Below are 57,671 nucleotides of genomic sequence, written 5' to 3' on the forward strand. Positions count from 1 at the left end.
CGCTCTCATCGTCACCGACGAGGTCTACGAGCACTTGCTCTTCGACCTCCCCCACATTCCGATCGCGACGCTCCCGGGGGCACGGGAGCGCACCATCACCATCTCGAGTGCGGGCAAGACGTTCAGCACCACCGGGTGGAAGGTCGGCTGGCTCACCGCGCCGCGCGAACTCGTGCGGGTCATCCTCGCGATCAAGCAGTTTCTCACCTACGCGAACGGCGCTCCCTTCCAGCCGGCGATCGCCGTGGGCCTCCGCTTGCCCGACGAGTTCTTCCGCGGGCTCGCGGCCGACCTCAAGCGCAAACGGGATGTGCTCTCGGCGGGTCTCACGGCAGCCGGCTTCAGCATCACCACTCCCGAGGGTGGCTACTTCGTCGTCGCGGATGCCGCCGCCCTCGGCTTCGACGACGCGGGCGAGTTCTGCCGTGCCCTGCCCTCGCTCGCGGGGGTCGTGGGCGTGCCAGTGAGCGCCTTCGTGCGCGAAGAACACCGCGCGGACTACCGCTCGCTCGTGCGTTTCGCGTTCTGCAAGCGCTTCGATGTGCTCAACGAGGCGTCGAACCGGCTCGCGGGGCTGTCGACCCGCTGAGCCGGCCCGCTCAGGCTGCGCACCTAGTCGCGGGGAACGACCGTGAACCGCCGCAATCGGAGGGCAGGATTGGTGTCACGGACAGACGCGATGCGCGCCGACGACGCCCAGGCGACCGCGATATCCGTGTCGTCGCCGACGGTCGCCAGTTCGACTCCCATGGGGTCGACGATCATGCTGTTGCCCGCGCCGATCGGCGGGGCGTGGTCGGCCGCGGCGACGTACACGGTGTTCTCGATCGCGCGTGCCGTCACGAGGGTGCGCCAGTGGTGCTCCTTGAGGGGGCCGCGCACCCACTCCGCGGGAACGGCCACGACGTCGGCTCCTGCGTCGACGACGGTGCGGGTGACCTCCGGAAAGCGGATGTCGTAACACGTCTGCAGCCCGACCGTCAGGTCGCCGACGACGAACGTCTCCGGCTCGGCGATGGACCCCGCGAGAACGAAATCGCTCTCACGCTGGCCGAACGCGTCGTAGAGGTGCTGCTTGCGGTACGTCGCGACGACGGCACCGGCGGGGTCGACGGCGACGAGAGTGTTCGAGAACCGTCGTGGATCGTCGGTCGCTTCGAGCATTCCCGCGACGACATGAACACCCGTGCGCTCAGCGAGGGCGGCGAGCCCCCGCACGAATTCGCCGTCGAGGCCCTCGGCCGCCGCGAGGGATGCCTCGCCGATCTGCGGCTCGAAGAACGCCGAATACTCGGGGAACACCAGGAGCGACGCGCCCCGAGCGACGGCCGTGTCGGCGAGCGAGGCCATGTCGCGGAGGTTCTTCGCCGCGTCGGTGGTGGGGGCGAACTGCGCGACGGCGAGAGCGACGGAGTCCGGGGTCGGCAGCATGCTCCCAGCTTAGATCGGGCGACCCCGGCTGAGCCGTGTCGCCCGACGCATAGCGTGTCGAGGCATCCTCAGTCCAGCCCCCAATCGTGATCGCGCGGAAAGGTAGGCTCGACCCAGAAACTAGGCCGGGGGGTTTGTCTGTGGCAGTCACGCGAGCGGATGTCGCACGTCGAGCAGGCGTGTCGCCGGCGGTCGTCAGCTATGTGCTCAACCCGGGATCCCGACCCGTTTCGGCGGCCGCGCGATCCCGCATCGAAGACGCGATCCGCGAGCTCGGGTATCGACCCAATGCGATCGCGCAGGCCCTGCGACGGTCGTCGACGATGTCGCTCGGCCTTCTCGTTCCCGACCTCGCCAACCCCGTGGTCGCGAGCCTCGTTCGTGCGGTCGAAGACATCGCCTACGACCTGGGCTACGTGCTCTTCATCGGCACGATCGGTCACGATCTCACTCGCGAGAAGAAATACATCTCGACCTACGTCGATCGTCAGGTCGATGCCCTCATCCTGCTCGGTGCCCACGCCCCCGACCTGCTCGCGACGATCGCGCGACGGGGCACGCCCGTTATCGTGCTCGACCGCGTGGAACACGGACGCGGCATCTCGACGATCACGACCGAGTCGGTGGAGAGTTCTGCTGCGGGAGTCACCCACCTGATCGAACAGCACGGCCACAAGCGCATCGCGTGCATCACGGGGCCGTCGGCAGCTGCAGCGGGGATCGCCGAGGACCGCGTGAACGGCTGGCGGCTCGCCATGGAGCGCGCCGGGCTCGAGGCGGGAGACGACCTCCTCTATCGGGCTGCCGACTTCACCCGATCCTCCGGACACACGGCGGCGCTCCACCTCCTCGAATCGACCGACCTCACGGCATTCTTCGTCGTCTCCGACGTGCAAGCGGTCGGGGCGATCGGGGCCATCCGCGAGCGCGACCTCTTCGTGCCGAGCGACATCGCGGTCGTCTCCTACGACGGCACCGAAACCGCCGCGCGAGCGTTTCCGCGCCTCACGACCGTCGACGTCGACATCGACAACGTCGCCGAGTGGACCATGAAGCGCCTCATCGAGAAGCTCAAGAAATCCGACACGAGCGAGACGCACGACGTGCTGCCCGCGGAGCTCATCATCCGCCGGAGTTGCGGATGCGACGCCGCCGTCTGACGAGACTCGACGGCGCGACACGACACTCGACCAGCGCAAAGAAAAAGGTCCCGGAAGCCGAAGCTTCCGGGACCTGCTTGTTGCGGGGACAGGATTTGAACCTGCGACCTCTGGGTTATGAGCCCAGCGAGCTACCGAACTGCTCCACCCCGCGGCACAAGAGTCAACACTACCAGACGGATCGCGTGCTCGTGACGCTCCTGCTCTGCCGAACGTGCGAACGGCGCCCGGCCTGAGCCGGACGCCGTTCACACGATGGCCGCGCTAGCGGTCAACCGTGGGACATCACTCGGCCGCGAGGGCCCGTTCGATTGCGGACTGCAGCGCTTCGTCGGCTTCCGCCGCACCCACGAGGTCGTTCGAGGCGTATGCCTCTTCACGGTCCTGCAGCGCCTGCTGCGCGTCGGCGAGGGCCGCCTGCAGCTCAGGGCTGTCGCCAGCGCCGGGCGTCGTCGGCTCCGGATCCGAGGTGTCGGGCTCCGGGTCGGGCTCGGCCGGCTCTGTCGGCGTCTCGAGGTCGGCGTCGGGGTCGATGATGTCGTCGGGATCGACGATCACGTCACCGTCACCCGCATCGGCTCCCGAGTCGCCTCCGAACAGCGAGTCCAGTGCGGCGTCGAGGGTGTCCTCGAAGGCGATCTGGTTGCCGAACGACACGAGCACCTTCCGCAGGATGGGGTAGCTCGTCTCCGCCGTCGACTGCACGTAGACGGGCTGGACGTAGAGCAGACCGCCACCGACCGGGAGGGTCAACAGGTTGCCTCGCTCGATCGTCGTGTCACCACGGGTGAGCAGTGCGAGCTGGTTCGCCACCTCGGTGTCGGTGTTGAAGTCGTTCTGCACCTGACCGGGGCCGGGGACCGTCGTCTGACGCGGCAGGGTGAGCAAGGTGAACTCCCCGTAGGTGTCGGAAACCTCACCATCGGCCGACCCGGCGTTCGCGTTCACGGCCAGATAGCCCGTGAGAACGTTTCGCGTTCCCTCTCCCGAGGCCTGGGGAATGTAGGTCGAGTAGAGCGAGTAGTCGGGCTCGTCAGCACCGGGCACCTGCATCGAGAGGTAGTACGGCGGCTGGAACGCTGCCGTCGCCGCCGACTCGGTCGGGTCGTTCGGCGTGATCCAGGCGTCGTCGTTCGAGTAGAACGAGTCGCTCTCGGTCACGTGGTAGGTGCTGAGAATCGCTCGCTGCACCTTGAACAGGTCGGCCGGGTAGCGCACGTGCGACAGGAGCTCACCCGACATCTCCTCCATGGGCTGCACGGAGGTCGGGAAGATCTTCTGCCAGGTCTCGAGCACCGGGTCCTCGGCATCCCACGCGTAGAGCGTGACCGAGCCGTCGTACGCGTCCACAGTGGCCTTCACCGAGTTGCGGATGTAGTTGATGTTGTCGATCGCGTAGGCCGGCTGCGGCGTGTTCGTGTCGACGATCGCGTTGCTCAACTGCTGGCGGTCGGAGTAGGGGTAGTTGTTGCTCGTCGTGTATCCGTCGACGATCCACACGACCCGGTTGTCGACGACCGACGGGTAGGCGTCGCTATCGAGGGTCAGGTAGGGCGCGACCTTCTGCACGCGCTCGCGCGGATCACGGTCGTAGAGGATCTGCGACTCGTCGTTCACGGCGTCGGAGAGGAAGATCTGCTCCGACTGGAACTTGATCGCGTAGAGCAGCTTCTTGAAGACGTTGTCGAGCGTCGGTCCACCGTCGCCCGCGAAGGTCGTGGTGGCGTTGTCGGCCTCTTCGTCTTCACCCGACGGGTAGTCGAGCTCGACGTCGCGCGCACCCTCGGGCGCACCGACGATAGAGAAGTCGGGCGAGGACTCACCGAAGTAGATGCGCGGCTCGAAGTCGGAGCCGAGGATTCCATCGTTCGGGATTCCCGACTGCAGGAACACCGGCAGACCCTCGGGCGAGCGCTGGTTGCCGTAGGCGGCGACGAGACCGTAACCGTGGGTGTAGACGAAGGTGCGGTTGTAGAAGGTGTTCGCCGAGCCGAGGCCCTCGAGATCGAGTTCACGCGTCGCGATGACGGTGTCTTGCACTTCGCCGTCGATCTCGTAGCGGTCGACGTCGAGCTCGGGCGGGAATTGGTAGTACTGGCGGAACTGCTCGAGCTGCGCGAACGTGCGCGTGACGAGGGCGGGATCGATGATGCGGATGTTGGCAGTGGTTGCAGCGTCGTTACGGAGCGCACCCTCCTCCGTCTCGGTCTCGGGGTCGAACGGCTGCTCGACGACATCCGCGACACCGTAGGCATCGCGCGTCGCGTTGATGTTGCGCTCGATGTAGGGCGCCTCGACGGTCCGCGCGCTCGGGTCGGCCTGGAAGCGCTGCACGATGAACGGGTAGAGCGAACCGATGAGCAGGCTCGAGACGATGAGCAGCGCGGTTCCGACGATCGGGAAGCGCCAGCGGCCGATGACGGCGGTCAGCACGAAGAGGAGTGCGACGAACGCGGCGATACCCGCGAGGATCGCGCGACCCGGGATCACGGCTTCGGCGTCGGCGTACGACGCACCGACGAGGAGTCCGCCGCTGCTGAGACTCGTGAGCGTCGCGTACTGGTCGAGCCAGATGCTCACGGCCTGAAGGGCGATGTAGATCGCACCCATGGTCGCGAGCTGGATGCGTGCGGCGCGCGAGATGCGCACCTCGCGGCCGTTGAGGCGCAGGGCCCCGTAGAGGTAGCTCGTCGCGAGGGCGGCGATCGCCGAGATGAGCACGATGGCCGAGGCGAAGGCGGCGGCCGCCTGGTAGAGGGGCAGCTCGAAGAGATAGAACGATATGTCGAGGCCGAACTGCGGGTCGGTATCGCCCGTGGGGGTACGGTTCCACCACTGCAGCACGAGCGGCCACTGCGACGACGTCGCGACACCGGCGAAGACACCGAGCACCGCGGGGATGCCGATCATCGCGAGTCGACGCAACGGCTCGATGACCTGCTGGTAGCGGTCGAGCTGCGCGTTGAGCTTGGCGTACACGGGGCGCGACCGGAAGGCGATCGAGATGCTCGCGAACACCGGCACAGCCATCGCCACGAATCCGACCACGAACATTCCGGCGGCGGCGAGCCACTGCGTCGTGATGACCCCGCCGAATCCGAGCTGGTCGAACCACAGCCAGTCCGTGTAGAGACCCGAGAAGATGAAGAACAAGATGACGAGACCGGCGATGACCGCTGCCGATATCGCCAGGGTGGTCCGCGTGCGAGACGCCGGACGGGCTTCCGTAGAAGTCAAGAGAGTGCTCCTGGCTGTTGATGGCTGTGTCCGACCATCTTAACCGGGGGGTTCTGCGAATACGCCGACGAGTGTTCGCGGCGTGAGCAGAGGCGCGCTAGGCGACGAGCGTCACGAGGCGGCGCACGTGGGCAGGTCCGTGGCATCCTCTCCGTTCGCCACGGTCTCGAGCGCCTCGAGCGAGTCGTCGAGAGTCTCGACGGCGACGACCGTGAGCCCGTCGGGAACGTGGCCGACGACCTCGTCGCAATTGGCCGTCGGAGCGAGGAAGAGCGTGGCGCCGTCATCCGCCGCGCCGTACATCTTCTGTCGGATCCCCCCGATCCCACCGACGAGCCCGTCCGCCGTGATCGTGCCGGTTCCCGCGACGTTGGTTCCCCCCGTGAGCGACCCCGGGGTGAGTTTGTCGATGATCCCGAGCGCGAACATCATGCCGGCGCTCGGTCCGCCGATGCGCTCGAGCTGGATCTCGACGTCGAACGGGAAGTCGTATTCGGTCGCGACCGAGATTCCGACGACGGGCTGATCGCTGCCCTCGAGCATCACGGGCGTGACATCGAGCGGGGTCTCGCGGCCGTCGCGCAGCACCTCGATGTCCACGGGCGACCCCGTGCCGTTGTCGGCGATGATCGACCGGAGCTCGGTCACGTCGACGGGTGCGCGGCCGTTCACCGAGACGATCTCGTCTCCCTCGACGAACACTCCGTCGGCGGGCGAATCGGGCGCGGACGCCGCGACGGTCAAGGTGCTGTCGAAGTCGTATCCCAGCTCGGTGAGGGATGCCGCGACGGCGTCCTTCTGGGAGTTCTCCATGTCGACCGCGCTCTGCTCGTTCGATTGCTCGACCGTCTGCCCCTCCGGGTAGATGGCGTCGACGGGCACGACCGCGCGACTCGGGTCGGCCCACGACGTCACGACCTCGAACCACGTGGGCTGCTGCTCCCGGTTGCCGACGACGTTGACCGTGAGGAGGCTCAGGCGCCCCTCGGTCGGGAAAGTCTCCTCCCCGGGGATCGAGATGAGGGGCACCGACTCCTCGGCCACGGTGACGTCGCCGAGGGTGTCGATGACGGGCCCCGGCTGCTCGATCACGTAGGGCGAGGGCAGCAGCGAGAGAACGAGGGTGCCGACGGCGGCCGCAGCCACGAGCCCCCAGCCGACGCGTCGGGAGCGCGGGGCCCGCTCGCCCGTGCCGGCGTCGGAGCGGGTCGTGTCGTCGGCGAAGAGTGTCACCGGTGTCCTTTCACGAGAGACTCGAGGGTCGTCGTGACCGACAACGAGGGTGTTCGCCACGGGCGCACGGCCCGGCGGGTCCGCGCCGCCGGAATCCAGGTTCCGCGGGCGAGCCAGCAGCTAGCGTAGTTGGCATGGCTGATGATGCGGGGCACGAGCCCGACGACGATTTCCGCGAGATGCTCCGACAGTTCCTGTCGGGCAATTCCGACATCGATCCCGCCAAGCTCGCCGGTGCTGCGGGCTTGCCCGACGACCCCGCGATGGTCGCCCAGCTCATGAGCCAGCTGCAGGCCGCGATGCAGCACCAGGGTGACGGCGTCAATTGGGATGTCGCCCTGCAGCAGGCGACCGCGATCGCCTCGGCCGAGTCGACGGCTGTCACGCCGACCGGAGCAGCAGCACTCGACCAGGCCGTGGCCATCGCTTCACTGTGGCTCTCGGAGGCCACCGAGATCAGCGACCTCACCGCTCCCCCGCGCCAGTTGAGCCGCATCGAGTGGGTCAACGCCACGATGCCCGTGTGGACGGAACTCGCCGAGCCCGTCGCTCTGAGTATCGCCAACTCGCTCACCGAGGTGCTGCGCCAGCAGGCACCGGAGGAGATGTCGAGCATGATCGACGGCGCGAGCAAACTGATGCGGAACGTCGGTGGCACCCTCTTCGCGATGCAGCTCGGCCAGGTCGTCGGGCAGCTCTCGGCGGAGGTCGTCTCCGGTGGCGACATCGGCATCCCCCTTCTCGATGCCTCGAGCGAGTCCGGGCTGCAATCGGCGGTCGTACCCCAGAACGTCGACGCGTTCGGCGACGGACTCGACATCCCCCTCGACCAAGTGCAGCTCTACCTCGTCGTGCGCGAGCTCGCGCACGCGCGCCTCTTCCGCCACGCGAAGTGGCTGCGACTGCAGCTCATGACCTCGATCACGGAGTTCGCGCGGGGAATCCGGATCGACACGGGCCGGCTCGAAGAACTCGCCGCCGATTTCGACCCCTCCAACCCCGAGGAACTGCGTCAGGCGATGGTGAGCGGGGCCCTCATCCCGCCGAAGTCCGACGCCCAGCTCGCGGCGCTCGAACGCCTCGAGACGATGCTCGCCCTCATCGAGGGCTGGGTCGATGTCGTCACGGCCGCGGCGACGACGCGCCTGCCGAGCTCGGCCGCCGTCGCCGAGACCGTGCGTCGGCGCCGCGCCGCGGGTGGTCCCGCCGAGTCGGCCTTCTCGACCCTCGTGGGCCTCGAGCTGCGCCCGCGTCGCTTGCGCGAGGCGGCGGCCATGTGGCAGCAGGTGACGGATGCCGTCGGAGCCGAGCGGCGCGACGCACTCTGGTCGCACCCCGACGTCGTGCCCACGACGGCCGACATCGACGACCCCGCCGCCTTCATCGCGCGACTGAACGCGCCCGCTCCCGAGCCCGACGACATCGACCGGGCGATCGAGGATCTGCTCAACGACGACTCCGACGACCGTCCCCACGAGGGCGACCCCGCGGGAGACTCGCCGAGCGACCCGTCGGGTGACGATTCCCCCGGCTCGACGCCGGGAGACCCCGAACCGAAGTAGTCGAGCGCGGCGCTCGTCAGGTGGCTGCGCAGCCTGTGGATGCGCGGCGACGCGAGACGAGAGCCGGTGGCATCCTGACGGAATGGTGCTGCGACTCGACCCCCGGTTGCCTCTCGTGTGGCGTGACCCCACGAGCCTCCAGATCGGCGTCGACGTCGCCGTCGTGAGACTCGACGACGTCTCGAACGCGCACGAGCGATTGCTCGCCGCCCTCGCGGCCGGGATCAGCCCCTCCGGATTCGAGATGCTCGGGCGGAGCGTCGGGTGCGACGCCGACGACCTGGCACGGTTTCTCTCGCTCGTCGCTCCGGCACTCGATGATCGTTCTCCCGCACGCGCACGCCCCCGAGTGTCGATCACCGGTAAGGGAACGACCGTCGACAGGCTGCTCGACGCGCTCCGGCACGGCGGCGTGGATGCGCGAGCGATCGGAAACGACGTCGACTCGGCGTCGTACGCCGACGATGACGCGACTCCGCCCGACGCGGTCGTCATCGTCGCCCACTACGTCGTCGACCCGGAGCTGCGCACCCGGTGGTTGCGCCGCGACATCCCGCACCTCCCCGTCGTCTTCTCCGATCGCTCGGTGAGTGTAGGACCGTTCGTCGAACCGGGCTCGGGCCCGTGCCTCTACTGTCTCGAGCGCCACCGGACCGACGCCGACCCGGCGTGGCCCGCCATCGCCACCCAGGTGTGGCACCGCACGAGCGCGCTCGACCGCGGGGTGCTCGCGATCGAAGCTGCCGCGACCGCAGCGCGTCGCGTCGGCGACCGCCTCGACGGGAATCGGAGCGATCGCGCCTCGACCGCGCGAACGGGGATCGACGCGCTCAGCGGCGAGCGGACGGAGACGACGTGGCGTCCGCACCCGGAGTGCGGCTGCGGAGCTCTTCGAGGAACCGAGACGGTTGGCGCGCCGCCGATCGCTGCGGAGCCGTCTCGGCCCACGACAGCGAGAGGCGCTTCCGCGCTCGCGTGACACCCACGTAGAGCAGGCGGCGCTCTTCGTCGATCGCGGCGAGCGACTTCGCATAGCTGATGGGCAGAAGCCCCTCGTTGAGGCCGACGACGAAGACCGTGTCCCACTCGAGCCCCTTCGCCGAGTGCAGGGTCGCGAGAGTCACGGCCGCCATCGTCGGTTCGTGTTGACCCGCGGAGCGCTCGTAGAGTTCGTCGGCGAACTGGCGCAGTGTCGTGGCCGACGGCGCGCTCTCGGCGAGACCGATGATCGCGTTGAGCGACTCCCAGCGGTCCCGCACGGCACCGCGGGACTCGGGGGCGTCCTGGGTCCAGCCGAGAGAGCGCAGCACGTCGCTCACGGTTTTGAAGAGCGGCTCGACGGTTCCCGCGACCGCGGCGCCCTTGATCATCATGAGCGCTTGCTTGACCTCGGGGAGGTCGAAGAACCGCGTTCCCCCGCGCACCTGGTAGCTCACGCCCACATCGGTGAGTGCCGCTTCGAACGCCGCGCTCTGCGAATTGATGCGGTAGAGGATCGCGATGTCTTGCGGTGGCGTGCCCGCGGCGACCTGATCGGCGATGAGCCCGGCGATCGCTCGCGCCTCAGAGCGGTCGTCCCGATATCCCGTGACCGACGGTGCCGGTCCCACGGTCGCACCCGCACCGCGGCTGCGCGGCGCCGACGCCGCCGACCCCTCGAGCGCGGCGGCGGACCGCAGGGTGAGTGCGCCCGCGCGATCCCGCATGAGGCGGTTCGCCGTGTCGACGATCGCGGGTGTCGACCGGTAGTTGCGTTCGAGACGCACGACGGTCGATTGCGGGTAGCGCGACGGGAACGACACGAGGTTGTCGCTCGACGCCCCCGCGAACGAGTAGATGGTCTGGCTCGCGTCACCGACGACGCAGACATCCTGACGCTCTCCGAGCCACAGCTCGAGGAGGTTCTGCTGCAGCGGCGAGACGTCTTGATACTCGTCGACGACGAAGAAGCGATATTGCTCGCGCACCTGCTGCGCGACCCACGGCTCGGTCTCGAGCATGCCCGCGGCGGCGAGCAGCACGTCTTCGAAATCGAGTTGGCGGCGCTCGTCTTTGATCGCCTCGTACGCGCGATGCAGGGCGACCGTCGTGTCGGGCGTGAGACCAGCCGGAACCGCGCGGGAGGAACGGATGGCGCTCGCATACTGGTCGATCGTGAGGCTCGACACTTTGCGCCACTCGATCTCGGCGGCGACGTCGCGCAGCGTCGGGGTGTCGAGCTTGAGCCTGAGCGACTCCGCGGCCGCCGCGATGACCCTGCCCTTGGACTCGAGGATGCGGGGCATCGAGCCCCCGACCACTTGCGGCCAGAAGAACGAGAGCTGCGCGAGGGCCGACGCGTGGAACGTGCGAGCCGAGACACCGCCGGCCCCGAGCGACCGCAACCGACCGCGGAGCTCGGCGGCGGCACGCGAGGTGAAGGTGAGGGCCATGACTCGACCGGGAGGGTAGACGCCCGTCGCGACTCCGTACGCGATGCGATGGGTGATCGCCCGCGTCTTGCCCGTTCCCGCCCCGGCGAGGAGACACACGGGGCCGAGGAGGGCTTCGGCGGCGACCCGCTGCTCGTCATCGAGACCCGTGAGAAGTGACTCGGCGGTCATACGGCCGCTCGGTCGTCGATCGGTCCCCCGAACCAGTCCTCGAGGATCGCGCGAGCGATCGACGTCGACCCCGGGAGGGTCACCTCGCCGAGCGCGGCGACGAGTTCGTCGCGACTGAACCAGCGGAGATCGAGGATCTCGTCGCCGTCGGGCACGACCTGCTGGCCCGGTTCGACCGTCGCCCGGAAGCCGAGCATGAGCGAGGCCGGAAAGGGCCAGGGCTGCGAACCGAGGTAGACGGGGTCGACGACGCGGATACCCGCCTCCTCGAAGACCTCGCGCACGACGGCGTGTTCGAGCGACTCACCGGGCTCGACGAAACCGGCGAGGAGCGAATAGCGGCCGGCGGGCCAGAGCGCGTTGGCTCCGAGGAGCATGCGGTCATCGGCATCCGTGACCCCCACGATGATCGCGGCGTCGGTGCGCGGAAAGACGTCGCGAGAGCCGGCGGGGTCGTCGTCGGCCGCGCGCCTGACCCACCCCCCGAGGGCGGGCTGGGTCGGCTCGCCGGTGCGCGGCGAGAACGCGTGCGAGGTGTGCCAGTTGGCGAGGGCGAGCGCCTCGGTGAAGAGTCCGGCGTCGAGGGCGTCGAGCGAGCCCCCGACGGTGCGGAGTTCGACCCACTCGGCGTCGTCACCGAGAGTGGCCGCTGCGGATTCGGAGAGCACCGCGGCGACGAACGGCGTGGCCGCGGCGTCGCTCGACCGCCCGAGATAGAGGAGCAGGTCGGCCGTCGGCACCTCGCGCGGCTCGAGGTAGGCGAGTCGAGCGCCACGAGCGAGCGCCGATCCGTCATGGAGCGCGATGACGCGGGTCTCCGGAGCCGCCCACAGGCCCTCGAAGAGATCGGGGCGCGCTCGCGCGAGGTAGTCGCGATCGATCGCCTGGCGCGCGAGGGGCAGCTGCGCGGCGAACTCTGAAGACATGGCGGAACCTCTCGCTTCGACGGGGGGATACTGCGTGGCGAGGGGAGGGCGTCCCTGCGAGTGACCTACCCTGTCGGTATGGCCAGATCCCCCCTCACTCTAGCCGCGCTCGCCACCTCAGCAGTCGACGAACTCGACGTCACTGCGGCACACCGCCTCGGCACCGGCGAGCTCGGAAGCTACGACCAAGCCGTGCTCGACACGCGCGACGGCGCGCGCGCGATCATCCGCGTTCCCCGCACCCAGACCGCGGAGTCCCGCGCCTCGGCCGACCTCGTCGCGCTGCGCGCGCTCACGGCGGGCGTGCGGGGCCGCTTGCCGTTCGCCGTCAACACGATTCTCGGTCAGACCGCCGTCGGCTCGACCCGCGCGGTCGTCTACGACTTCCTCCCGGGTGAGCCCGTGCACCTCGCGACCCTCGAGGCGGGCAGCGCCACGAGCGCGTCGATCGGATCGGCCATCGCCGCGGTGCACGCGCTGCCCACGAGCGTCGTGACCGACGCCGGCCTCGCGGTGGCACGCCCTCTCGACACGCACGCGACGACCGTCGCCCTCATGGAGCAGGCCATCGCAACGGGGCTCGTTCCCGCGGCTCTCGTCGAGCGCTGGGAACGCGCGAGCGAAGACGCCGGGCTCTGGCAGTATGCCCCGACCGTCATCCACGGCAGTCTCTCGGGCGACGTCATCCTCGCCGATTCGTCGCGCGTGACCGGGATCGTGGATTGGCACGCCCTCAGTGTCGGCGACCCCGCTCTCGACCTGTTCTGGACCCTCGGCACGTCTGTCTCCGACGTCGCCGACTCCATCATCGACTCGTACACCCACTCCCGCGGCACGGCCGATCGTCAGATCAGAAAGCGCGCGACGCTCTACTCCGAACTCGAGATCGCGAAATGGCTGCTGCACGGCACGCGCGAACGGAGCACCGACATCGTCGACGACGCGGTGCGGATGCTGCACACGCTCGTCGATGCCGTGCAGAACGACCTCGAGCGGTCGATCGGCACCGACACGGCTCCCGTCATGACCGTCGCCGAGGTCGAGGACATGCTCGACCGCGCGAAGCGCCAGTAGCCCCGGTCCGGTCGAGCCCGACGAGGACTGGGCGGAGCGGCTAGCGCCGCGAGTCCCGCACGCGCGGGTCGCCCTCGTGTGAGCCGTGTTCCCGTTGCCCGGTCTCGCGTGGCCCGGTCTCGCGCGCCCCGCGGCCGCGGGGGCCGCGACCTCGCCTAGGCCGCGCGTCGGCGGGGCGACGACGCACGGTGCGCTTCACGATCGAGATGGGCGGTCCCGCCGACCACAGGTCGACCCGCAACTTCAGTTGTCCCGACCGCGCGAGGATGACCGCGATGACGATGCCCGCGATCGTGGGCACGATGCCCGCGACGGCGAAGCCGGTCTGCGCCCCCCAGGTCTCGGCGATCCAGCCCATGACGGGCCCGCCGATGGCCTGACCGCCGAGCAGAACCATGATGTAGAGCGACATGACCCGCCCCCGGATGCCGACGTTCGATGACAGCTGCGTCATCGACTCCGCCGACGTCGCGAAGAGCAGACGCGTGAGGCCGATGCCCACGAGGGCGACGAAGAACACGCCGACCGAGGGCGCGAACCCCGCGACGGTCGTGACGAGACCGAAGACGATGGCCCCGAGCACGATCCCGCGCAAGCGCAGTGTCGTGCGTCGTGTCGAGAGCACGGCTCCCGTGAGGGCGCCGACAGCCGCGAGCGAGTTGTAGAGCCCGTAGCCGGTCGCGCCGGTCTCGTAGACGTCGTTGGCCATGCCCGTGAGCAGCACGGGGAGCGACATCCCGAACGTCGAGACGAACGAGAGGGTCACGAGAGACCACAGGATGGGCGGTTTCGACGCCGCGTAGCGCAGTGCCTGCCGGATCTGTCCGCCGCTCCGCCTGCTGCGGGGTGCCGGTCGCAGCTCCGACGCCCGCATCGCCGCGAGGGCGCACACGACCATGACGGTGGCGACCGCGTTGATGCCGATCGACCAGCCCGAGCCGACGGCGACGATGAGCAAACCGCTCAGTGCCGGCCCGACGAGACCTCCGAGGTGGAAGATCGACGCGTTGACACTGATGGCGTTGCGCACGTGGGCGTTGCCGACCATCTCGGTGACGAACGCGGCCCGGGCCGGGCCGTCGACGGCCGACGCCATTCCGAGCACGAACGCGATGACGAAGACGTGCCAGACCGACACGACCCCCGTGATCGTCAGGGCGGCGAGGGCGGCGCAGAGAACGGCGACGATCGACTGCACCGTGATGAGTAGCCGTCGCTTCGAGTACCGGTCGGCGATGACTCCGCCCCACGCACCGAAGAACAGGATGGGGCTGAACTGGAGGGCGACGACGACCCCGACGAGGGCGACGTTGCCGGTGAGCTCGAGGACGAGCCAGTCGATCGCGATGCGCTGCATCCAGACGGTCGTGTTGGAGACGACCTGGGAGAACACGTAGAGGCGGTAGTTGCGGATGGCGAGCGAACTGAAGGTGTCGCGCCATCGCGGCCGCGTCGAGATGGTCGGGATGGGTTCGGTGGCGGGAAACTCGGAGTCGATGATCGTGGCCACTGATCAACAGTAGGCAGAGCGGCCTCGATAAGCCGAACGAATTGCAACTATAAGTGCCATTGCGAACCGCAATGATACGTTATCGGGGTGTTCGATCCCACGCTGCTCAAGACCTTCCTCGCCGTCTCGACGACGCTCAACTTCACGCGAGCGGGCGAGCAGCTCGGCCTGAGCCAACCGACCGTCTCGCAACACGTGTCCAAGCTCGAGAGGGCGGCCGGTCGACTGCTCATCTCGCGCGATACGCGAGACGTGCGCCTCACCGACAACGGCGACGCCATGGTCGGATTCGCGCGCACCATCCTCGCGGCTCACGACGAGGCGAGTGCATACTTCACGGGATCGGCGATGCGAGGGAGACTGCGCTTCGGCTCGGCCGACGACCTCGCCCTCACCCAGCTCCCCCAGATCCTCCGCGACTTCCGCCAGCTCTATCCGCAGATCAACCTCGAGCTCACGGTCAACCAGAGCGGAGTGCTGTCGCGACGGCTCGCCTCGGGACAACTCGACCTCGTGTTCGTCAAGCAGGAGCCTGGCGCATCCGACGGTCGCGTCGTGCGGCGCGAGCGACTCGTGTGGGTCGCCCACAAGTCGCTCACGCTCGCGACCGGGGCGCCCGTGCCGATGATCGCGTACCAGGCCCCGAGCATCAGTCGCACGGCGGCCATCACGGCCCTCGAGTCGGCGGGTCGAACGTGGCGCATCACGTGCAACACCCGCGAGGTCAACGGCGTCATCGCCGCGGCTCGCGCGGGCATCGGCATCGCGGTGTTCCCTCAGACGATGGTGCCGCCCGACCTCATCGACGTCACGACGCTCTTCGATCTCCCCTCGCTCGGAGAACTCGAGTTCGCCCTCCTCGCCAACCCCGCGTCGTCACGCGAGCCCGTCGACGCCCTCATCTCGGCGATCCTCGGGCGGCCGGGATCGGTCTCCGCCGCTCGCCCCGCGTGAGGGTATTCCGGCTGTCGGTGCGGCGGCCGGGGTGAGCGCAGCACGCCATCTCGCGACGAGCTCCGACTCGCTGAAGAGGCGATCGGGCCTGACGATGCGGTCGTCGGCGACGAAATAGAACACGGCGTCGATGCGCTCGGGATCGATCCCCCGCCACCGCGCGTAGGCGAGCCGGTAGAGCGCGAGCTGCATCTGCTTCTGCTCGAGATCGTCGGCGTCTCGCGGGGCCTTACCCGTCTTCCAGTCGACGACTTGAAAGCGGTCCCCCTCGGCGTAGACCGCATCGATCTTGCACACGACGATGCGCCCGTCGAAAGGAAGGTGGATCTCCCTCTCGACGTCGACGGGAGCCCGATCGGCCCAGGGGGACGATTCGAAGATCCTCTGCAGCTCGCCGAGCCTGTCGGCATCGACGGCGTCACCGTCATCGTCGAGTTCGACATCGAGAGCGTCGAGAGTCTCGACCGCTCCTCCCACTCCGTAGCGCTGTTCGACCCACGAGTGGAAGAGCGTGCCGAGCCTCGTCGCCCGGTAGGGACGCTCGGGCATCGGGCGACGCAGAGCGGTGGCGACCGTCTCGGGTTCGGTGACGAAGTCCTTGAATCGCGACGCCGGAACGCGCACGGGGATGTCGATCGCGGCGTGCGGGTCGAGTCGGCGGCGCCTCTCTTCGAGGAGCAGAGCGAGGTCGGCACCCCACACCCCCTCGGCACGAGGCTCCGCCGCACGGACTCGCGCCGCAGCACGCTCGACCGCGGGCCGACGGTGGCCGAGGGGATCGAGCGGCCACGAGAACGTCTCCGAGTCGCCCCCGAGCGGGTTCTCCGACCCCTCCTCGAACTCGGGCAGCGGGGCGATCACCCCGCGAGCGGCGAGCTCCGTGAGAAACGGACTCGCGGCGCGTGGGAGCTTCTGGCTCGCCCAGAACGACCCCGTGAGAAGCAAGTGGTGTCGAGCGCGCGTGACCGCGACGTAGGCGAGCCTTCGCTCCTCCGCGACGTGACGCTCCCGCACCGCGTCGGAGAAATCCGACCGGTTGTCGAGCAGGTGCTTGCGCGACTCCGCCGTCTCCCACTCGAACCGGGGGAGGTCGGCGGCATCCCCTCGAAAGGGCCACGGCAGTGCGCCGGGAGCGAGCCACCCGGATGTACCGTCGACCGCTTTCGACGGGAGGTCGCCGTCGACGAGCCTCGGCACGACGACGATGTCGCGTTCGAGCCCCTTCGACCCGTGGATGGTCATGAGTTGCACCGTGCCGGGTTCGGGCTCCTCGGGGCGGGGAGCGAGGCCGTCTCTCCACTCCGCTTCGCGGAGCCACGAGAGGAACCCCCCGAGCGACGCGGATTCGTCGACCGCGAGATAGCCGTCGAGCGCGTCGGTGAACGCGTCCATCGGCGCCCTTCCCGCCCCGCGGCTCTCGTTGGCGGCGACCTCGATGTCGAGCCGCAGCTCGTGTTCGACGATCGTGACGAGGTCGACGAGGTCGAGACCCCCGCGGGATCGCAAGCGCGCGAAGACCCGACCGGCATCCCGCACCCTCTCGAGCCCCTCGGGCGAGAAACCCTCGAGCACCGAGTGGTCGGGTTTCGCGGTCGCGGCGAAATCGACGGCGTCGACGATCGACCCGCCGTCGACGTCGGCGACGGAATCACGCAGAGCCTCGCGCACGTCGTCGGCGATGCGCCTCTGGGCGTAGTCGCGGGAGGCGAGCCACCGCGAGACGTCGCGCAGCGCGAGGAGATCGCGCGGCCCCACGCGCCACCGCGACCCCGCGAGGAGCCTCACGAGCTCCGAACCGGCCGTCGGGTCGTGGAGCACGCGCAGGGCGCTCACGAGGTCGGCGATCTCCGGTTCGTCGAGGAGGCCGCCGACCCCGAGAACGTGGAAGGGCACCCCGTGTCGGCGCAGCGCCTCGATGAACACCCCTCGGGTCGCGCGCGCGCGGAAGAGCATCGCGGCACTGCGAGGCTGCTCGCCCGGAAGCGGACGCAAGCGCGTCGCGAGCCAACGCGCCGCGGCATCCGCCTCCTCCAGGATGTCGCCGGCGAAGACGACGCTCACGGGCGCGTCGCTCGCGTGCGGCCCCGGCAGCAGCTCGTCGACCTCGACCTTGCCCCCGGTCGCGAGAGGTTCGACGATGGCGTTCGCGACCCTGAGGATGTCGCTCCCGTTGCGCCAGCTCGTCGAGAGCGAGAATCGGCGCGCCCCGGCCGTGCCACCGAACTGCTGCGAGAACCCGCCGAGGTTGGCCGAACTCGCCCCGCGCCACCCGTAGATCGACTGGTTCGGGTCGCCGACCGCCATCACCGGATGCTCGGCGAACAGTCGCGCGAGCAACCAGGTCTGCACGACGCTCGTGTCTTGGTATTCATCGAGTAGCACGACCCGGTATCGGTCGCGATGGTCGGAGACGACCGCGGGCACCGTGTCGACGATCTCGAGCGCGAGGGCGACCTGATCGGAGTACTCGACGAACCCCCGCCGCAGTTTCTCGTCGTCGTAGCGCACCGCGAGGTCGATGAGCACGGGAAGCGCGCCCACCCTCGACGCGAGCTTGTCGACCTCGGCGTACGCCCCCCGACCGCCGGCGGGCAGATCGACGATCGACCCGAAGCGATCGGCGAACTCGGCGAGGCTGCCGCGATCGACGACGTTCTCGGTCATCGCGCGACTGAGAGAGAGCACGTCTTTCGTGATCTGGTCGACGCTGCGCTCGAGCGCGGGCACGCGGGGATCGGTGCTCGCGACGACGACCCGTCTCGCGAGTTGCCACGACGAGGCCTCGCCGAGCACGGCACCCTCGCTGTCGCGCCCGAGGAGCATCGCGTTGTCGCGGAAGATGCGGTTCGAGAAGGCGTTGTAGGTCGAGACGGTGGGCGGATCGAACGAGTCGTAATCGCCGGACACGAGACCGTGGGATGCGAGTTCGGTGATGCGCTCGCGGATGCGCACGCCGAGTTCGCCCGCCGCCTTGCGCGTGAAGGTGAGGCCGAGCACCTGGTCGGCCGACACGAGACCGTTGGCGAGCAACCACAGCACTCTCGAGGCCATCGTCTCGGTCTTGCCGCTCCCGGCGCCGGCGACGACGAGCGCGGGGGCGAGGTCGGCCTCGATGACCGCTTGCTGCTGGGGCGTCGGGCGCGGACGCTCGAGGGCGTCGGCGATGTCGAGCGCGCTAATCACTCGACACCGCCCTCACCCGGTGGAGCTTCGACACGGAGCCGCTGCCACCCCAACCGGTGACCTCGACGGTTCCCCGGAACTCGGCCGCGGCCATGAGGGTCGCCGCGGTCTCGATGCGCGCGCGGAACCCGGCGAGCTCCTCGTCGCTCAGCGGGGCCTGCACCGCTTCGCGGTAGAGCTTGCCCCGCACCCCCTCTTTCACGAAGAGGAGCTTGGCCCCTCCCCCGCGATGCTCGCCGAGACTCGCGAGAGCATCGTCGAGCCGCCCCTCCGCGTAGGCGAGCTGATAGGCCTGTAGTTGCGCGTGGTCGGCGATCACCTCGGCTTTCGTCACGGGCCTTCCCGTCTTGAGGTCAACGATCACGACGGCGCCGTCGCTCGTGCGCTCGACGCGGTCGATCGACCCGCTGACGAGCGCGCGACCGACCTCGAGGGTGAATCTGCTCTCGGCGTCGACGAGAGCGCCGCCCGCCCTGCGGAAGTCGCTCAGATATTCGGCGACCCCCGCGGCGAGACGCCGCGCCACGACCCTCTGATGGGCCGAGACCCAGGGCGACTCGAAGACGAGCTCCCCCCACCGACTCTCGATCGCCGCGACGAGCCCGTCGACGCTCTCGTCGGTCGCCGTCTCCATCGCCCAGTGCACGATCGTGCCCATCCCCATCGTGGGCGACGTCGTCGACCCGGCCACGCGCTCGACGAACCAGTCGAGCGGAGAGGCTTCGACCGACTCGAGTTGCGAGGGCGACACGGGCACCGTCTCGTCGTCGACGTAGATCGGTGTCGTCGTCGAGACGCCGAGCAGTCCGTGCCACTCGTCGGGGGCCGCTCCCGAGACACCCTCGCGGGCGAGCAGGGCGAGGGCGGATGCCGCGTGCCCGAGCTCGCTCTCGGGGCGGCGCTCGAGCGCGAGCTCCCGTCGCAACCGCCCGGTGAGACCGCGGAGCGAGAGGGGCGCGAGGGTCGAACCGTCGGTCACGGGGAGGTCGGGCGGGAGCAGTGAGAAGAACACGCTCGGCCCTTCGTCGTCACTCGCGACGGCCGCGAGGACAACCTGGCTGCGGGCTCGCGAGACGGCGAGGGCGAACATCCGCAGCTCGTCGGAGAGCACTTGCTTGCGCGGTTCGACGATCGAGGAGTCGACACACGTCACGAGGTCGACGAGCTCGCCCGTGTGCAGAAGCGAGCCCCGCAAGCGCAGGTTGGGCCAGACGCCGTCGTGCAGGGAGGCGATGACGACGACCTCGAACTCGAGGCCGACGAGGGCGGACGGGGTGACGACGAGAACCGCGTCGCCGAGCGCTTGCGGCGAAAGCGTGTCTTCGGGCACCGCGGCGTCGAGCACGGCGTCGAGAAAACCTCCGGGCGGGCTCGACGGCTCCCGTTCGACGAATCGCTTGGCCGCGGTGAAGAGCGAGACGACACCGTCGAGGTCGCGATTGGCTTCGGCCGCCGAGATTCCAGCGCCGAGGGCGAGCCTCCGCCACTCGTCGGCGAGACCGCTACGCTCCCACACGAGCCACAGCAGCTCTTCGATCGTCGACCCCGCCGTCGCCGCGGCGGAGACGGCCGCGAGGGTCGCGCTCATCCGCGCCGCACGTCGCGCGACCCGGTGATCGATGGTCGCGAATCGGCCGGGGTTGCCGAGCGCGTCGACGAGCAACTCGCCTCCGAGTCGCGAACCGCCGCCCGCGATCTCCTCCGCCCGCAGAGCGAGTCGGAGTCGGCGGAGGCCGAGCGCGTCGAGGCCGCCGAACGGGGAGAGCAGGAGCGACTCTGCCCTGTCGACCGTGAGCGGCGTGCGGCGGAGCCCCACGTCGACGACCGCGAGGAGGCTGCGGGCGGCGCGGTCGTCGCGGAGCGCTCGCCCCCCGACACTCGTGCGCGTGGGGACTTCGGCGAGCGCGAGCGCTCGGGCGAGGGCGGGCACGTGAGACCCCGACCTCGCGACGACGACCATGTCGTTGAACGGCACCCCGCCCACGAGGTGGTGCTCGCGGAGCACGCGCGCGATGGCCGCGAGATGTCGCGACGCCGTCGGGGCCTCGATGCGCACCACCGGCGTCTGTGCAGAACTCCCGCCCGCGACGGCCGCGCGCTGGCGCCCCGCAGCCGCCGTGCCGATGCGCGAGACGATCGCGCTCGTGAACGCGCGCAATTCGGTTCCCTGCCGGTGCGCGGTCGAGAGGGTGAGGGTCTCGAGGGCGGGGAGGCCGAGAACCGTCGAGAGCAGCCCGAGAGATCTGGGCTCGCCTCCGCGGAACGAGTTGGCCGCGACATCCGGGTCGCCGAAAGCGATCACCGCCACGCCGCGGGCCGCGAGCGCCCGAAGGAGGGTGAAGACCGACTCCGTCGCCTCCTGCAGGTCGTCGACGACGACGAGGCGCACGGCGCCGAGCCTCGCGCTCAGGGCGTCGTCGTCGATGAGTTGGGCCGCCCTCCGCATGAGGTCGGCGGCATCGATCTGCCCCGGTCGGGAGAGACTCACGACGTCGTCGTATTCGGCGAAGAAGTCTGCGGAGGCGACCCACTCGGCTCTGTCGGTCGCACGCCCGAGCTCGCGCAGTCTGGCCGGACCGACACCGAACTCGGTCGACCTCATGTAGAGCTCGCGGAGTTCGGTGCGGAACCCCGTGGTCTGTCGAACGCGCGGGGAGATGTGCTCGGGCCAGGTCGGACCGAGAGCGTGGGGATCAGCGGCGGGCGACCCCGCCCGCTCGTCCACGTGGCCCGCGAGCAGCCCGACGAAGTCGCTGTCTTGCTCACCGCCCGTGACGAGACGGAGCGGCTCCGCGCCGTCTCGCTCGGCCGCGGCAGACACGATCTCGAAAGCGAGCGACGTCGCCGACCGCGCGAGAGGTCCGTCGGTCGGCACCGCCAGTCGCGCGGCGAGGCGATCGCGGAGTCGAGTCGCCGTGAGGCGACTCGTCGTGAGGGCCAGAACGCGGTCGGCACCCCACCCGCGGTCGAGAACCCTCTGAGCGACGACCTCGACGAGGGTCGTGGTCTTTCCCGAACCGGGAGCGCCGAGCACCGCGGCCGAGACGTCGTCACCGAGATCGACGACGGCGCGCTGCGACTCGTCGAGGTCGACGGGAGCGCTGCTCGCGGCGCGCTGCAGCTCGGACGGGATGCTCACGCCCCCACGCTAACGGGCGGTGCCGACATCATCGGCCCGTCGTTCCGCTCACAACGAACGCTCCTCGAGCGACCCTCGCGATGTCGTAATCTGTCGACGTGGACATCAGAATCGGAATCGCCAACTCGCCCCGTGAGATCAACTTCGAGTCGTCGCAGACCGCGGCGGAGATCGAGCAGACCGTCGGCGCGGCTCTCGAGGCGAAGTCGACCCACTTCACTCTCAAAGACGACAAGGGCAAGCTCTACGTCGTTCCGACAGCCGCCCTCGCGTACGTCGAGATCGGGTCGGACACGTCGCGTCGCGTCGGTTTCGTCGCCTGACCATGGAACTGCTGTTCGTCGCCGTCGGCGCGGCGATCATCGGAACGATCGTGCGCTACACCGTTCCGGGTCGGGACAGCCACGGCACAGCTCTCATCCCGGCGGTCGCCGTCGTGACCGCGTCGATCCTGTGGTCGGCCTTCACGTGGGCCGGATGGGCTTTCGACGGGGGCTGGATCTGGACGATCACTCTCACCGCGACGGTCGCCGTGACGCTCGCGGTGGCCTTTCTTCTGCCTCGGCGCCGGCGCGCGGCCGACGCGCGTGAGCTCGACAGGCTCAGCCGCACCGCCTAGCCGCCCGCTAGGCCGTGAGCCCGAGCGCATCCATTCGTCTGGTGTGGGCGGCGATGAGTTCCGTGAAGACGGGCTCGAGTCGGGCCTCGTCGGGGGTCGTGTCGACGGGCGCCGACAGAGCGGACCTCGCCACGAGCAGGGTGTCGCCGACGAGGCGTCTGCCCCACATCGCGAGTCGCGAGGCGAGGCGGGGGTTGGCGGCGATCGCGACGCGCAACTGCTCGACGATGAGATCGGTTCCCCCATCGGGGGCGAGGAGAATGGCGATGCGTCGCTGCTGGTCGTCTGACAAACCCCCCGCGAGTCTCACGAGGAAGTCGTCGAGCAGACCCGCGGTCACGTAGCTCGTCACGAGGGTCTCGTACCAGTCCGACCCGAGGGTCACACGGTGGAATTCGTCGATGCTGCGGCGGAACGGCTCCATGGCCTCGGCCGGCTCGCGGTGCGCGCGACCGAGCTCGGCGACGAGGCCGTGATAGCGCGCGAGAGTCAAGCGCGAGACTTCGGCGAGGGCGTGCTTGCCCGCGGTCGTGGGGGCGGCCATCGCGGCTTTCGACGCGGTTTCGAAGAGAGCGAGCTGAACGTATGCGGCACGGCCGAGGTAGGAGACCGGATCGGGTGTGAGTTCGGCGAGGTCGACACGATTGACGACGACGGGCTTCTTGCGCTGAGAGCGCGGCCTCGGGGTGTCGGGGTTTTTCGCACGCCGACGGAGGAAGGAAGCCACGACCGACAGCTTAGACCGACGCCCGCGGCGCACCTCGACGAGGCCGCGCGACGCGCGGATCCCGTCTCTCAGGGGGCGGCGCGCTAAACTGTCGGCAAGTCCTCTTCTGACGGGGACATCTGCGCCCCATGCACAAGCGGGCGTACTCGCTTCCATGACGGGCTATTCTCAGTGACTTTCTCAGATCTCAATATCGACCAGGACATGGTCGACGCTCTCGCCTCCAAGGGCATCGTCGAGCCGTTCCCCATTCAGACGCAGACCATTCCGATGGGCCTCAACCGCCAGGACATCATCGGCCAGGCGAAGACCGGAACGGGCAAGACCCTCGGTTTCGGACTCCCCCTCCTGCAGTCCCTCGGCACCGACCCTGAACCCGGCGTGAAGGCACTCGTCGTCGTCCCGACGCGCGAACTGTGCGTGCAGGTCGCCGAAGACCTCGTGCTCGCGGCATCCAACCGCTCGACGAAGATCGCGGCGATCTACGGAGGCAAGGCCTACGAGGGCCAGGTCGAGCAGCTCAAGGCGGGCGCGCAAGTGGTCGTCGGCACGCCGGGTCGTCTGCTCGACCTCGCGAGCCAGCGCATGCTGAGCCTCAAAGACGTCAAGGTCATGGTGCTCGACGAGGCAGACAAGATGCTCGACCTCGGGTTCCTCTCCGACATCGAGAAGCTCTTCGCGCAGACCTCCCCCACGCGTCACACGATGCTCTTCTCGGCGACGATGCCCGGCCCGATCGTGGCCCTCGCGCGCCGCTTCATGAACAAGCCCATCCACATCCGGGCGACCGACCCCAACGAGGGGCTCACCCAGGCGAACATCAAGCACCTCGTCTACCGCGCCCACAACATGGACAAAGACGAGGTCGTCGCCCGCATCCTGCAGGCCGAGGGTCGAGGCAAGACCGTGGTCTTCACGCGCACGAAGCGCGCTGCCGCCAAGCTCGTCGAAGAGCTCAACGACCGCGGGTTCAACGCCGCAGCCGTGCACGGGGACCTCAACCAGGAGCAGCGGGAACGCGCGATGGCCGCGTTCAAGGCCGGCAAGAAAGACATCCTCATCGCCACGGATGTCGCGGCGCGAGGCATCGACGTCAACGACGTCACCCACGTGATCAACCACACGATCCCCGACGACGAAGACACCTACCTGCACCGCGCCGGCCGCACGGGCCGCGCGGGCAAGACCGGTATCGCCGTGACCTTCGTCGACTGGGACGACCTGCACAAGTGGGCGCTCATCAACAAGGCCCTCGACTTCGGTCAGCCGGAGCCGACCGAGACCTACTCGTCGTCACCCCACCTCTACAGCGACCTCGGCATCCCCACCGAAGCGCGCGGGCGGCTCGCCCACGCGGGCCCGCCCAAGGCCCGCGAGCCGAAGTCCAACGACCGCGGTGGTGACCGTGGCGGCCGCGGTGGAGACCGTTCCGGCGGACGCTCGAGTGACCGCGCGGCAGACCGCAGCCGGCCCACCGAGGGCGGCTCGAGGTCGCGCGGCGGCCGATCGCGTTCCGGCGCGGGCTCGTCCGACTCGGGGGCATCGAATTCAGGGGCATCGAATTCGGGAGCATCGACGACCGCGTCGACAGTGTCTTCGGACGGTGCGGCAGGCACCGACGAGGGCTCGCGGGCACCCCGCACGCGCCAGCGCACCCGTCGCCGCAATCCGGGCGCGACACCTCCCGCGGGCAACTGACCCGAACGGCACGCGTCACGCTGAGAGTGGCGCCGACCCGGTTCCGCGTTCGATGATCCGTTCGAGCACGCGCGGGTCGGTGTGGTTCTCCCCGAGCCTGTTGGGCTTTCCGGCGCCGTGATAGTCGCTCGAGCCCGTCGTCGCGAGACCGAACGTCGTCGCGAGCTCGCGGAGCCGTTGCTTTCCGCTCGCCGTGTTGTCTCGGTGCTCGATCTCGAGCCCGAACAGGCCCGCCCCGACGAGAGCTTTGAGCTTGCTCTCGGGGATGACCTCCGAAGCGCCCCGCGTGCCGGGGTGTGCGAGCACGGGAACACCTCCGGCCGCGACGACGAGCTTGACGGCCGTGAGGGGGTCGGGAGCGTAGTGCGGCTCGAAGTACCCGCTTCTCGGGTGCAGGATGCTCTCGAACGCGGCACTGCGGTTCGCCACGAGCCCGCGCGCCACGAGCGCGTCGGCGATGTGCGGGCGACCGACGGTCGCGCCGCGCGACGTCTGCTCGAGAACGTCGCTCCAGCTGAGGTCGTAGTCGGCGCTGATGCGCGACACGATGTTCTCCGCTCGGCGCAAGCGCGAGTCGCGGATGCGTGCCGTCTCGGCGACGATTCCGGCATCCGACGGGTCGAAGAGGTAGGCGAGCAAGTGCACGCTCTTCCATCCGAACATCGTGCTGAACTCCATGCCGGGGATGACCGTGAGCGCAGACCCTCGCGCGGCGTCGGCGGCTTCCGTCCATCCCGCCGTCGAGTCGTGATCGGTCAGGGCCACGGCGGCGAGACCACTCTCGATCGCCGAGGCGACGAGTCGCGCGGGCGTCTCCGTGCCGTCCGACACGCTGCTGTGCGTGTGGAGGTCGATAACCCGGGACATCCCTCAAGCGTAGGCCGAGCACCTGAGCGCGGCCCTGTATGCGGCGCGCGCGCCGCCGACCACGGAGGGTCGTCGCACCCGGCCGCGCTAGGGTGAATGCGCCATGACCCGCCGACTGATCGTTTCGACCGTCGTCGTGGTCTCGGCTCTCGTGCTCCTCGTCTTCGCCTGGCCCCAACTCGTCGGGCTGCAGTTCGCTCCGCTCGTCGCGCAAGCGGTGTCGCTTCGCGCGGCGGCGGCGCTGTGCGGCCTCGGCCTCGCGCTCGTCGTGCTGCTCGTCACTCTCGCGTCGCGCCCCTTCCGGCGTGTGGGAAGCGCGCTCGTCGTTCTCCTGCTCGTCTTCGTCGCGGCCAACGGGGCCATCCTCGCGTCTCGCGGCTTCGACGAGAGCGGCGCCTCGGCGACGAAGCCCGAGGGCGCCGTGACCGTTCTCGCGTGGAACACGCTCGGCGACTCCCCGGGCGCGCAAGCCATCGCCGACCTCGTGCTCGAGACCGACGCCGACATCGTCTCCCTCCCCGAGACGACCCAGATCACCGCGACCGAAGTGGCCGTCATCCTGCGCGACGCGGGGAGACCGATGTGGGTGCACTCCGTCGCCTTCGACCTCGTGTCGAAGGCCCGCTCGACGTCTCTGCTCACGAGCGTCGACCTCGGCACGTACACGGTCGATTCGACGCGGGGCAACACCTCGGTCGTGCCCTCGGTCGTCGTGACCTCCGACGACGGCAGCGGGCCGACGATCGTCGCGGCCCACCCCGTCGCCCCCATCCCGGGGTTCCTCGATGATTGGCGCAGCGACCTCGAGTGGGTGGGCGACGCGTGCACGGGCTCCGACATCATCCTCGCGGGCGACCTCAACTCGACGGTCGACCACTACGGGTCGCTCGCGAACGGCGACGCCGCGATCGGCGATTGTTTCGACTCCGCCGTCGAGGCGGGAGCAGGGGCGATCGGCACGTGGCCGACGGGCGTGCCCGCGACACTCGGGGCCCCCATCGACCACGTCATGGCGACGGCGGAATGGGATGTCGTCTCCGCCCACGTGATCGACGACCGCGACGACTTCGGGAGCGACCACCGCCCCATCACGGCGACGCTCCTCCGCGAGACCGACTGAGCCGCCCCACCCCACCCTCACCCCCGACCCAACCCCGGAACGAATCGGTGCCGGTGGCAGAATGGAGGAATGGCAGACCGCACCGCTCCCCCGCCCCGCGCGACATCGAACCGCTCGACGACCCCCGTGTCGCACGCGTTCACCGACTACATCGGCAGCGGGTGGGCCGACAGACCCGACATCCTCCCCTCGGCCAGGCCGCAAGCATCCTTCGCTGCCGCACGCCGGCAGAGCCTGTCCGCGGCATTCCCCGGGGTCACGGTCGTGGTGCCGGCGGGAGCCGCGAAGGTGCGCTCCAACGACACCGACTACCCGTACCGCGCGCACTCGGCGTTCGCCCACCTCACGGCGTGGGGAGCGGACACCGTTCCGGGCAGCGTGCTCGTGCTCACCCCGACCGCAGACGGCCCCGATTCCGGCGGGCACACGGCCACCCTCTTTTTCCGTGAGGCGGCGGGGCGCGACTCCGACGAGTTCTATGCGAACCCCGAGATCGGCGAATTCTGGACGGGACCTCGCCCCTCACTCACCCAGGTCGGAGTCGACCTCGGTCTCGACACGGCATCGCTGACCGCGCTCCCCGCCGCGATCGAAAGCGCCGCCGCCGAGACGGTGACCATTCGGGGCATCGACGCGACGGTCGACAGCATGATCGATGCGCACCTCGACGCACGCCTCGACCTCGTCTCGACCTCGACCACTCCGCACGTCGACGGATCGTTCCCGGCGAGCGAGACGACGGGCCCGACCGATGCCGACCTCGAGCGCGAGGCGAGCGAATCCCGACTCGTGAAAGACGACTTCGAGATCGAGCAGATGCGGCTCGCCGTCGACGCGACCGCCCGCGGATTCGACGATGTCATCGGCGACCTCGACGCGATCGTCGCCCACCCCCGCGGGGAACGCCTCATCGAGGGCACCTTCAACCGCCGCGCGCGGGCCGACGGCAACACCGTGGGCTACGACACGATCGCGGCGTCGGGTCCGCACGCGTGCATCCTGCACTGGACACGCAACGACGGTCCGGTTCTTCCGGGAGACCTCATTCTGCTCGACGCGGGGATCGAACTCGAGAGCTACTACACCGCCGACATCACGCGCACGCTCCCCGTCGACGGCACCTTCACCGCGGTGCAGAGGCGCGTGTACGACGCCGTGCTCGAGGCTGCCGACGCGGCATTCGCGATCGTGCGACCGGGCATCCGATTCCGCGAGATCCACCAGGCCGCGATGACCGTGATCGCCGAGCGCACCGCCGAGTGGGGGCTCCTCCCCGTCGACGCCGCGGAATCACTCGAGCCCGACAAGCAATACCACCGCCGCTACATGGTGCACGGCACGAGCCACCACCTCGGGCTCGACGTGCACGACTGCGCCAAGGCCCGCCGCGAGCTCTACCTCGACGGCGTGCTCGAAGAGGGCATGGTCTTCACGATCGAACCCGGCCTCTACTTCCAGCCCGACGACCTCACGGTGCCCGAAGAATATCGGGGCATCGGCGTGCGCATCGAAGACGACATCCTCGTGACGGCGTCGGGCGCCGAGAACCTCTCGAGCGGGATCCCCCGCACCGCCGACGAGGTCGAGGCGTGGATGCGGCGCTGACGGCGCCGCGCCCGTCCGGGCCCTCGGAGGGGCGTCAGCGACACGCCTCGAACACGTGATCGGGCGAATCGGGAGTGGTGAGATCGCGGTCGCGCCGGATCGTCGACGACACCCGATCGGGGTCGGCGCACGCATCCGCGAAGGCCGAGGCGTCGGAGTATTCGACGTCGACGACCGCGTCGCCGTAGGTCGCGGCGACGACGGCGCACTCGTCGAACTCGTGGCACTGCTCGACGACGGCGAAGTCGAACCCCGCCTCGGCGCGTGCCCGTTCGGCGAACTCGACGGCGTTCTTCTGCGCCGCCGCGAGACCGGACTCGTGCGCGAGGTCGACGATGAGTCTCGCGAAATCCATGGCCGCGTCGACCGAGAGCGCCCCGCCCGACCGCGAGAACGAGTCGAGATTGTCGAATTCGACGGCGGAGAAGCCCGCAGACGCGCACGAGCGTATGTCGCGATCGACGAACTCGGCGAGGCGCGCCCGATTGGTCGCCGTCGAGGTGTCGAGGAGGAGTTCGTCCGGCCATCCGGGATCGACCACGGGTTCGCCGCCCTCGCCCGTGAGCACGAGCTCGGGCCTCTCGTCGAGCCACTCCTCCCGGTCTCCCGGTTGAGACTGGAACGCGTTGACGTAGCAGATCGAATACAGCCCGGGCTCGGGCACATCGGTCGAATCACGCACGACCCCCTCGACGCCCGGTGCGGGCGCATACCCGCCCCCGAGCTGATAGTCGACGAGGATGCCCTCGGGGAGCGACTCGATCGCGCGGACCGCACCGGTCGGAGCCGCGCCGCCCGGAGACGTGCTCGCGGGGCCCTCCGCGAGCGGGGCACAGCCCGCGAGCGCGGCGACGACCGCGAGCCCCGCGAGAGCGCGATGCCGGATGGCCGGCCTCACGACGGCGTGAGCCTCGCGAGGAGTTCTTGCGCCTTGATGGTCAGCTCCGGGTCGACGATGACCTCGTAGCGGCTCGCGAGAACCTGGTTGATCGAGGTGAAGTCGCGGCGGCGTCGCGTGAGCGTGTAGTTCACGAGCCCGAAGATCATGCCGAAGCCCGCGCCGATGAGGGTCGCTGCGCCGACGTAGACGAGGGAGCTCGACGTCGGGGTGAAGACGAACAGCACGAGCCCGAAGAACAGCCCGAGCCACGCGCCGCTCGCGGCGCCCATCGCGGCCGCGCGAGCATTGGTGAGCTTGCCGGTGACGCGCTCCACCGACTTGAGGTCGCTCCCGACGATCGCCACTTGCGCGACCGGGAACTCGGCTTTCGAGAGCCTGTCGACCACGGCTTGCGCCTCGGCGTAGGTGTCGTAGGTGCCGAGCACGTCGCCCCGCGGAAGGGTCGGGAGTGGCGGGCGTCGGCGGCTGAACGGGGTCGGGGTGCTCACCCCGGTATTGTCCCACCCAGCGGGTAGGGTTCTACCGTGAGTGCCGCGAGAGTCTTCGTCGCCCGGCTGGGCGGGTGCCTCGTTTTCGACCCCGCGGGCGACCGCGTAGGACGGGTTCGCGACGTCATCGTCGTCTACCGCGCCTCCCGTGCGCCGCGCGTCGTCGGTCTCGTCGTCGAGGTTCCGGGCAAGCGTCGCGTCTTCCTTTCGATCGGGCGCGTCACGAGCATCGGGTCTGGCCAGATCATCACGACGGGCCTCATCAACCTGCGCCGCTTCGAGCAGCGCGGCGGCGAAGTGCGCGTGATCGCCGAGATCCTCGGTCGCGAGATGGCGTTCGTCGACGGCACCGGCTCGGCGAAGATCGAAGACGTCGCGATCGAAGAGCTCAACCCCGGCGAGTGGGAGGTCGGTGAAGTCTTTCTCCGTCGTCCGAAGCCGAGCGGCTCGCCGTTCGCGAAAGGCCAGACCGCGTTCGCCTCGTGGACCGAACTCCGCGACCTCTCGACGACCGACTCGCCGCAGTCGGCGACCCAGTTGCTCGCGACATTCGAAGACCTCCTCCCCGCCGACCTCGCCAACGCCCTCCTCGACCTGCCGGATCAGCGGATGATCGAGGTCGCCGAGGAGCTCTCCGACGCCCGCCTCGCCGACGTGCTCGAGGAGATGCCCGAGACCGACCAGGTCGGCATCCTCAACAGGCTCGGCGACGATCGCGCCGCCGACGTGCTCGATCAGATGCAGCCCGACGACGCGGCAGACCTCATCGCGCAGCTGAGCGACGAGCGCGGTGAGACGCTGCTCGACCTCATGCAGCCCGACGAGGCCGACGACGTGCGCATGCTCCTCGCCTACGAGCCCGACACGGCGGGCGGCCTCATGACGACCGACCCGATCATCGTGAGCGCCGACGCGACGGTGGCCGAGGGCCTCGCGCTCATCCGCCGACACGAGCTCGCTCCCGCGCTCGGCGCGGCCGTGTGCGTGACGCTCCCGCCCTACGAGCCTCCGACCGGTCGCCTGCTCGGCATCGTGCACTTCCAGCGGATGCTGCGCTACCCGCCGAGCGAGCGCCTCGGCACGCTACTCGACCTCCGCCTCGAACCCGTGCGCGCCGACGCCTCGGCCGCCGAGGTCTCGCGCATGCTCGCGAGCTACAACCTCGTGTCGGTGCCCGTCGTCGACGACAACCATCGACTGGTCGGGGTGGTGACAATTGACGACGTTCTCGACCACGTTCTGCCCGACGACTGGCGCAGTTCCGATGGCGACGAGCCGCGACTGCCACCCCGAGCACGGGCACGACAGCAAGCGACACTCGATACCACCCCACTGAAGACCATCTCGAGGAGGTCGACGAATGGCACGGTCTAGCCGCAGCGACAGCCGCCTCGACTCCCCGAAGGGGCAGCGCTCCCCCTTCCGGTCCCGCCGGGGAGGTCGACCGAGCCGCGACCGCTTCGGTCGTTTCACCGAGTGGATCGCGCGCGCGATGGGCACCCCGTGGTTCCTCTTCGGGCTCACCATCTTCGCCGCAGCCTGGCTCGTCTACAACGTGACCGCGCCGCTGGAGTTCCGGTTCGACTCCGCCGCCAACGGCTTCACGGCGCTCACGCTCATCCTGTCGTTGCAAGCGTCGTACGCCGCTCCCCTCATCCTGCTCGCGCAGAACCGGCAGGACGACCGCGACCGCGTGCAGATCGAGCAGGACCGTCAGCGCGCCGAGCGCAACCTCAACGACACCGAGTACCTCGCGCGGGAGGTCGTGGCACTGCGCCTCGCGATGAAGGATGTCGCGAGCAAAGACTTCATCCGCGCCGAGATCCGCTCGCTCGTCGAGGAACTCGAGCGCGACCGCGCCGACCGGGCCGACGAGGGCTCGCGTGGAGCCTGACGGCCCCGCGGCGGATTCGGCGCTCGTCGCAGACATCCGCGCCTCCCTCGCTCGGGTGATCGATCCTGAGATCCGCAAACCGATCACCGAGCTCGGCATGGTCGGTGATGTCTCCGCGACCGACGGTCACGCGAACGTGACCGTCAAGCTCACGATCGTCGGGTGCCCGGCGGCCGACACGATCGAGCGCGACGTGCGGGCGGCGACGCTCGCCGTGGCGGGGATCGGCTCGAGCGACATCCACGTGACGGTCATGAGCCGTGACGAGCGCGCGGCCCTCACCGAGCGTCTGCGCGCGGGGCGACCCAAGTCGGCCCAGTTCTCGGCAGACTCCCTCACGCGCGTCATCGCGATAACGAGTGGCAAGGGCGGGGTCGGCAAATCGACCCTCACGGCGAACCTCGCCGTTTCGCTCGCCGCCCGTGGTCTCGCGGTCGGCCTCGTCGACGCCGACGTCTTCGGCTTCTCGATCCCCGGCATCCTCGGCATCGCGGGCGTCAAACCTACGCAGATCGACGGGATGATCCTCCCTCCCGTCGCGCACGGTGTGAAGGTCATCTCGATCGGCATGTTCGTCGACGGAAACGCCGCGGTGTCGTGGCGCGGCCCCATGCTTCACCGCACGATGCAGCAGTTTCTCACCGACGTCTATTTCGGCGATCTCGACGTGCTGCTCATCGACCTGCCCCCGGGCACGGGAGACGTCGCCATCTCGCTCGGGCAATTGCTCCCCCACGCCGAGGTCGTCGTCGTGACGACGCCGCAGGTGGCCGCGGCCGACGTCGCGGAGCGGTCGGGAACCGTCGCGCGCCAGACCGGTCAGCGCGTCGTCGGGGTCATCGAGAACATGGCCGGGTTCGATCGGGGCGACGGCACCGTCGTCGATCTGTTCGGCGCGGGCGGCGGCCGGCTCGTCGCCGAACGACTGAGCCTCGAGGGCGAAGACCCGGTTCGCGTGCTCGCCTCCGTTCCTCTCAGCGTCGCGCTCCGCGAGGGCGGCGACTCCGGCCTGCCCCTCGTGCTCTCGAATCCGCGCGACCCTGCGGCTGTCGCGATAACGACAGCGGCCGACGAGCTCGCACGTCGTGGACGCGGTCTCGTCGGCCGAAAGCTCGGGGTCAGCGTTCGCTGACCGTTGTTACGCGCGCCAGGTGGGAATCTGGCGGTAACCGTCGCGCGCGGCGAGGTTGACGGTGCCCGCTGTCACCGAGATGACGATGGCGGAGATGATGACGAGGGTGGTGACGACGAACATGGTGACCTTTCTGACTCCGGGCGACAGGAACGCTGCGGTCGGGAGTTGCTGACTGTTGTTCCTCTATTCGACCTCACCCTGCCCTGAAGCACAATCGAACCTTTGTGGAGTGACTGTGTAGATTGACTACATGGACGTGCGCCGACTCGAGTTGCTCCGCGAGCTCGCCGAACGCGGCAGCGTCACCGCCGTCGCGGCCGCGACCAACCGCACCGTCTCCGCCGTCTCGCAGCAACTCAAGGTGCTCGAACGCGAGGCGGGGATCCCGCTCACCGAGCGGTCGGGGCGCGGCGTGATCCTCACCGGGGCGGGGCTCGCGCTCGCCCGCACGGCCACCGATGTCGCCGTCGCCCTCGAGCGCGCCGAGGCACTGTGGGAGGACTTCAAGCAGGCCCCCCAGGGTGTCGTGACCCTCACCACGTTCCCCTCGGCGGGCCAGATGCTCCTTCCCGGACTCCTCACCGCGGTGCAGGATGTTCCGGGCCTCACCGTGCGGTGCAGCGACCAGGATCCGCTGCTGCCGGACTTCGCCGACCTCACGCCCGACTTCGACGTCGTGATCAGCGAGTCTCCCGGCACCCTCCCCTCGTGGAAGGAGCGTGGTCTCGCGGTCGTGCCCCTCATGCAGGAACCTCTCGACGTCGGGATGCCCGAGAGCCACCGTCTCGCAGGAAAGACCACCCTCCTCGCGAGCGACCTCGTCGACGAGGAGTGGATCGGGGTTCCCGACGGGTTCCCCTACGACCGCGTGCTGCGCGAGATCGAGGTCGCGAACGGGTCGCCCGCGCGCATCGGCCAGCGATTTCTCGACAACGCGATCGTCGAGGCCGTGGTCGCGGCCGGCCACGGTATTGCCGTGCTCCCGCGCTACACGACGCGGGCGCACGAGAACGGCCTCATCACGAAGCCTCTCAGCGGCATCCGCGCCACGAGACAGATCTCCGCACTCCTGCGCCCGGACCGCGCCGAGCGCCCCTCGGTGCGACGCGTCGTGCGCGAGCTCCAAGCGGAGGCCCAGCGCTACCAGGCCGCTCGGGAGGGCGTGGCCTGATCCCGGGTGCTCCGACCGCTCAGGTGGCCTCGGCGTCGAACGGTGCGACCTCGGCCTCGGCGAGCAACCGGCGGCGACGCGCGTACGCCGACTCGCGCGGGGGGCGCACGACCGCCGTCGCGACGGGAGCCGCACTCGGTGTCGTGGCCGGGTCGTCGACGAGGGCCTCGCGGATGATGCGGCGCGGGTCGTACTGACGCGGGTCGAGCTTCTTCCAGTCGACCTCGTCGAACTCGGGGCCCATCTCGTCGCGCATGCGCTCTTTCGCGCCATCCGCCATCGCGCGCAGCGACTTCACGAGCCGTGCGAGCTGCGCCGCGTAGTGCGGCAAGCGGTCGGGGCCGAGGAGGAAGACGGCGACGACTCCGAGCAGGAGGAGTTTGTCGATCGTCAACCCGAACATGCGTTCAGACTAACGCTCGAGACCTCGGGGCTGCCTCTACGCTGGTCAAGACCCAAGGAGCATGAGTGTCTGACACGGAATCCAATCGTCGGTTCGCCGAGGAGTTCATCGTCGAGAGCGAGCACATCGCCGCCGCGCGACAGCACTCGATCGAACTCGGAATCGACCCGATCGCACCGTCTGTCGGCGCGCAGATTGCGATCGTGGCGGCCGCGACATCGGCGTCGAGCATCATCGAGATCGGCACGGGAGTGGGCCTGAGCGGCCTGTGGTTGCTCTCCGGTGCACCCGGCGCCACGCTCACGACGATCGACGTCGAGGCCGAGCACCAGCAGGAGGCGCGCAAGCACTTCCTCGACGCCGGCATCCCGAGCAACCGGGTGAGACTCATCACGGGTCGCGCCGCCGACGTGCTCCCCCGGATGAACGAGAGCTCCTACGACATCGTGCTCGTGGATGCCGACCCCGGGAGAGTCATCGACTACGTCGAGCACGCGCTCCGGCTCGTGAAGAGCAGCGGAACCGTGCTCGTGACGCACGCCTTGTGGCGCGGACGCGTCGCCGATCCGGCGAAGCGAGACGACATCACCGTGGGGTACCGCACCCTCCTCAAAGAGGTTGCGGCATCCGACGCTGTCATCAGCGCGCTCACGCCGGTCGGCGACGGGCTGTTGCAGCTGACCAGACGCGGGGACTAGCCCGCGCGTCGGCTAGGAGGCTGCCGCGACGACTCCAGCGAGTGCGTCGTGCAGTTCTTTCGCCTCGGCATCGTTGACCGACACCACCAGGCGTCCCCCACCCTCGAGCGGAACACGCACGATGATGAGGCGACCCTCCTTCACAGCCTCCATTGGTCCGTCTCCGGTCCTCGGCTTCATGGCTGCCATGATGGATCCCCTTTCGTGGAATACCTGACCATTATCCCGTATCGGCGGCGTAACCCGAAAACGGCGCAGTACTACTCGAGTTGCGCTCGGGTTCGGCAAGACGCCGGCGTCACACTCCGGAGAGCCAGCTGCGCAGTCCGCGCTCGCACTCGGTGATCTGATCGATGGCGACCCTCTCGTCGTCGGCGTGAGCCTTCAGCGGGTCGCCCGGGCCGTAGTTGACGGCGGGGATGCCGAGGGCGGAGAACCTCGCGACATCGGTCCAGCCGTACTTGGGTTTGGGCTCGCCCCCGACGGCGTCGACGAATTCGCGCGCGAGAGGATCGGTGAGCCCCGGGCGGGCACCCTCGGCGAGGTCGACGATGCGCACATCGAACGCCGAGAAGAGGTCGCGGATGTGCGCGACGGCCTCGTCGCCCGACCGGCTCGGGGCGAAGCGGTAGTTCACGTGCACCATGCACTCGTCGGGGATGACGTTGCCCGCGATGCCGCCCGAGATGCCCACGGCGTTGAGTCCCTCGCGGTACACGAGACCGTCGACCTCGATCTCGCGCGGGGTGTAGTCGGCGAGAGTGGCGAGGATGGGCGCGGCGTCGTGGATCGCGTTGTGTCCCACCCACGCGCGAGCGGAGTGGGCACGCAGACCGAACGTGCGCACCTCGGCCCGGAGATTGCCGTTGCAGCCGCCCTCGATCGCCGAGTTGCTCGGCTCGCCGAGGATCGCGAAATCCCCCGCGAGCAGGTCGGGCCGCTCCCGAGCGAGCCTGCCGAGGCCGTTGAGCGCTTCGGAGACCTCCTCGTGGTCGTACCAGATCCAGGTGACGTCGACATCCGGGGCCGTGAGCTCGGCAGCGAGCTTGAGCTGCACGGCCACGCCCGCCTTCATGTCGACGGTTCCGCGCCCCCAGAGGTAGTCGACGCCGTCGATCGTCTCGAAACGCGTGGGGAGGTTGTCGTTGAGCGGCACCGTGTCGATGTGTCCGGCGATGACGACTCGGCGACTCCGACCGAGGTTCGTGCGGGCGACGATCGCGTCGCCGTCGCGGATGATCTCGAGGTGGTCGCTCGCAGCGAGGCTCGCGACGATGGCGTCGGCGATCGTCGCCTCGTCGCCCGACACCGACTCGATGTCGCACAGGGCTCTCGTGAGGTCGACGGATGACGCGGCGAGATCGAGAACGGGAATGGTCGGGTCGACTGTCGGCATCCGTCGAGCCTACCGACGCGAGCTCGAGGGCGCTCGCGGCTCGGTAACCTGGACTCATGACTGAGAGAGCAGCCTGGGGCTATGGATTGTCGACCGTCACGACCTCGGGGGTCGTGCTCGACGCGTGGTTTCCGAGCCCGGCGCTCGGGTCGATCCCCGCGACTCGCGACCGCCACATCGTTCCGAGTCGCCTCGAGCCGCTCCTCGGCGCCGACCTGCGCCGCGGTGTCACCGTCGACTACGTCACCCTCGAGATCGACCTCGACGCGGCACCCGGGTCGACCGCCGACGCCTACCTGCGGTTGCACCTCTTGAGCCACCTCCTCGTGGCCCCGAACTCGATCAACCTCGACGGGATCTTCTCCCACCTCCCCGTCGTCGCGTGGACGACCGCCGGGCCCATGCACCCCGACGACTTCAGCGCACAGCGCCCCGAACTGCAACGAGCCGGGATCTCCATCACGGGGCTCGACCGCTTTCCGCGGTTGCTCGACTACGTCGTGCCCGAGCGCGTGCGCATCGCCGACGCATCGCGCGTGCGCCTCGGCGCCCACCTCGCACCGGGCACGACAGTCATGCACGAGGGGTTCGTCAACTTCAACGCGGGCACGCTCGGCACGTCGATGATCGAGGGGCGCGTCTCGCAGGGCGTCGTCATCGGTGACGGTTCGGATGTCGGCGGCGGCGCGTCGATCATGGGAACCCTCAGCGGCGGCGGCACGCACCTCGTCTCGGTCGGCGAACGCGCCCTCCTCGGCGCGAACTCCGGCATCGGCATCTCGATCGGTGACGACAGCGTCGTCGAGGCGGGGCTCTACGTGACCGCGGGAACCAAGGTCTCAATCCTCTCGACCGACGGGGCACCCGCCCGGGCGGCGAAAGCCGCCGAGCTCACCGGGCAGCCAGGGCTGCTCTTCCGCCGCAACTCCACGTCGGGCGCCGTCGAGGTGCTGTCGCGGAGCGGCCGCGGAATCGAGCTCAACGCCGCGCTGCACGCCTGACCCGGCGCGACACTCCTTCTCCGCTCAGGGCGCGGGGGTAGGGTCCGGGCATGGGCCGGCGTGGGCGACAGACCGAGGTGCGCCAGATCGCCGCTGCTGCCGCGGGGGCGGGCGCCGTCATCCTCTCGTGCTGTCTCGCCGCGACGACGATCGCATCGGCGTTGGGCACCGAGGTCACCGACGGCGCGAGCATACGGCCCGCGGTGAGCGAGTACGCCGGCTTCGCCTCCCCCGTGCAGCAGATGCAGTTCGACCTCGACGGTGCGGGCTCGGTGAAGTTCGTCGTGGTCCCCGAGAGCGTGCGGCAGGGCGTCAACTCACCTCGCGACCCTCTCGTGCTCGCGAGCATGGAGCTCGAGAACGGGCTCTACGAACTCGGCTTCGAGCTTCGCCTCACGCACGACCGCGCTTTCTCGACCGACGGCAGCCTCGAGTGCCAGTTCGTGGAGGCGACGAGCGGCGTTCCACTGCTCCCCCAAGACCCCGTGGTCGTCGCGGAGTCGCGGGAGGACATCACGGTGCAGTCGTCCGTCACGCTCGCGCTCCCCGCGATGACCGTCGAGTTGCGGTGCGCACCCGAGGTTGCCGCTCTCTCCCGCACCGAGGTCGGCGACGTGACGCTCTACGCCATCGCGTTCGAGTGAGCGCGCGCCGATAGGCGCAGCGCAGGTCGGCGCAGCGAAGGTCGGCGCAGCGCTGCGCAGGTCAGCGCTGCGCGGGCCACTCGCGCGAGGGCTCGCCGATGTAGAGCTGCTGCGGGCGACCGATCTTCGTCTGCGGGTCGTCGTTCATCTCGCGCCAGTGCGCGATCCACCCGGGGAGTCGCCCGATTGCGAACAGCACCGTGAACATGCGCGGCGGGAACCCCATCGCCTTGTAGATCACGCCCGTATAGAAGTCCACGTTGGGATAGAGCTTGCGCTCGATGAAGTAGTCGTCGGCGAGGGCGACCTCCTCGAGCTCCTTCGCGATGTCGAGCAGCGGGTCCTGCACACCGAGAGCCGCGAGCACCTCATCCGCACTCTCTTTGACGAGTTTGGCGCGGGGGTCGAAGTTCTTGTAGACACGGTGCCCGAAGCCCATGAGCTTGACACCCTCCTCCTTGTTCTTCACCCGCTCCACGAAGGTCGACACGCTCTCGCCCGACTCGCGGATCTCGCCGAGCATCTTCAGAACGGCCTCGTTCGCCCCGCCGTGAAGCGGTCCGTAGAGTGCGTTGATGCCCGCGGAGACGGAGGAGAAGATGTTGGCTTGCGTCGAACCGACGAGGCGAACCGTCGACGTCGACGCGTTCTGCTCGTGGTCTTCGTGCAGGATGAGCAAGCGGTCGAGGGCCTTCGAGAGCACCGGGTCGACCTCGTACGGCTCCGCCATCGTGCCGAAGTTGAGCTTGAGGAAGTTGTCGACGAAGCTCAGCGAGTTGTCGGGGTAGAGGAACGCCTGCCCGAGGCTCTTCTTGTGCGCGTATGCGGCGATCACGGGGAGCTTGGCGAGCAGGCGGATGGTCGAGATCTCGACCTGCTCCTTGTCGTGCACGCTCGAGGAGTTCTCGTAGTAGGTCGAGAGAGCGGAGACCGCACTCGAGAGCACCGACATGGGGTGTGCCGTCGACGGCAGCGCGTCGAAGAACCGGCGGAGGTCTTCGTGGAGGAGCGTGTGACGGCGGATGCGCTCGTCGAACTCGCCGAGCTCGTCAGCGGTCGGCAGGTTGCCGTAGATGAGGAGGTAGGCGGTTTCGAGGTAGGTGGAGTTTCTCGCGACATCCTCGATCGCGTACCCGCGGTACCGCAGGATGCCTTTGTCGCCGTCGATGTAGGTGATCGCGCTCTTCGTCGACGAGGTGTTGACGAAACCCTGGTCGATGGTCGTGTACCCGGTCTGCTTCATGAAGGTCGAGATGTCGATGCTCGAGGCACCGTCGACCCCCCGCACGATGGGGAACTCGGCGGACCCGCCGGGAAAATGGAGGGTGGCCTTCTCGGCGTTGTTCGTGGCAGCGTCGTTCACGCGTACAGCCTAATCGGCGCCAGGGGGTACCGTCACATCCGCCAAGGACACCCGGAATCAGTTGGTGGAAGCGTCCAAGCGCTCCGCGGCGCGCGCGATGTCGTCATCGGTCGCCGTCAACGCGATGCGGATGTGCTCGCGGCCCGCATCGCCATAGAACGACCCCGGGGCGGTGAGGATGCCGAGCTCGGCGAGGCGCGACACGGATGCCGCGGCATCCTCGCCCTGGGTCGCCCACAGGTAGAGACCCGCCTCGCTCCCGTCGATGCGGAACCCCGCGGCGACGACGGCGCGTTCGAGGCGGGCGCGACGCGTGCGATAGAGCTCCCGCTGCGCAGACACGTGGCCGTCGTCGCCGAGGGCCGCGATCATCGCGCGCTGCACGGGCGCGGGCGGAATGAGTCCGAGGTGCTTGCGGATGCCGAGCAGTCCGTCGACGACGGCGGGGTCTCCCGCGACGAAACCGGCGCGATACCCCGCGAGGTTCGATTGCTTGCTGAGCGAGTAGACCGCGAGAACGGAGGTGTGGTCGTCACCCACCACGTCGGGGTCGAGGATGCTCGGGGTCGCCGCTCCTCGCCAGCGCTCGCTCCAGCCGAGCTCGGCGTAGCACTCGTCGCTCACGATCACCGCGCCGAGCTCGCGGGCGCGCTCGACGGCCCCCCGCAACTCGTCGACCGAGAGCACGCGGCCGTCGGGGTTGCCCGGGCTGTTGACCCACACGAGTTTCGTCGACTCGGGCCACTCGCGCGGGTCATCGCCCGCGTGCACGAGCGACCCCGTCAGGGCGGCGCCGATCGCGTACGTCGGGTAGGCGACGAGCGGGTGCACGACGGTGTCACCCGACCCGAGCCCGAGCCACAGCGGCAACTGCGCGACGAACTCCTTCGACCCGATCGTCGGAAGAACCGCGTCGGGCTGCAGGGCCTCGACCCCGCGCCGGCGCGCGAACCACGCCACGATCGCGGACCTCAGCGCAGCCGTGCCCGCGGTCAGCGGATAGGCGTGAGCGTCGGTCGCATCCGCCGCCGCTTCCCTGATGAGGGCCGGCGTCGCGTCGACGGGCGAACCGACCGAGAGATCGATCATGCCGTCGGGGTGTGCCCTGGCCCGTTCGGCGAACGGAACGAGGGAATCCCACGGAAAGTCGGGCAGCGCGATCACGCGGCGACGACCTGCAGACGGATCACCCGGCAGCCCGCGCGAACGTCACTCGGCGCCGACGGCCTGCGGAGGCAGCGCCGCGACGAGCGCGTGATCGTGATGGATGACACCGACCTTCGAGGCGCCACCGGGAGACCCGACCTCCTCGAAGAACTCGACGTTGGCCTTGTAGTAGTCGGCCCACTTGTCTGGCACGTCGTCTTCGTAGTAGATCGCCTCGACCGGGCACACGGGCTCGCACGCACCGCAGTCGACACACTCGTCGGGGTGGATGTAGAGCATGCGGTCGCCCTCATAGATGCAGTCGACGGGGCACTCGTCGATGCACGCCCGATCCTTGAGATCGACACACGGCAGAGCGATGACATAGGTCACGAGATGAGGGGTCCTTTCGGATGCGGAGTACTGGACGATCCTACCCGCGTCGCCTGGGGCAACCTGGGCCACGCGAGCACGACGGCGACGATCACGACCGGCCCGTAGACCCACCACAGCGAGAGGTCGGTCGCGGGGATGAGCACGGACCCCCCGGCGCTCTCGAGCGACAGGATCGCGACGACACCGAGGATGCCTGCGGCCGCGACACCGGCGACGACGCGCGTCTCGAACACGATGCGCAGACCCGTCACGAGGGCGGCGACCACGAGGAGCCCCGCCACGAGACCGACCGGAACGGCCACACCGGCGACCGTGGGAGAGAACTGGTGCACGACCGTCGCGAGCGACCCGATCACGACCCCCGCGACGAGAGCCGCGAGACTCAGGAGGATGCGCCCGCGCAGCGCGAACTCGCTCCAACGCGACGGGAACGCACTGCGCGGCACGTCGCGCCGAAACGACTCGACCGACGTGATCGGCACGGGCTGCCCGCCAGAGAGAGTCAACTCACCGACACCGACCGTGAGTTGGGAACGGTGGGCACGCAGCGCCGCGACCTTGCGATCGAGGGCGGCGGAGACATCCACCTCGACGACGCCCGCTCGACCCGGCAGCGCGTCCGCGGGCTCGATCGCGTAGAACGGCACGCTCATGACCTCGGCAGCACGCTTCGCTGCGACGTGGGCCATCACGTGGTCGGGGTGGCCGTAGCCGCCGTTCGCGTCGTAGCTCACGACCGCGCGTGCCCCCGTCGTGGCGATGACCGTGGCGATGTCGGCGGCGACCTCCCCGACGGGAGCGATGCTCAGGGCGTCGGGATGCACGTCTGCGGGAGGCTCGGGACCGTCGGCACTCCACACCATGCCCGAATCGCGGTAGCGGCGGGGTGCGGCACCGATCGTGCGCGCGTTCGCCGACCCGAGCCAGCGGTGGTCGGTGAGCCCGAGAGCGCGCATCGCGTTCGCGAGCTCGCCCTCGCGATGCCGCGCGAGAGCCTCCGGGTCACGCAGCAGAAACTGGATGTCGTCGGGGATGACCTCGCCGTTCTCCCCGCGCGTGCACGTGAGCACGGTCACGACCGCCCCGCGATCGAGGAGGGTCGCGATGGTCCCTCCCGTCGTGATCGACTCGTCGTCGGGGTGCGCGTGCACGAAGAGCACGCGCTCGGTGGGGGTCGCTGCTTCGGCGTCTGCGGGCGAAAACTGCATGCGAAGCGCCTAACCGGTGGTCGTGGAGAGTGTGTCGTCGTGCCTTCCGGCGCTTCCGCCAGCGTATCCCGAGAGCAGCGCGGGCTCGGTGTGAGCGTGCTGCGGGTCGCGGGCGCGTGCACGGGCACGGGCACGGGCACGAGCACGGGGGTCGCCCGGCATGCCGAAAACCCCGCCGCGCGGTCGCACATGGCTGTGTCGACCCGCCCGATTCGCCATCTGCGACCGCGATGGGCGTCGACCCGGCACCTCTGCTCCTCCCCGCGGAAGGTCTTGCGTTATTCCTCCAGCCACCGCGCGTAGAGGGCGTGACCCGAGGCCTACGGCGGCACCCTGGTCGGATGCCTCGTCCGAGCGCTCTGCCCCCGCCGTTCTCCCAGACGGCCTTCGACGTCAGTACCGCGTATGCGGCGGGACTCACCCGGGGCCGGTTGCGGTCATCTGACTTGGATGCCCCCTTCCACGGCGTCAGGCGCGCGTGCCGCACGGAGGAGGACACACCCCACGACGATGTCGCCCGTGCTCTCGCACAGTGCCGGGATTACCAGCCTCTGCTGAGGCCCGGCGCATTCTTCAGTCACACCACGGCCGCTCACCTCTGGGGATGTCCGCTCCCCCGCGGACTCGACGGACTGCATGTCGCCGTCGCTCGGCCGGGCAGAGCCCCCCGATCGAGAGGCGTGCAGGGACACTCCCTCATCGCCCCCGTGATCGTCGACCGTCAGGGAATGCCCACCGCCGATCCGGCCACCACCTGGATTACGCTGGCATCCATGCTTTCTGTCACCGACCTCGTGGTCGCGGCGGACCACCTCATCTTGACGCCGCCTTTCGGTGGCACCGGCCGCCCGTTCACCACGCGGGAACGACTGCAGGCCGCAGTAGAGGCGCATCCCGTCGCGGGAATGCCTCGCGCGCGGACGGCGCTCGACTTGGTTCGGCCGGGCGCTGAATCGCGGACCGAGACGCTCTTGCGACTGCTGCTCCGCGACCACGGATTGCCCGAGCCGACCGTCAACCCGACTGTCGAAGTCCGAACCCTCGACGGGCGTTTCCGGATCGTGCGACTCGACCTCGCCTTCTGTCGGTGGAAGGTCGCCGTCGAATACGACGGCGACCACCACCGGACTGACGCACGCCAATACGAACTCGATATAGCCCGATACGACGACATCACTGCCGACGGATGGATCGACATCCGCGTGCGAAGCTACGGCCTCTTCGTGGAACCACTCGTCACCGTCGCACGCGTTCACCGTGCGCTGAGATCTCGTGGCTGGCGCCCGTCTCACCGCACCCGTGCGCGGTGAACCCACGCGCTCAGCCCGTGCTTCGAGCCCCCGGAAGCCGGACCGCACGCGAATCGCCGCGATCGCGGTCGCGAATGGCACGGAGGGTCTCGCTCGACAGCCATATGCGCCCGCGGTCGAGCGGTTCGGGGCGCGCGCGGCGCGGGGTGCTCGGAGGCGCGGCTACGCGCGCGTGACCGCGTAGGTCGCCGTCACAACGCCGTCGGAGCCTGTCGCGACCGCGAGAACCACCGTGTGAGCGCCCGAGGTGAAGGTGCCGAAGCCCGCCTCCTCATCGCTGCTGACCGCGGATGATTCGAACCCGGCGCCCTCGAGTGTCGCCTGCACCTCGGCAAACGCGGCGATGTCGGCGAGCCTCGTTTGCACGACCCAGCCGCTCGATTGCGGTCCTGCGCCACCCCCGACGATGTCGCCCGTGAGCGGAACGTCGTCGACGGGGAAGCCCGACGGCAATTCTCCGTCGGTGGAGATGCCCGCGCCCCCGAGTGCTTCGGAGACGGCATCGTCCACGCTAGCCCGGGCCTCCGAGATCGCGCCGTTGAGCGCGTTCTCGGCGACACCGCAGCCGGAGAGCGTGAGGGATGCCGCGACCGCGAGTGTCGCCACGATCGCGAGCCGCGACATCCGCATTACGCGTCTTGCTTCTTGAGCCGTGACGTCGAGCGTGCGCGGGCGTTGGCGTCGAGCTCGACCTTGCGGATGCGGATCGCGGTCGGCGTGACCTCGACGCACTCGTCTTCGCGACAGAACTCGAGGCACTCCTCGAGGGTGAGCTGGCGCGACGGCGTCATCGACTCGAACGTGTCGGAGGTCGACTGACGCATGTTGGTCAGCTTCTTCTCCTTGGTGATGTTGACGTCCATGTCGTCGGCGCGCGAGTTCTCGCCGATGACCATGCCCTCGTAGACCTCTTCGGTCGGCAGCACGAAGAACGACATGCGCTCCTGCAGGTTGATGATCGCGAACGGGGTGACGACACCGGCACGGTCGGCGACGATCGAGCCGTTGCTTCGCGTGACGATGTTGCCGGCCCACGGCTCGTAGCCGTGCGAGATCGCGTTGGCGATTCCGGTGCCGCGTGTGGTCGTGAGGAACTCGGTGCGGAAACCGATGAGTCCGCGCGACGGGATGATGAACTCCATGCGCACCCAGCCGGTGCCGTGGTTCGTCATGTTCTCCATGCGGCCCTTGCGCGTGGCCATGAGCTGCGTGATCGCGCCGAGGTACTCCTCGGGCGAGTCGATCGTGAGGTGCTCGAACGGCTCGTGCAGTTTTCCGTCGATCTGGCGCACGACCACTTGCGGCTTGCCGACGGTGAGCTCGTAGCCTTCGCGACGCATCTGCTCGACGAGGATCGCGAGGGCCAGCTCGCCACGGCCCTGGATCTCCCAGGCATCCGGGCGTCCGATGTCGACGAGCTTGATCGAGACGTTACCGATGAGCTCGCGGTCGAGACGGTCTTTGACCATGCGCGCGGTGAGCTTGTGGCCCTTGACCTTGCCCACGAGGGGCGAGGTGTTGGTTCCGATGGTCATCGAGATCGCGGGGTCGTCGACCGTGATGGTCGGCAGCGGGCGCACGTCGTCGGGGTCGGCGAGCGTCTCTCCGATGGTGATGTCTTCGAAACCGGCGACGGCGACGATGTCACCGGGGCCCGCCGACTCGGTCGGGAAGCGGCTGAGCGCCTTGGTGATGAGCAGCTCGGTCACGCGCACGTTCGCGACGCTGCCGTCGTGCTTGACCCACGCGACGGTCTGGCCCTTGCGGATGGTGCCGTTGAAGACACGCAGGAGGGCGAGACGGCCGAGGAACGGCGAGGCGTCGAGGTTGGTGACGTGAGCCTGGAGGGGGTGCTCGTCGTCGTAGCTCGGCGCGGGCACGTGCTTGAGGATCGCCTCGAAGAGCGGCTCGAGGTCGTCGTTGTCGGGCAGGGTGCCGTTCTCGGGCTTGTTGTCGCTCGCGGCGCCGTTGCGGCCCGAGGCGTAGACGACGGGAACGTCGAGGATCGCGTCGAGGTCGAGGTCGGGCACATCGTCGGCCATGTCGCTCGCGAGGCCGAGGAGGAGGTCCTGGCTCTCGGCGACGACCTCGTCGATGCGCGCATCCGGACGGTCGGTCTTGTTGACGAGCAGGATGACGGGGAGCTTCGACTCGAGGGCCTTGCGGAGCACGAAGCGGGTCTGCGGGAGCGGGCCCTCGCTCGCGTCGACGAGGAGCACGACGCCGTCGACCATGGAGAGGCCGCGCTCGACCTCACCACCGAAGTCGGCGTGACCCGGGGTGTCGATGACGTTGATGACGATGGGGCCGCCCGCGCCGTGCTCGGCGGCGTGCGTGCCGTTGTAGAGGATCGACGTGTTCTTCGCGAGGATGGTGATGCCCTTCTCGCGCTCGAGGTCGTTCGAGTCCATCATCCGGTCTTCACCCTCGAAGTGGGCGTCGAACGAGTTGGTCTGCTTGAGCATCGCGTCGACGAGGGTGGTCTTGCCGTGGTCGACGTGGGCGACAATGGCGACATTGCGCAGATCGTTGCGAGTGGCGATGGCCATGCGGGAATCCTTGACTGGTGAGGCGGCGTGCTGCGTGCCGCGATCGGAGTGGTTCGCGATCAGGCTGTCGCAGCGCCCAGCGGGCGCTGGCGGAGGCCGGTGAAAGTGGTTGTGGAGGGTGCCGGGTCACAACTGACGGTGCCCTGCACGCTCTAGTCTACCGTGCCCGGCCGCATCGGCGAGTTCGTCGGCCGCGTGCCGCGAGCACACGGCTAGCCCGCGGGGCGCCATCCGGTGACTCCGCCGAGGCCGTTCGGCGAGAACGGCATCGGCTCCGCCCCCGTCACGCGATCGGATGTCGCGAGCACGGCCGCGCGCTGGTAGAGCGGCATGCCCGCCGCGGCGTTCCACACCGCCCGATCGATCCGCGTGAGGATCTCCCGCACGCCGGCGTCTTCCGCCTCCCCCGTCGCGCCGAGCTCCTCGAGTTCGGCGAGGTCGCCGTCGACGGCGTCGCTCGCGAAGAAGTTGGTGTTGTTGACTCCCCCGCTCGACGCGAACGACGCCGCCACGGCGCTCGTCGCGAGGGTCGTCGACCGCAGCGCGTAGATGGCCGCGTCGTATCGGCGCGGAACACCGAGGAGGTTCTGCCAGTCTCCTCGACCGCAATCGGTGACCTCGAATCCGGCGCGAGCCGCGGAGTCGCGGATGAGTTCGAATTCGGCGACACGCACGCTGTCCCGCGCGTCGTAGAGGACGCACACTTCGGGCTCGTCGACGTCGGCCCGGCGCAAGAGGGCTCGCGCGGCAGCGAGGTCGGGCTCGGCGTAGGCGGCCGAGTCGTTCTCGCCGACGGCATCGTCGTAGGCGTCGCTGCCGGGGATGAAGACGTGGGAGTCCCGCGGGAGCGGGTCGTCGACGACGGCTCCGAGGGCGGTCTCGGCGATCTCCGCCCGCGGCACCGTGTGGAGGAAGGCGCGACGCACGAGCGGGTCGTCGAACACCCCGGAGAGCCCGCGGTCGACCATGAGGTCGAGCCGTTCGTAGCTTCCGTCGGGCGCGGCCGTCACCGTGACCCCGTCGGCGGCGAGGAGTCGTTCGAGCGCACCGCCCGACCCGTCGCCCGACCCGCCACCGCCCGCCTCGGGCGCGATGACGTCGACCTCGCCCTCGAGCAACGCGGTGGCTGCGGCATCCGCGTCGGCCACGACCGAGATCGTCACCCTCTCGAACGCGGGGGTGCGCTCCCCCGTGTAGGTCTCGCTCGCGGTGAGCTCGACTCCGCCGTCGGTCACCGCCGTGACCGTGTACGGACCGCTCCCGACGAAGAGCGATGCGTCGACGGGTCCGCGGTCGATCGCGAAGCCGGAGTTCCAGAACCGCGAGAGCGGAGCGAGGGCGCGGCGATCGTCGTCGACGATGGCGTCGCGCACCGCACTCTTCGCCTCGCTCGGGTCGTCGATGTCGAGCGCGTTCATCGCGACGACGTGCGCGGGCACCCCGATGTCGAACGCGAGCCTCCAGTCGACGAAGTAGTGGTCGTATTCGAGAGTGATCGCCCGACCGTCGTCGGACACCTCGGGCACGGTGGTCACGAGGTCGAGACCGCCCGCGGCCGAACCGTCGAAGAAGACGACGTCTCGAGGGAAGTCGTCGGTGTACCCCGCGGCATCCTCGTCGAAGTAGGGGGTGTCGTCGAAGTCGTCGTCGTCGAGCGCGCCCGAGTTCGCGGCCCACGAGAGCAAGAGGTCGGTCGCGTCGATGGGCACGCCGTCGGACCACTCCGCCCCGTCGTCGAGGGTGTACGACACGCGAAGCGGGTCGTCGGATTCGAGCTCGATGGTCACGAACGAGTCGTCGTCGACGAGCTCGGGGGTGTCGTCGTACGAGACGAACCGCTCGTTCGTCGCGGCGACGATCTCGGCGTTGAGCGACGACGCGCCACCCGCCGACGTCTCGCGGTTGTACGACGTGAAGGGGTTCGTGACCGCGACGTCGACCTCGGAGCCGTCGACCACCGAGGTCGTGCACCCCGCAGCGAGAACGGCGACGACGACCGAGAGGGCGATCGGGATGCCCGACCGCCCTCTGCGCTCAGACCCGCTACCCGCCGAACGTGAAGTGCGCACCCGGGATGGCTTCGAGCAATTGCTGCGTGTAGGGGTTGCGCGGGTTGTCGAAGACCTCGTCGGTCGTCGCCGCCTCGACGATCTTGCCACCCTGCATGACGCACACGTCGTCGGCGACGAGCCTCACGACAGCGAGGTCGTGCGTGATGAACAGGTAGGTGAGGCCGAGTTCGGCCTGCAGGTCGGTGAGCAGGTTCAGGATCTGCCCCTGCACGAGCACGTCGAGCGCCGACACCGCCTCGTCGAGCACGATGATGTCGGGCTTGAGGGCGAGCGCGCGCGCCACGGCGATGCGTTGGCGCTGCCCACCCGAGAGCTCGTTCGGGTAGCGGTTGACGGTGGATGCCGGCAGCGCGACCTGATCGAGAAGCTCGCGCACGCGCGCCTGACGTGATTTCTTGTCGCCGACGCCGTGCGCGAGCAGGGGCTCCGCGATCGTGTTGCCGACGCTGTAGACGGGGTCGAGCGATCCGTAGGGATCCTGGAACACGGGCTGCACCTTGCGCCGGAACCCGAGCAGCTGCGAACCGGTGAGCGACGCGACATCCTGCCCGTCGACCTCGATCGAGCCCGACGTGATGTCTTCGAGCTTGAGCACGAGCTTCGCGACGGTCGACTTGCCCGAGCCCGATTCGCCGACGAGCGCCGTCGTCGTGCCCTTGGCGATCGAGAACGACACGCCGTCGACGGCTTTGAGCTCGGTCGACTTGAGACCACCCTGACGGATCTTGTAGATCTTCGACACGTCGTTGACCTTGATGACGGGCGCCGCCGGGGTGCGCTCGCGAGCGTCGGCACGCGCGATGAGCGTGTCGTCGAGCGAGGCGACGTCGGAGATGTCGAGCTGATCGGAGCTCTCGGGTCGACGCGCCGACTGGATGCGCCTCGACGCGAGGCTCGGCGCGGCACCGACGAGCTTCTGCGTGTAGGGGTGCAGCGGGTTGGCGAGGATCTCCTTCGAGCTCCCGGACTCCACGACCTTGCCCTTGTACATCACGACGAGCTGCTCGGCGCGCTCGACCGCGAGACCGAGGTCGTGGGTGATGAACAACACCGAGGTGCCGTAGTCGCGCGTGAGTGTCTCGAGGTGGTCGAGGATCTTGCGCTGCACCGTCACGTCGAGCGCCGAGGTCGGCTCGTCGGCGATGAGCAGCTGGGGGCGCGACGAGAGACCGATTCCGATGAGAACGCGCTGACGCATTCCGCCCGAGAACTGGTGAGGGTACTGCTTGAGGCGCGACTCGGCGTCGCCGAGGCCCGCCTCCTGGAGAACCTCGATCGTGCGGGCGCGCGCCGCCTTGCCCTGGGCGACACCGTTGGCCTTGATGGCCTCCTCCACCTGGAACCCGATGTTCCACACCGGGTTGAGGTTCGACATCGGGTCTTGGGGCACGTAGCCGATCTGGCGTCCGCGCACATCCTGGATCTGCTTCGGCGAGAGCTTCGTGAGGTCGCGGCCGTTGAAGAGGATCTCTCCGCCGGTCACCTTTCCTGCGCCCGGGAGCAGGTCGATGATGGCTTGCGCCGTCGTCGACTTTCCCGAGCCCGACTCGCCCACGATGGCGAGGGTCTGCCCGGCGTGGAGCGTGAGGTCGACCCCGCGCACGGCGGGGATGAACCCGCGCTGCGTCTTGAATCCGACCTCGAGGCCCTTGATCTCGAGCAGGGGGGCCGTCGACAGGGTCGCCGATCCGGCGGCGGACGGGCGATCGGATGTCTCGAACTGGGTCATCGGCGTGCCCGCGCTTTCGGGTCGAGGGCGTCACGAACCACGTCGCCCAGCATGAGGAAGGAGAGCACGGTCAGCGAGAGCGCGGCGGCCGGGTAGAGCAGCACCATGGGTGCCGTCTGCACGGAGACCTGCGCCTGACCGATGTCGTTGCCCCACGACATGACGCCGCTCGGGAGACCGATTCCGAGGAACGACAGGGTCGCCTCGGCGACGATGAAGGTTCCGAGGGAGGTCGTGGCGACGACGATCACGGGGGCGATCGCGTTCGGTACGACATGCCGCAAGAGGATCTTGAATCTCGAGACCCCGAGCGCCGTCGACGCCATCACGTAGTCGGCGCTCCGGGCGGAGAGCACGGCACCGCGCATGATCCTCGCGATCTGGGGCCACGCGAAGATCGACAGCACGAGCGCGATGACGAGCGGGGTGCGGTCGGGGAGCACCGAGATGAGCACGATGGCGCCGAGCACGGTCGGGATCGCGAAGAAGATGTCGGCGACGCGCGAGAGCACGGAGTCGAAGAATCCGCCGTAGTACCCGGCGAGAGCACCGACGGTCGCTCCGAAGAGCGACACGATGAGGGTCGCGAGAAGGCCGACGACGATCGACGCCTGAGCGCCGAAGATCACACGTGCGTAGACATCGCAGCCCTGGCGCGTGAACCCGAACGGGTGGCCGGGCTCGGGCCCTCCGTTGCTGTCGGGAAGAGCGCACCCGCGGTTCGGGTCCACTTGCGAGAACCACGACGGGAACGCGGCGACGGTGAGGATGATCGCGATGAGAACGATCGACACCCAGAACATCGGGCGCACGCGCATCGAGTCCCACGCGTCGGACCACGTGCTCCGGGCCTTCTGCGACTCGTCGATGCTGTCGACTTCGGCGACCGGGGTCGACGCGCTGTCGGCGACGAAGTGCCCCTGGTCGGATGCGCGATTACTTGACATAGCGGATCCTCGGATCGAGCGCTGCGTAGAGCAGGTCTACGAGCAGATTGGCGAGCATGTAGATGATGACCATCACGGCGACGAAGGACACGACCGTGGGTCCTTCACCGAGGCGGATCGCGTTGAACACGGTTCCGCCGACGCCGGGGATGTTGAAGATGCCCTCGGTGACGATCGCGCCGACCATGAGCGAGCCGATGTCGACACCGAGGAAGGTGACGACGGGGATGAGCGAGTTGCGCAGGATGTGCACGGTCACGACGCGGGGGCGCGAGAGCCCCTTGGCCGTCGCGGTGCGCACGAAGTCGGCCCCGATGTTGTCGGACACGCTCGCGCGGGTCAATCGCACGATGTAGGCGAACGACACCGACGCGAGAACGAGCGCCGGGAGGATGAGATCCTCGATCGGTGCGCCGGGGCCCACGGTCGTGCGGAACAGGCCGAGCTGGATCGCGAAGACGTATTGGAGGATGAAGCCGAGCACGAAGGTCGGCACCGAGATGAGCAGGAGGCTCACGACGAGGGCGCTCGCGTCGAAGAGTTTGCCCTTGCGAAGACCGGCGACGAGCCCGACGACGATGCCGGCGATGGCCTCGAACGCGAGGGCGAGCATCGCCAAGCGGAAGGTCACGGGGAAGGCCGACGCGAGGAGGTCGGCGACCGGACGACCGGAGTAGGTCGTGCCGAGGTCGCCCGAGAGGATGCCCGTGACGTAGTACCAGTACTGCACGATCAGCGGATCGTTGAGGTGGTACTGCTCGCGGATCGCCTGGATCACGCTCTCGGGCGGGGGCCGCTCACCGAAGAGGGCCGCGATGGGGTCTCCGGGCAGGGAGAAGACCATGAAGTAGATGAGGAACGTCGCCCCGAAGAAGACGGGGATGAGTTGCAGCAGCCGGCGGCCGATGTACCAGAGCATCAGTCGTCCGAAGAATCGAGGGAGAACATGGGAGTCACAATCTTCGCAGTGTCATCAGAACACTGCGATGTCCGGGATGCAATCAGCATCCCGGACATCGCAGGGAGATCTAGTCAGCGTAAGCCGTCGACTAGTCCTTCGTGATCTGGTAGTACAGCGGCACCGAGTCCCAGCCGAACACGACGTTGTCGACGGTGTCAGCAGACACGCCTACGACGTTCGAGTACCACAGCGGGATCGACGGCAGGTCGCGGAGCAGGACTTCCTGCGCTTCCTGGTAGATCGCGGTGGCGTCTTCGACCGAGTCGGCGGTGGAGCCTTCCTCGAGGAGCGAGTCGAACTCTTCGCTGCTGTAGTCCTCGTAGTTCGATCCTGCACCGGTTTGGTAGAGCGGGGCGAGGAAGTTGTACTGCGAGGGGTAGTCCGCCTGCCATCCGGCGCGAGTCGCACCGGTGAGGGCGTCGTCGGCACGGTCACCGAGGGCCTCGGCGAAGGTCGGGTAGGCCTTGCCTTCAGCAGTGATGCCGAGCGTGTTGCTGATGCTCTGCGTCGCGGCGTCGACCCAGGCCTGGTGGCCTCCGTCGGCGTTGTAGGCGATGTCGAACGTCTTGTCGCCGTAGGGGTTGATCTCGTCGGCCTCGGCCCAGAGACGCTGCGCCTCTTCCTCGTTGTACTCGAGAACCTCGGAACCCTCGAGCGAGTCGGAGTATCCGGCGATCACGGGTGAGGTGAAGTCGGTCGCGGGGGTGCGGGTTCCCTGGAAGATGATCTCGGTGATCTCGTCGCGGTTGATGGCCATCGAGATGGCTGCGCGACGGAGGAGTCCCTCTTCGCCCTGGAACTCAGGGAGGTAGTAGGGGAGGTTGATCGCCTGGAAGATCGCGGCGGGCTGGTTGACCGCGCGGTCGCCGAAGGTGTCTTCGTAGGTCTCGAACGCGCTGTCGGGCACGGCGTCGAGCACGTCGAGGTTGCCGCCCTGGACGTCGGCGTATGCCGCATCCTGGCTCGCGTAGAAGACGATGCGGAGGCCGCCGTTGACGGGCGTGCGAACGCCGTCGTAGTCGGGGTTGGTCACGAGGTCGATCGCGACGTCGTTCTCCCACGCGTCTTCACCGTCGAGCATGTACGGACCGTTGCCGATGGGGCTCTGGCCGAACGCCTCGATGTCTTCGAAGGCGACCTCGGGCAGCGGCATGTACGCCGTGTAGCCCAAGCGGAGGGGCCAGTCGGCCTCGGGCGACGAGAGCTCGACCTCGAAGGTCAGCTCGTCGATCTCGGTGAGGCCACTCATGGTCTCGGCTGCGGGAGCCTCGACCTCGTTGCCCTCTTCGTCGTACTCGCCCTGCACGTCGTCGTAGCCGGCGATGTTGTCGAAGAAGTACGAGGCGCTCTGGGCGTTGGTGCCGAGGGCTCCGTAGTTCCAGGCGTCGATGAACGACGACGAGGTGACGGGGGTGCCGTCGGTGAACTCCCAGCCGTCTTCGAGGGTGACCGTCCAGACGGTCGAGTCGTCGGACTCGATCGACTCGGCGACCTCGTTCTCGATCTCGCCCTCGGCGGTGTACGACACGAGACCGGCGAAGATCGACGTCGCGATCTTTCCGCCACCGACCTCAGAGGTGTTGGTCGGGACGAGCGGGTTCTGGGGCTCGTTTCCGTTGGTGGTGATGATGCCGCCGCCGGTCGTGCCGCCGGTCTCTTCGTTGTCGCCGCTCGCGCAACCGCTGAGCAGCAGCGCCGCGACTCCAACACCGGCGATTGTGGCGCCGAATTTGATCGATCTCAAGAAATTCCTCCTGTTACGCGGGAGGCCGGACAGCACAAAATCATGCCCCCGACCCGAATACCAAGAACCCTAGGGAGGCGATCGGCCGTCGCAAAACTGAGAGCGAAAATGTTACACACTGTTGACACGATCGTGGCCGACGATTCACCTCGCCGCCGCGCTCCCCGCGTAGCCCACAGCGAGGCCCGTCGGGCGTCGTCAAACGATTCAGCCACCGAAATCGAAGGAGCGTCGATGCAACAGTGTGCTCGAGAACCGCGGGGGCGCCGAGCCCTCGTAGCCGAGATCCTCATCGTGCTCGCTTTGTCGTTCGGGGCGTCGGCCATCTACGCGATCATCGCGATCATCGACCGCTCGACGCGAGACGAGCCGATCTCGTCGCAGACCGCCCGACTCAACCCCGTGCTCAACCAGCGGGAGCTCTTCGACCTCGTCTACCAGGTGCTCGGTATCGCCGTCGACCTCGTTCCCGTAGCCCTCGTGGTCTACCTGCTGTGGTCGACCGCGAGACCGCACCTGGGTCGCCTCGGCATCGACTTCTCGCGGCCGGGCCGAGACACGGCATCCGCTGTCGCGCTCGTGGCCATCGTGGGTATCCCCGGTCTCGGAGTCTTCTTCGCCGGCCGCGCGCTCGGCCTCACGGTCGCGATCGACCCCGGTGGCACCTACGAGTACTGGTGGACCGTGCCCGTGCTCATCCTGTCCGCCGCCCGCGCGGGCATCACCGAGGAGGTCATCATGGTCGGCTACCTCTTCGCCCGGTTGCGCGACGTCGGCTGGGGAACGTGGTCGATCATCCTGTCGACGGCGGTGCTGCGCGGGGCGTACCACCTCTACCAGGGCGTGCCCGGCTTCGTCGGCAACGTCGCCATGGGCATCCTGTTCGGATGGCTCTACTCGAAATACGGCCGGGTTCTGCCACTCGTGATCGCCCACACGCTCATCGACGTTCTCGTGTTCGTCGGCTACCCGTGGGCGTTCGCGACCTTCCCCGCCCTCTTCGCGGCCGGCTGACCCCTTACTCGAACGCCTCGGGCGGCGGGCACGCGCACACGAGGTTGCGGTCACCCCACGCGTTGTCGATGCGCCTGACGGGCGGCCAGTACTTGCCGCGGATGAGGCTGCGCACCGGATACACGGCCTGCTCGCGTGAGTAGGCGTGGGTCCACTCCCCCTCGATGACCGACTGTGCCGTGTGCGGCGCCCCGCGCAGCGGGTTGTCGTCGGCGGGGAACTCCCCCGCCCTGACGGCGTCGGCCTCGAGCCGGATCGCGATCATCGCGTCGATGAAGCGATCGATCTCGGCGAGGTCCTCGCTCTCGGTCGGCTCGACCATGAGGGTGCCCGCGACGGGGAACGACATCGTCGGCGCGTGGAAACCGAAGTCGATGAGCCGTTTCGCGACGTCGTCGACCGTCACGCCGGTGTCGGCCGTGAGCGGGCGGATGTCGAGAATGCACTCGTGGGCGATGAGACCGTTGTCGCCCGAATAGAGCACGGGGTAGTGGTCGCGCAGACGGGCTGCGACGTAGTTGGCCGCGAGAACCGCGGCACCCGTCGCTTGCTTGAGACCCGCGGAACCCATCATCCGGATGTACGCCCAACTGATGGGCAGGATGCTCGGGCTCCCGTAGGGGGCCGCCGAGACCGGTCCGCCGACGTGGAACTCGCGCTGCGCCATCGGGTGGCCAGGCAGGAAGGGCGCGAGGTGCGCCTTCGCGGCGACCGGGCCGACTCCGGGGCCTCCCCCGCCGTGGGGGATGCAGAAGGTCTTGTGCAGGTTGAGGTGCGAGACGTCGCCGCCGAAGTCGCCGAAGCGCGCGAACCCGAGGAGGGCGTTGAGGTTGGCGCCGTCGACGTAGACCTGGCCGCCGGCCGCGTGCACCTCGGCGCAGATCGTGCCGACCTCGTGCTCGTAGACGCCGTGCGTCGAGGGGTAGGTGATCATGAGCGCGGCGATCGTGTCGGCGTACTCGGCGATCTTCTCGCGCAGGTCGGCGAGGTCGACGTTGCCGAGGTCATCGCACCTGATGACGACGACGCGCATGCCCGCGAGCACGGCGCTCGCGGCGTTGGTGCCGTGGGCGCTCTGCGGGATGAGACACACGGTGCGCTGGGTGTCGCCGTTGGCGAGGTGGTAGCCGCGGATGGCGAGGAGCCCGGCGAGCTCACCCTGGCTGCCCGCGTTGGGCTGCAGCGACACCGAGTCGTAGCCCGTGACGTCGGCGAGCCATCCCTGCAGCTGCTCGATGAGGTCGAGGTAGCCCGTGACGTCGGCTTCGGGAGCGAACGGATGCAGCGCCGCGAACTCCGGCCACGACACGGCCTCCATCTCGGTCGCCGCGTTGAGCTTCATCGTGCACGACCCGAGCGGGATCATGCCGCGGTCGAGCGCGTAGTCGGCGTCGGCGAGGTGCTTGAGGTAGCGCATCATCGACGTCTCGGAGCGGTGCGTGTTGAAGACCGCGTGCGTGAGGTAGTCACTCGTGCGGGCGAGCGCGTCGGGGATGCCCGGCGTCTGGCCGGCGACGAACGCGTAGTCGCGGGCATCCGGCCCACCGAAGGCCTTCACGACCGTGTGGAGGTCGTCGAGGGTCGTGGTCTCGTCGACCGCGACGCTCACGTGGTCGTCGTCGACGGCCCACACGTTGATGCCGAGGTCATGGGCACGCTCGACGATGGCGTTCGAGCTGCCCGCCGTGCGCACGAGGAGCGTGTCGAAGTAGTTCTCGTGCACCGTCTCGAGCCCGGCGTCGGTCAGCCAGCTGCGCAGAAGAGCCGCGCGCGAAGCGACGCCCGTCGCGATGCGCTTGAGCCCCTCGGGGCCGTGGTAGACGGCGTACATCGATGCCATGACCGCGAGCAGCACCTGTGCCGTGCAGATGTTCGACGTCGCCTTGTCGCGACGGATGTGCTGCTCGCGCACCTGGAGCGAGAGGCGGTAGGCGGGGTGGCCGGTCGCGTCTTGCGAGACACCGACGAGGCGCCCGGGCAGCTGGCGCTCGAGGCCCTTGCGCACGGCCATGTAGCCGGCGTGCGGACCCCCGAAGCCCATCGGCACGCCGAAGCGCTGGCTCGACCCGACGACGACGTCGGCCCCGAGCTCGCCCGGCGAGGTGACGAGGGTCGCGGCGAGAAGGTCGGCGGCGACCACGGCGATCGCGCCGGACTCCTTGGCGGTGGCGATGACGTCGGCGGGGTTCCAGATCCGTCCGGACGCTCCGGGGTACTGCACGAAGACACCGAAGGACTCGGGCACGTCGGCAGACTCGGAGGCCGCGGCGAGGTCCCGCTCGACGAGCTCGATGCCCACGGCCTCGGCGCGGTGACGCAGCAGCGCCTTCGTCTGCGGCAGTGCGTCGGAGTCGACGACGAAGACGTTCGACGCGCTCTTCGACGCGCGGCGGGCGAGGAGCATGCCCTCCACGACCGCGGTGCCCTCGTCGAGCATCGACGCGTTCGCCGTGGCCATGCCCGTGAGATCGGAGATCATGGTCTGGAAGTTGATGAGCGCCTCGAGGCGGCCCTGCGAGATCTCGGGCTGGTATGGCGTGTACGCCGTGTACCAGCTCGGGTTCTCGAGCACGTTGCGCTTGATGACCGCGGGCGTGATGGTGTCGTAGTACCCGAGACCGATCATCGACCTGTTGACGGTGTTGCGGCGCGCGAACCCGCGCAGCTCGGCGAGGGCGTCGCGTTCCGTCGCGGCCGGAGGCAGCACCGAGTCCCCCTCTTCGCGGAAGGCGTCGACGTGGATGGATTCGGGAACCGCCGCGTCGACGAGGGCCTCGACGGTGTCGTAGCCGACCGCGGCGAGCATGACGTCTTGGGCGGCGGCATCCGTTCCGATGTGGCGCGACGCGAACG

The 57,671-nt window shown here is 68.9% G+C and carries 46 protein-coding genes, 1 tRNA gene and 1 pseudogene (2 of these 48 cut by a window edge); 20 read left to right on the forward strand and 28 right to left on the reverse strand.

Features of this window, described 5'->3' with window-relative positions:
- On the forward strand, positions 1-589 hold the 3' end of the coding sequence (locus ACLHG5_RS06720) for an aminotransferase class I/II-fold pyridoxal phosphate-dependent enzyme (RefSeq protein ID WP_411318207.1). The gene continues 611 nt to the left of window position 1, outside the view; the window shows 589 of its 1,200 coding nt (coding positions 612-1,200); its start codon lies off the left edge, out of view; its stop codon occupies positions 587-589.
- A gap of 23 nt (positions 590-612) precedes the next feature.
- Here the strand turns inward: ACLHG5_RS06720 and ACLHG5_RS06725 are convergent, their stop codons facing one another.
- On the reverse strand, positions 613-1,431 hold the full coding sequence (locus ACLHG5_RS06725) for a carbon-nitrogen hydrolase family protein (protein WP_411318208.1): 819 nt from the start codon (positions 1,429-1,431) through the stop codon (positions 613-615).
- 140 nt (positions 1,432-1,571) lie between these two features.
- On the opposite strand from ACLHG5_RS06725, the gene ACLHG5_RS06730 reads away from it, so the two are divergent.
- On the forward strand, positions 1,572-2,591 hold the full coding sequence (locus tag ACLHG5_RS06730) for a LacI family DNA-binding transcriptional regulator (RefSeq protein ID WP_411318209.1): 1,020 nt from the start codon (positions 1,572-1,574) through the stop codon (positions 2,589-2,591).
- Positions 2,592-2,671: 80 nt separating this feature from the next.
- Here the strand turns inward: ACLHG5_RS06730 and ACLHG5_RS06735 are convergent.
- The 3 genes from ACLHG5_RS06735 to ACLHG5_RS06745 form a co-directional block, all read right to left on the reverse strand.
- Positions 2,672-2,745 (reverse strand) — tRNA-Met (locus ACLHG5_RS06735).
- Between the two features lie 131 nt (positions 2,746-2,876).
- Positions 2,877-5,828 carry a UPF0182 family protein gene (locus tag ACLHG5_RS06740; protein WP_411318210.1) on the reverse strand — a complete coding sequence of 984 codons (2,952 nt, stop codon included), beginning with the start codon at positions 5,826-5,828 and terminating at the stop codon, positions 2,877-2,879.
- A gap of 111 nt (positions 5,829-5,939) precedes the next feature.
- Positions 5,940-7,061: a PDZ domain-containing protein gene (locus ACLHG5_RS06745; protein WP_411314940.1), complete on the reverse strand. Its 1,122-nt coding sequence runs from the start codon at positions 7,059-7,061 to the stop codon at positions 5,940-5,942.
- A 134-nt stretch (positions 7,062-7,195) separates the two neighbouring features.
- Between ACLHG5_RS06745 and ACLHG5_RS06750 the strand changes: the two genes are divergently transcribed.
- Both ACLHG5_RS06750 and ACLHG5_RS06755 read left to right on the forward strand, forming a co-directional pair.
- The gene (locus tag ACLHG5_RS06750; RefSeq protein ID WP_411314939.1) at positions 7,196-8,623 is read left to right on the forward strand and encodes a zinc-dependent metalloprotease; all 1,428 of its coding nucleotides are present in this window, start codon (positions 7,196-7,198) and stop codon (positions 8,621-8,623) included.
- Between the two features lie 244 nt (positions 8,624-8,867).
- Positions 8,868-9,515: pseudogene (locus tag ACLHG5_RS06755) on the forward strand (hypothetical protein); the annotation flags it as partial.
- Here ACLHG5_RS06755 and ACLHG5_RS06760 read toward each other — a convergent pair.
- Together ACLHG5_RS06760 and nudC are read right to left on the reverse strand one after the other, a co-directional pair.
- A complete protein-coding gene (locus tag ACLHG5_RS06760) occupies positions 9,454-11,226 on the reverse strand; it encodes an ATP-dependent helicase (RefSeq protein ID WP_411314938.1) in 1,773 nt (590 codons plus the stop codon). The pseudogene ACLHG5_RS06755 and the gene ACLHG5_RS06760 overlap by 62 nt on opposite strands.
- Entirely contained in the window at positions 11,223-12,152 is a 930-nt protein-coding gene (gene nudC / locus ACLHG5_RS06765) for an NAD(+) diphosphatase (protein WP_411318211.1), read from the reverse strand. Before nudC ends, ACLHG5_RS06760 begins: the two co-directional genes overlap by 4 nt.
- A 78-nt stretch (positions 12,153-12,230) precedes the next feature.
- Between nudC and ACLHG5_RS06770 the strand changes: the two genes are divergently transcribed.
- The gene (locus ACLHG5_RS06770) at positions 12,231-13,226 is read left to right on the forward strand and encodes a phosphotransferase (RefSeq protein WP_411318212.1); all 996 of its coding nucleotides are present in this window, start codon (positions 12,231-12,233) and stop codon (positions 13,224-13,226) included.
- Positions 13,227-13,266: 40 nt separating this feature from the next.
- Here the strand turns inward: ACLHG5_RS06770 and ACLHG5_RS06775 are convergent, their stop codons facing one another.
- Entirely contained in the window at positions 13,267-14,736 is a 1,470-nt protein-coding gene (locus ACLHG5_RS06775; RefSeq protein WP_411318213.1) for an MFS transporter, read from the reverse strand.
- 87 nt (positions 14,737-14,823) lie between these two features.
- Here ACLHG5_RS06775 and ACLHG5_RS06780 point away from each other — a divergent pair, with 87 nt between their 5' ends.
- The gene (locus ACLHG5_RS06780) at positions 14,824-15,690 is read left to right on the forward strand and encodes a LysR family transcriptional regulator (protein WP_411318214.1); all 867 of its coding nucleotides are present in this window, start codon (positions 14,824-14,826) and stop codon (positions 15,688-15,690) included.
- Here the strand turns inward: ACLHG5_RS06780 and ACLHG5_RS06785 are convergent.
- Together ACLHG5_RS06785 and ACLHG5_RS06790 are read right to left on the reverse strand one after the other, a co-directional pair.
- Complete coding sequence (locus ACLHG5_RS06785; protein ID WP_411318215.1) at positions 15,613-18,873, reverse strand: ATP-dependent DNA helicase; 3,261 nt, start codon at positions 18,871-18,873, stop codon at positions 15,613-15,615. The genes ACLHG5_RS06780 and ACLHG5_RS06785 overlap by 78 nt on opposite strands.
- The gene (locus ACLHG5_RS06790; protein WP_411318216.1) at positions 18,866-22,012 is read right to left on the reverse strand and encodes a PD-(D/E)XK nuclease family protein; all 3,147 of its coding nucleotides are present in this window, start codon (positions 22,010-22,012) and stop codon (positions 18,866-18,868) included. Before ACLHG5_RS06790 ends, ACLHG5_RS06785 begins: the two co-directional genes overlap by 8 nt.
- Before the next feature lie 98 nt (positions 22,013-22,110).
- Here ACLHG5_RS06790 and ACLHG5_RS06795 point away from each other — a divergent pair, with 98 nt between their 5' ends.
- The gene (locus ACLHG5_RS06795) at positions 22,111-22,335 is read left to right on the forward strand and encodes a DUF3107 domain-containing protein (protein ID WP_411318217.1); all 225 of its coding nucleotides are present in this window, start codon (positions 22,111-22,113) and stop codon (positions 22,333-22,335) included.
- Between the two features lie 2 nt (positions 22,336-22,337).
- Positions 22,338-22,631, forward strand: a complete 294-nt coding sequence (locus ACLHG5_RS06800) for a hypothetical protein (protein WP_411318218.1) — start codon at positions 22,338-22,340, stop codon at positions 22,629-22,631.
- Between the two features lie 7 nt (positions 22,632-22,638).
- On the opposite strand, the gene ACLHG5_RS06805 is transcribed toward ACLHG5_RS06800, so the two are convergent.
- Positions 22,639-23,358 (reverse strand): ferritin-like fold-containing protein, encoded by a 720-nt coding sequence (locus ACLHG5_RS06805; RefSeq protein WP_411318219.1) that lies wholly within the window; start codon positions 23,356-23,358, stop codon positions 22,639-22,641.
- 171 nt (positions 23,359-23,529) lie between these two features.
- On the opposite strand from ACLHG5_RS06805, the gene ACLHG5_RS06810 reads away from it, so the two are divergent.
- A complete protein-coding gene (locus tag ACLHG5_RS06810) occupies positions 23,530-25,056 on the forward strand; it encodes a DEAD/DEAH box helicase (protein WP_411318220.1) in 1,527 nt (508 codons plus the stop codon).
- A gap of 15 nt (positions 25,057-25,071) precedes the next feature.
- On the opposite strand, the gene ACLHG5_RS06815 is transcribed toward ACLHG5_RS06810, so the two are convergent.
- The gene (locus tag ACLHG5_RS06815; protein ID WP_411318221.1) at positions 25,072-25,923 is read right to left on the reverse strand and encodes a PHP domain-containing protein; all 852 of its coding nucleotides are present in this window, start codon (positions 25,921-25,923) and stop codon (positions 25,072-25,074) included.
- Between the two features lie 103 nt (positions 25,924-26,026).
- Here ACLHG5_RS06815 and ACLHG5_RS06820 point away from each other — a divergent pair, with 103 nt between their 5' ends.
- On the forward strand, positions 26,027-27,043 hold the full coding sequence (locus tag ACLHG5_RS06820; RefSeq protein WP_411314926.1) for an endonuclease/exonuclease/phosphatase family protein: 1,017 nt from the start codon (positions 26,027-26,029) through the stop codon (positions 27,041-27,043).
- A 69-nt stretch (positions 27,044-27,112) separates the two neighbouring features.
- Positions 27,113-28,648 carry an aminopeptidase P family protein gene (locus tag ACLHG5_RS06825; RefSeq protein WP_411318222.1) on the forward strand — a complete coding sequence of 512 codons (1,536 nt, stop codon included), beginning with the start codon at positions 27,113-27,115 and terminating at the stop codon, positions 28,646-28,648.
- 34 nt (positions 28,649-28,682) lie between these two features.
- Here the strand turns inward: ACLHG5_RS06825 and ACLHG5_RS06830 are convergent, their stop codons facing one another.
- Entirely contained in the window at positions 28,683-29,546 is an 864-nt protein-coding gene (locus tag ACLHG5_RS06830) for an endo alpha-1,4 polygalactosaminidase (protein ID WP_411318223.1), read from the reverse strand.
- A complete protein-coding gene (locus ACLHG5_RS06835; protein WP_411318224.1) occupies positions 29,543-30,037 on the reverse strand; it encodes a general stress protein in 495 nt (164 codons plus the stop codon). Before ACLHG5_RS06835 ends, ACLHG5_RS06830 begins: the two co-directional genes overlap by 4 nt.
- A gap of 36 nt (positions 30,038-30,073) precedes the next feature.
- On the opposite strand from ACLHG5_RS06835, the gene ACLHG5_RS06840 reads away from it, so the two are divergent.
- The 4 genes from ACLHG5_RS06840 to ACLHG5_RS06855 all read left to right on the forward strand — a co-directional run bounded on the left by ACLHG5_RS06840 (position 30,074) and on the right by ACLHG5_RS06855 (position 34,237).
- Positions 30,074-31,411 (forward strand): magnesium transporter MgtE N-terminal domain-containing protein, encoded by a 1,338-nt coding sequence (locus tag ACLHG5_RS06840; protein WP_411314922.1) that lies wholly within the window; start codon positions 30,074-30,076, stop codon positions 31,409-31,411.
- Entirely contained in the window at positions 31,398-31,931 is a 534-nt protein-coding gene (locus tag ACLHG5_RS06845; protein WP_411314921.1) for a DUF1003 domain-containing protein, read from the forward strand. The genes ACLHG5_RS06840 and ACLHG5_RS06845 overlap by 14 nt, the downstream gene beginning before the upstream one ends.
- A complete protein-coding gene (locus tag ACLHG5_RS06850; RefSeq protein ID WP_411314920.1) occupies positions 31,921-33,063 on the forward strand; it encodes an Mrp/NBP35 family ATP-binding protein in 1,143 nt (380 codons plus the stop codon). Before ACLHG5_RS06845 ends, ACLHG5_RS06850 begins: the two co-directional genes overlap by 11 nt.
- A gap of 253 nt (positions 33,064-33,316) precedes the next feature.
- On the forward strand, positions 33,317-34,237 hold the full coding sequence (locus ACLHG5_RS06855; protein ID WP_411314919.1) for a LysR family transcriptional regulator: 921 nt from the start codon (positions 33,317-33,319) through the stop codon (positions 34,235-34,237).
- A 19-nt stretch (positions 34,238-34,256) separates the two neighbouring features.
- Here ACLHG5_RS06855 and ACLHG5_RS06860 read toward each other — a convergent pair whose 3' ends face one another.
- Complete coding sequence (locus tag ACLHG5_RS06860) at positions 34,257-34,640, reverse strand: Sec-independent protein translocase TatB (RefSeq protein ID WP_411314918.1); 384 nt, start codon at positions 34,638-34,640, stop codon at positions 34,257-34,259.
- Positions 34,641-34,705: 65 nt separating this feature from the next.
- On the opposite strand from ACLHG5_RS06860, the gene ACLHG5_RS06865 reads away from it, so the two are divergent.
- The gene (locus ACLHG5_RS06865) at positions 34,706-35,338 is read left to right on the forward strand and encodes an O-methyltransferase (protein ID WP_411314917.1); all 633 of its coding nucleotides are present in this window, start codon (positions 34,706-34,708) and stop codon (positions 35,336-35,338) included.
- 12 nt (positions 35,339-35,350) lie between these two features.
- On the opposite strand, the gene ACLHG5_RS06870 is transcribed toward ACLHG5_RS06865, so the two are convergent.
- The gene (locus ACLHG5_RS06870; RefSeq protein WP_165063777.1) at positions 35,351-35,527 is read right to left on the reverse strand and encodes a DUF3117 domain-containing protein; all 177 of its coding nucleotides are present in this window, start codon (positions 35,525-35,527) and stop codon (positions 35,351-35,353) included.
- A 109-nt stretch (positions 35,528-35,636) separates the two neighbouring features.
- Positions 35,637-36,734: a succinyl-diaminopimelate desuccinylase gene (dapE, locus tag ACLHG5_RS06875; protein WP_411318225.1), complete on the reverse strand. Its 1,098-nt coding sequence runs from the start codon at positions 36,732-36,734 to the stop codon at positions 35,637-35,639.
- Positions 36,735-36,790: 56 nt separating this feature from the next.
- On the opposite strand from dapE, the gene dapD reads away from it, so the two are divergent.
- Positions 36,791-37,735: a 2,3,4,5-tetrahydropyridine-2,6-dicarboxylate N-succinyltransferase gene (gene dapD / locus ACLHG5_RS06880; RefSeq protein ID WP_411318226.1), complete on the forward strand. Its 945-nt coding sequence runs from the start codon at positions 36,791-36,793 to the stop codon at positions 37,733-37,735.
- Positions 37,736-37,785: 50 nt separating this feature from the next.
- Positions 37,786-38,379, forward strand: coding sequence for a hypothetical protein (locus tag ACLHG5_RS06885; protein ID WP_411318227.1), 594 nt, complete (start codon positions 37,786-37,788; stop codon positions 38,377-38,379).
- A 61-nt stretch (positions 38,380-38,440) separates the two neighbouring features.
- Here the strand turns inward: ACLHG5_RS06885 and ACLHG5_RS06890 are convergent, their stop codons facing one another.
- The 4 genes from ACLHG5_RS06890 to ACLHG5_RS06905 are packed head-to-tail and all read right to left on the reverse strand — an operon-like array spanning position 38,441 to position 42,492.
- Entirely contained in the window at positions 38,441-39,742 is a 1,302-nt protein-coding gene (locus ACLHG5_RS06890) for a citrate synthase (protein ID WP_411314913.1), read from the reverse strand.
- Positions 39,743-39,799: 57 nt separating this feature from the next.
- On the reverse strand, positions 39,800-40,906 hold the full coding sequence (gene dapC, locus ACLHG5_RS06895; RefSeq protein WP_411318228.1) for a succinyldiaminopimelate transaminase: 1,107 nt from the start codon (positions 40,904-40,906) through the stop codon (positions 39,800-39,802).
- 45 nt (positions 40,907-40,951) lie between these two features.
- Positions 40,952-41,281, reverse strand: coding sequence for a ferredoxin (fdxA, locus tag ACLHG5_RS06900; RefSeq protein ID WP_411314911.1), 330 nt, complete (start codon positions 41,279-41,281; stop codon positions 40,952-40,954).
- A complete protein-coding gene (locus ACLHG5_RS06905; protein ID WP_411318229.1) occupies positions 41,278-42,492 on the reverse strand; it encodes a PIG-L family deacetylase in 1,215 nt (404 codons plus the stop codon). Before ACLHG5_RS06905 ends, fdxA begins: the two co-directional genes overlap by 4 nt.
- A gap of 773 nt (positions 42,493-43,265) precedes the next feature.
- On the opposite strand from ACLHG5_RS06905, the gene ACLHG5_RS06910 reads away from it, so the two are divergent.
- The gene (locus tag ACLHG5_RS06910; RefSeq protein WP_411318230.1) at positions 43,266-43,802 is read left to right on the forward strand and encodes a hypothetical protein; all 537 of its coding nucleotides are present in this window, start codon (positions 43,266-43,268) and stop codon (positions 43,800-43,802) included.
- Positions 43,803-43,964: 162 nt separating this feature from the next.
- Here ACLHG5_RS06910 and ACLHG5_RS06915 read toward each other — a convergent pair whose 3' ends face one another.
- The 7 genes from ACLHG5_RS06915 to ACLHG5_RS06945 form a co-directional block, all read right to left on the reverse strand.
- Positions 43,965-44,426, reverse strand: a complete 462-nt coding sequence (locus ACLHG5_RS06915) for a hypothetical protein (protein WP_411318231.1) — start codon at positions 44,424-44,426, stop codon at positions 43,965-43,967.
- A gap of 5 nt (positions 44,427-44,431) precedes the next feature.
- Positions 44,432-46,351: a translational GTPase TypA gene (gene typA, locus ACLHG5_RS06920; RefSeq protein WP_411318232.1), complete on the reverse strand. Its 1,920-nt coding sequence runs from the start codon at positions 46,349-46,351 to the stop codon at positions 44,432-44,434.
- A 212-nt stretch (positions 46,352-46,563) separates the two neighbouring features.
- Entirely contained in the window at positions 46,564-48,420 is a 1,857-nt protein-coding gene (locus tag ACLHG5_RS06925; RefSeq protein WP_411318233.1) for an ABC transporter substrate-binding protein, read from the reverse strand.
- A complete protein-coding gene (locus ACLHG5_RS06930) occupies positions 48,395-50,152 on the reverse strand; it encodes a dipeptide ABC transporter ATP-binding protein (RefSeq protein ID WP_411314905.1) in 1,758 nt (585 codons plus the stop codon). Before ACLHG5_RS06930 ends, ACLHG5_RS06925 begins: the two co-directional genes overlap by 26 nt.
- Positions 50,149-51,099: an ABC transporter permease gene (locus ACLHG5_RS06935; RefSeq protein WP_411314904.1), complete on the reverse strand. Its 951-nt coding sequence runs from the start codon at positions 51,097-51,099 to the stop codon at positions 50,149-50,151. Before ACLHG5_RS06935 ends, ACLHG5_RS06930 begins: the two co-directional genes overlap by 4 nt.
- Positions 51,089-52,018, reverse strand: a complete 930-nt coding sequence (locus ACLHG5_RS06940; protein WP_411314903.1) for an ABC transporter permease — start codon at positions 52,016-52,018, stop codon at positions 51,089-51,091. Before ACLHG5_RS06940 ends, ACLHG5_RS06935 begins: the two co-directional genes overlap by 11 nt.
- A 130-nt stretch (positions 52,019-52,148) precedes the next feature.
- The gene (locus ACLHG5_RS06945) at positions 52,149-53,804 is read right to left on the reverse strand and encodes an ABC transporter substrate-binding protein (RefSeq protein ID WP_411314902.1); all 1,656 of its coding nucleotides are present in this window, start codon (positions 53,802-53,804) and stop codon (positions 52,149-52,151) included.
- A gap of 234 nt (positions 53,805-54,038) precedes the next feature.
- Between ACLHG5_RS06945 and ACLHG5_RS06950 the strand changes: the two genes are divergently transcribed.
- Positions 54,039-54,818 (forward strand): CPBP family intramembrane glutamic endopeptidase, encoded by a 780-nt coding sequence (locus ACLHG5_RS06950; protein ID WP_411318234.1) that lies wholly within the window; start codon positions 54,039-54,041, stop codon positions 54,816-54,818.
- 4 nt (positions 54,819-54,822) lie between these two features.
- Here ACLHG5_RS06950 and gcvP read toward each other — a convergent pair whose 3' ends face one another.
- Positions 54,823-57,671, reverse strand: partial view of an aminomethyl-transferring glycine dehydrogenase gene (gene gcvP / locus ACLHG5_RS06955; protein ID WP_411318421.1) — the 3' portion only. It continues 22 nt past the right edge of the window; 2,849 of the gene's 2,871 nt are visible here — the last part of the coding sequence; the start codon falls outside the window, past its right edge; the stop codon is at positions 54,823-54,825.

The sequence above is a fragment of the Marisediminicola sp. LYQ85 genome (assembly GCF_046600695.1).
In the GTDB taxonomy this organism is placed as follows: domain Bacteria; phylum Actinomycetota; class Actinomycetes; order Actinomycetales; family Microbacteriaceae; genus Marisediminicola.

Coding starts and splice junctions, on each gene's coding strand:
- ACLHG5_RS06725 (WP_411318208.1), bottom strand. CDS start 1,431: ATGCTGCCGACCCCGGACTCCGTCGCTCTCGCCGTCGCGCAGTTCGCC.
- ACLHG5_RS06750 (WP_411314939.1), top strand. CDS start 7,196: ATGGCTGATGATGCGGGGCACGAGCCCGACGACGATTTCCGCGAGATG.
- ACLHG5_RS06760 (WP_411314938.1), bottom strand. CDS start 11,226: ATGACCGCCGAGTCACTTCTCACGGGTCTCGATGACGAGCAGCGGGTC.
- nudC (WP_411318211.1), bottom strand. CDS start 12,152: ATGTCTTCAGAGTTCGCCGCGCAGCTGCCCCTCGCGCGCCAGGCGATC.
- ACLHG5_RS06770 (WP_411318212.1), top strand. CDS start 12,231: ATGGCCAGATCCCCCCTCACTCTAGCCGCGCTCGCCACCTCAGCAGTC.
- ACLHG5_RS06800 (WP_411318218.1), top strand. CDS start 22,338: ATGGAACTGCTGTTCGTCGCCGTCGGCGCGGCGATCATCGGAACGATC.
- ACLHG5_RS06815 (WP_411318221.1), bottom strand. CDS start 25,923: ATGTCCCGGGTTATCGACCTCCACACGCACAGCAGCGTGTCGGACGGC.
- ACLHG5_RS06820 (WP_411314926.1), top strand. CDS start 26,027: ATGACCCGCCGACTGATCGTTTCGACCGTCGTCGTGGTCTCGGCTCTC.
- ACLHG5_RS06825 (WP_411318222.1), top strand. CDS start 27,113: ATGGCAGACCGCACCGCTCCCCCGCCCCGCGCGACATCGAACCGCTCG.
- ACLHG5_RS06845 (WP_411314921.1), top strand. CDS start 31,398: ATGGCACGGTCTAGCCGCAGCGACAGCCGCCTCGACTCCCCGAAGGGG.
- ACLHG5_RS06855 (WP_411314919.1), top strand. CDS start 33,317: ATGGACGTGCGCCGACTCGAGTTGCTCCGCGAGCTCGCCGAACGCGGC.
- ACLHG5_RS06860 (WP_411314918.1), bottom strand. CDS start 34,640: ATGTTCGGGTTGACGATCGACAAACTCCTCCTGCTCGGAGTCGTCGCC.
- ACLHG5_RS06870 (WP_165063777.1), bottom strand. CDS start 35,527: ATGGCAGCCATGAAGCCGAGGACCGGAGACGGACCAATGGAGGCTGTG.
- dapE (WP_411318225.1), bottom strand. CDS start 36,734: ATGCCGACAGTCGACCCGACCATTCCCGTTCTCGATCTCGCCGCGTCA.
- dapD (WP_411318226.1), top strand. CDS start 36,791: ATGACTGAGAGAGCAGCCTGGGGCTATGGATTGTCGACCGTCACGACC.
- ACLHG5_RS06885 (WP_411318227.1), top strand. CDS start 37,786: ATGGGCCGGCGTGGGCGACAGACCGAGGTGCGCCAGATCGCCGCTGCT.
- ACLHG5_RS06905 (WP_411318229.1), bottom strand. CDS start 42,492: ATGCAGTTTTCGCCCGCAGACGCCGAAGCAGCGACCCCCACCGAGCGC.
- ACLHG5_RS06910 (WP_411318230.1), top strand. CDS start 43,266: ATGCTTTCTGTCACCGACCTCGTGGTCGCGGCGGACCACCTCATCTTG.
- ACLHG5_RS06915 (WP_411318231.1), bottom strand. CDS start 44,426: ATGTCGCGGCTCGCGATCGTGGCGACACTCGCGGTCGCGGCATCCCTC.
- typA (WP_411318232.1), bottom strand. CDS start 46,351: ATGGCCATCGCCACTCGCAACGATCTGCGCAATGTCGCCATTGTCGCC.
- ACLHG5_RS06930 (WP_411314905.1), bottom strand. CDS start 50,152: ATGACCCAGTTCGAGACATCCGATCGCCCGTCCGCCGCCGGATCGGCG.
- ACLHG5_RS06935 (WP_411314904.1), bottom strand. CDS start 51,099: ATGTCAAGTAATCGCGCATCCGACCAGGGGCACTTCGTCGCCGACAGC.
- ACLHG5_RS06940 (WP_411314903.1), bottom strand. CDS start 52,018: ATGCTCTGGTACATCGGCCGCCGGCTGCTGCAACTCATCCCCGTCTTC.
- ACLHG5_RS06950 (WP_411318234.1), top strand. CDS start 54,039: ATGCAACAGTGTGCTCGAGAACCGCGGGGGCGCCGAGCCCTCGTAGCC.